This is a genomic window from Humitalea sp. 24SJ18S-53 (assembly GCF_050632385.1).
In the GTDB taxonomy this organism is placed as follows: domain Bacteria; phylum Pseudomonadota; class Alphaproteobacteria; order Acetobacterales; family Acetobacteraceae; genus Humitalea.
Genome location: NZ_CP192599.1, coordinates 1,455,290 through 1,511,447, shown reverse-complemented (window position 1 = coordinate 1,511,447; position 56,158 = coordinate 1,455,290). Strand labels below are relative to the sequence as shown.

Below are 56,158 nucleotides of genomic sequence, written 5' to 3'. Positions count from 1 at the left end.
CAAGGCCACCGGGGCCGGGATGGGGGCAGGCTGCCCGCGCTGGCGTATCCGCGTGAAGAGTTGCAGCGTCACCATGTACCAGGCCGCCTTGGCCGAGCGCCGGAGAAAGCGGCGCAGGCGCGGCTTGTCGGCGACCATCGCCTGGAGCCGGGCGACGCTGCGCCATGAGTTGGAGCCGAGGATGGCGGCCAGGTGCGCCTCGGTACTGGCATGGGCTTCCCGTGTCCGCGCGGCCTCCTGCGCCGCGGCCTCGGCGGCCTGGCGGCTCAGGGCCAGCAGGTCGCGTTCGGATTGCAGGGCCTTGCCCGCATCGGCCGCCGCCAGTTGGGCCTGCTTCACGGCCAGGGCCGCGGCGTGTTCGGTCCGTTCGCGCGCGGCATGGCCGGCGCGTTCCATGTCCTGCCGCGTGGCAAGCGCCGCCTGCTCAGCCGCCTGTTGTGCCGCGGCGATGGCCTGCGCCGCGTCCTGTTGCGCGGCGGCGACGGCTTGCTCGGCGCCCTGCCGCGCCGCCTGGGCCGCGCGCTCGGCCTCTTCCCGCGCGGCCGTAGCGCGACGCTCCGCGGCGGTGGCCTGGGCGGCGGTGACGGTGGCGGCATCGAGCAGGATGTCCCGCATCAGCGGTGTGCCAAGCCGGTTGAACAGGTCTCGCACACGCCGGGTCTGGGCCGGGATGCGCTCGGCATCGAACAGCGCCGCCACGCTGGGCGGCAGGTCGGTCCCGACGCCGAGCACACCCAGCCCGTGCCCATGCAGAAACCCGAAGGAGGGGTATTGGGCGCTCATTTCCTCCCAGAAGCGCCAGACCCCGAACCCACGGTCCCGCACATTGGTGTCATGGAACAGCACCACCGCCCGGTCCGACAGGCGCGATTGCCAGGTTTCGAAATCATGGCGCACGGCGTCGTAGGTATGCAGCCCGTCGATGTGCAGCAGATCGACGCTTCCCGGCGCGATGTATTGCACCGCATCGTCGAACGTCGACCGGATCAATCGAGAAAAATTCGAATATTGCGCATCATGCCAGGTCGATAATTCGTCGTAGATCTTTTCGTCGTAGAGGCCGGCATGCGCATCGCCCTGCCAGGTATCGACACCAAAGCAGGCCGTCGCGGTGTCGAGGGATTTCACCGCCTGGCAGAAGGCCGCGTAGGAATTGCCGGTATGGACGCCCAGTTCCACCAGCACGCGCGGACGCAACGCCTGGGTCAGCCAGAAGGCGAAGGGGATGTGGCCGGCCCAGGAATTCGGCCAGACCAAACGTTCCGGATACCAAAGGCAAGATTCGAGTTCCGCCGCCAGGAGTGCGGGGAACGCATCCTGGTTTGCCGGCACCGCGCGTTCACCCATCAAAACAGTCCCGTCATTGTCGCGTCGATCGCGCGGGGTTCGTGCCCGGCGCACATCAGGAAAGAGCCGCTATTTCGGCTGGGATCCGCGCGGCGGCGCGTTGTTCCGGCGCCGTTCGTGATCTGCCCAAGGCTCACTGTGTCGTCCCCTGCCGACGGCATCGTGGATGCCGCCGATTACTGAAGCGCCGCGCCGATATAGGCATCCCAGATCGACGCCTCCTCGGCCGCAGAAGGCAGCAGCGGGTCGGTGTTCACCCGCACCAGGGGTTCGGAGAAATCACTCTGGTCGAGCAGTTCCAGCCCACAGGCGAGCGCCGATCGCGCCTGCATTTCGCGTGCCATGCGCTGCGCGAAGCCGCCCTGGGATTCGATATAGCCGGACGGGCCGGTGCGGATGAAGGCGCCCCCCCCCACCACCTGCTGCACGAAGCCGGCATAGGCGCGGGCGAGCAGCGGCACATGGATGTTGTCGCGCACATAGGACGGGGTGCGGACCTGGGCCACCTGCCCCGCCTTCCACGTCTTGATCAGATAGGCGCAGAAGCGCGGTTCCTCGAACAAGCCAAACGGGTTCGGGATGACGAACTTGCCGAATGGCAGGCAATACTGCGCCGTCCAGTAGCGGAAGGCCTGCGCCGTGAAGGCTTTTGACAAGCCGTAGGGGGAGAAGGCGACCAGGGGCGGATTGCCCAGGCCTTCGTCGTTCTCGAAGACCGAACCGGTGAGGATCACGGCCTGCAAGCCGCCGCCGGCCAGCGCCTTCAGCACATGCGGCAGGTTGCGGGTATTCGCCGCCAGCGCCCCCGCCAGGTCGTAGTCGGGCGAGCGGTAGTCGCCGACCTCCGCCGCGTGATGGGCCAGCACATCCCAGCCGCCCTCGGCCGCCAGGGCCAGGAAGGCGTCATCGCCAAAGGCCATGCCCCAACGCAGATCGGCGTGGCGGGCCAGTTCCGCCACGCGCGCGGCGCGCACACCATGGTAGGCACCGGCATCCGGCGCCCGCAGGGTCGCCACCACATGGTGACCGGCCTCCGCCAGGGCGCGGGCGATCCAGACGCCGGTGAAGGACGACCCACCGGTCAGCAGGATCTTCACAGCAGGCCGCGCATGCGCTCAAGCCCATGGAACCCGGCATCGAGGTCCGGCCACTTCTGGTCCTTGTCCGAGATTTCCTCGGGCGCGATCGGCCATTGGATGCCGATCGCCGGATCGTTCCAGCGCAACCCGCGCTCGCCCTCGGGCGCGTAGAAGGCGTCGACCATGTACAGCGCCTCGGCATCCTCGGTCAGGGTGATGAAGCCATGCGCGAAACCGTGCGGCACATACATCATCAGCCGGTTCTCGGCCGAGAGTTCGGCGCCATACCACTTGCCGAAGCTGGGCGAGTCCGGACGCAGGTCGACGATCACATCCCAGAAGGCGCCGCGGATGCAGCGCACCAGCTTGGTCTCCGCCGCCGGCGGCAATTGGTAGTGCATCCCGCGCAGGGTGCCCTTCTTGGCGGAGAGCGAATTGTTCACCTGCACGAAGCGGGTCGTCAGACCCTCGGCGGCGAATTCCTTCTCGCAGAAGAAGCGCGCGAAAAACCCGCGCGCGTCGCCGCGCTTTTCCAATTCGATCAGCCGCGCGGTTTCGAGCGGCGTCTTGTGGAAGATCATGCGTCCCTCCAGCCGCCGCGCGACCCGTCGGCCCATTCCAGGCTGTCGTTCAACCGGCCCTGGTCGATCAGCCGTTCCAGCACCTTCAGGCGGATATTCTGCGAGGCGCGGAAATCCGGATCGTCGAAGCCGATGGCGTTCAGCCCGTCGCGCAGCTTGGCGATCGACTCGGTCAGCGAGATCCGCGGCTGGTGATCCGGCGCCAATTTGCGGAACAGCGCGAAATCGACCTTGTAGGAGCGCGTGTCCGGCGGGGCGTCGGTATTGATCGACACGCTCGTGCCCTCGACCGCAGTGCTGACGGCCTGGGCCAGGTCGCGCACCTGGTAGTTCCATTCATCGGAACCGGCGTTGACCGCGAGATAGGCGCCGCCGTTTTCGGCCGGGCGTGCGATCGCCCATTCGATCGCGCGCGCCATGTCGCGCACATCGATCAGCGGCCGCCAGGGCGAGCCGTCGGAGAGCACGGTGATCTGGCCGCTGGACAGCGCGCAGGCGACGAAGTCATTCACCACCAGGTCCAGCCGCAGGCGCGGGGAAAAGCCCGCCGCGGTCGCGAAACGCAGGCAGGTGACCGTCAGGTCGCCGCGGTTCATCTCACGCAAGGCCTGTTCGGTCGCGATCTTGGACCGGGCATAGGCGGTCAGCGGATTGACCGGGTCGGCTTCGGTGCGCGCATCGCCGGCCGCCAGCCCATAGACCGAGCAGGAGGAGGCGAAGACGAAGGACTTCACCCCCGCATCGCGCGCCATGCTGGCGAGCCTGGTCGAGGCACGGTGGTTGATGTCATCCGTCACCACCTCGAACCGCTTGCCCATCGGGTCGTTGGACACCGCGGCCAGGTGGACGACCGCATCCACGCCCTCAAGCAGGGGGGGCTGGATGGCGCGGATGTCGCCATAATGCTGCACGTCGAGGGCGAGTTCCGGCGCAGGGCCGGGCGCCGTCAGGCAATGGCCGAAGAAGCCCGCGTCAAAGCCGATGAGTTCGGCCTCGGGCCAGACGGATCGCAGGTGTGACACAACGACGGGGCCGACATAGCCCATGTTGCCAGTGATCAGGATGCGCATATCGGACGGCCCGCCTACCAAATTTTCCAGGGCGCCTTGCCCTTGGTCCAGAGATCCTCGAGGTAGCGCTTGTCGCGCAGCGTATCCATCGGATGCCAGAAACCGTGATGGTGGCGGACGGACAATTGGCCGTCGGCGGCCAGCCGCTCCATCGGCTCCTTTTCCCAGACGCTGCTGTCACCATCGATATAGTCGACGACCTTGGGGCTGAGCACGAAGAAGCCGCCGTTGATCCAGCCGCCGTCGCCGGCGGGCTTTTCCTCGAACCCCGTCACGCGGGCGCCGTCGAACTTGATGGCGCCGAATCGGCCCGGGGGCATCATGGCGGACACGGTGGCCAGGCGGCCCTCACGCCGATGAAAGTCGATCAGGGATGTGATGTCGACGTCGCCCACGCCGTCGCCATAGGTCAGGCAGAAGGCGTCGTCATTCTCGACATAGGGCAGGATGCGCTTGATGCGCCCGCCGATCATCGTGTCGTCGCCAGTATCGACCAGGGTGACGCGCCAGGGTTCTGACTTGGCCTGGTGGAATTCGATCGTGTTCTTGCCCAGATCGACCGTCACATCCGACCGATGCAGGTAATAATTGGCGAAGTATTCCTTGATGACGTAACCTTTGTAGCCAAGGCAAATGACAAAGTCATTGATGCCATGGGCATGGTATATCTTGAGGATATGCCAAAGGATCGGCTGGCCGCCGATCTCCACCATCGGCTTGGGCCGGCTGCCGGTTTCTTCGGCCAAGCGCGTGCCAAGGCCACCGGCAAGAATTACTGCCTTCAAAAGACACCCTCCGTCATGCATGAATATTTGGTGAATCGTATTATCTATGAAAAATGACGAATCGTCTTATTTTATAGATAATAAATGAAAATTAACCAAGTCCAACCCTTGCCGTGGACCTACCATGATTGGCACCGTCTGTCATTGGGCGAGGGTTGGTCGACGCGCGGACCGGCTCCACAAACGCCCGGCCCTGGCACGTGGACAGAAAAGATCCTGCTGCTAAGTCATGGCACCCCAAAAGCCCCGCATCGTCCAATCAGTGGGGGCAAGCGCCCGAGCGTGATGCAGCAATGACCATTCCAGGCGGCGAAACGGCGGGCGCCCATCGGCACAGCGACGCCGACCAACAAGAATGGCGCCGGTTGCGGCGCGCATCGCGTCGGCAGGCCTTCGCGCCCATCGACAGCGATGATCTCGCCGCCGCCCAGGCCTTGGCCGAGGCGTCGGAAACGGCCCTGGCAGCCGCGGTCGCCGGCCACGCGGCCGAGGCCGCCGCCCTGCGGGAACGGCTCGCGCTTGCGGAAGCCCTGGCGACGGAGCGCGCGGCAGCGCTCGATGCCCTCCTGGGCTCGACCATGTGGCGGGCGACCTCACCATTGCGTCACGCCATCACGCTGGCGCGCCGGCTTCGCAACCCCGCTGCCCCCCCCGCGCGCCCCGAACCGCCGCCGGAACCCGTCCCTGAGGCCGAGGACGCCGGCTATACCGCCTGGATCGCGGATTTCGACCGCTTGCAGCCGCGGGATATCGCCCAGATCCAAGCGCATATCCGCGGTGCCGCCTTTCCCGCCTGGCAAATCGTGGTTCTGCTCGACGAGGCCAGCACCGCCGACGAGATCGCCGCCACGCTGTCCAGCCTGGGCGCGCAAGTCGTCACCGACTGGCGGGCCGAGATCGTCGCACCCCGGCCACCCGCCCTGCCGCATGCCGACACCCGCATCAGCCTTGCCGCACCGGGCCTCAGCACCGGCGAGGCGCCCGTCCTGCTGCTTGGCCCGGGCGCCGTGCTGTCGCCGCACGCCCTGTATATGCTGGCGATCGCCGTGGCGGAGGCGCCCGAGGCGCGGCTGATCTACGCCGATGAAGACCAAATCGCCGCCGACGGCCTGCGGCACGCGCCCTGGTTCAAACCGGACCACTCGCCCGAACTGCTGCGTCATCGCGCCTTTATCGGCGGCTGCGCCGTTCTGCGCGCCGGGGGTGTCGCGCTGGCGCCTTTGGCCGACCCCTGGGCCTTGGCCGCCTTCGCCGCCGGGCTGCCGCGTGCCACGGTGCGCCATGTCCCGGCCTTGCTCAGCCATGCCTTGCGCCCAGCGCCGGACGCCCGTCCGGCGCCGCCGGCCCTCCTGGCCGAAGCGGCACTGCCGCGGATCAGCATCATCATCCCGACGCGCAACCGGCGCGACCTGCTCGAACCTTGCGTGGAGAGCATCCACGCGATCACCGACTGGCCAGGCGCGCTGCTTGAGGTGATCGTGGTCGACAATGCCTCGGACGATCCGGACACGATCGCCTGGCTGGAAACGCAAGCCCAGGCCGGCAGGATCCGGCTGATCCAGGACCCCTCCCCCTTCAGCTACCCCCGCCTGAACAACGGTGCCGCACGGCTTGCCCAGGGCCAGTTGCTGGTCTTGCTGAACAACGACACCGTGGTGCTGCGCGCGGACTGGCTTCGCCTGCTGGCCGGGCAGGCGATGCAGCCCGACGTCGCCGCGGTCGGCGCCAAGCTGCTCTATCCCGATGGCACGGTGCAGCATGGCGGCGTCATCCTCGGCATGCGGGGCCTGGCCATGCATGCCGCGCACGGGCTGGCGGCGGATGCGCCGGGGTATCAGGATCTCGCGGTGCTGACGCATGAGGTTTCTGCCGTCACGGGGGCTTGCCTCGCGATCCGGGCGGAGGTGTTCCGGCAGTTGGGCGGGCTGGACGAACACCTCACGGTTGCTTTCAACGACGTCCTTCTCTGCACCGCCGCCATCGCGGCGGGGTATCGGAACATCCTGGTCGCCGAACCGCTGCTGACGCATTTCGAATCGCAAAGCCGCGGCCCGGACGATACCTGGCCCAAGGCGATAAAATTCCGCAACGAAGGGGCCTATGCGTGGCGGCACGCGAAGGCCCTGTTCAAGAACGATCCTTTCTACAACCCGCATTTTTCCATCGACGCGGTCCATGAACGCGCCTGCCCGCCGCGTGCGCCCCGGCCCTGGCTCGCGGCCGGTGGGGACAGGCGGCGCGTCATGCTGCTGGGCGATCCGCCCGGCGACGGCATGGGCGATATCCTGGCCCAGCAGGTGGCCCACCTGGCGGCCGAGGGCTTCGACATCTGCGTCGCCGGCCCGCATATCCGCGACGCGGCGGCCATTCCCGGCTGCCGATACGTGACGCTGCGCACGCCCATGGAGGCAGCGCGCCTGGCCTTCGAACAACGCATCGACTGTGTCGTGGTGCAGGACCCGTCCTTCTACGCGACGTTCCGCCATCTCGGCGAATGGCCGCGCAGCATCGCCTATATCGGCAGCGCGCCGCCGCCCGACCTGTTCCCCAACGCCGCGGAGCGCGCCGCGGCACAGGCCGAGCGCCGCCTGGAATTCGCCGTGGCCGACAGGTGTTTCGCGGTCTCCGCCGCCAGCGCCGCCGAAACCGGCATCGCGGATATGGGTGTCATACCCTATGGCACGTCGCACCTCCCGATATGGACACAGGCGATGGCCGCGCGTCGTGCCGACATCCGCGCGCGGCTGGGGCTGGGCGATCGGTTCGTCGTGCTCAACCTCTGCCGCTTCGGGCGGGATGCGCGTCATGTCAACGGCCTTGACGCCTATCTGGACGCATCGGAGGTCCTGGCATCGCGCCGGCCCGATCTGGCGGGGCGCGTGGCCTTCCTGCTGGCGGGACGCACGCCGCCGGCGGATGCCGAGTGGCTGCGCGCGGAGGGCCTGCTTGTGGCGGCGCCGGTGTCCGGGGAGGCGCTGCTGGACCTCCATATCGCGGCGGATGCCTATCTGAACCTGGCACTTTGGGATGGCGAGGATTTCGGGATCGGCCAGGCCCTGGCGATGGGGCTTCCGGTGCTGGCCTCGGGGAATCCGGCGCATCGCGGCCTTGGTATCGCCATCGCCGACGATCCCGACGCCGTGGCCGACTGGATCGCGACGCAATGCGAGGCGAAGGATCATGGCGGGCTGCCGCCCCGATCCGGGCATGTCACATCCTGGGCGCCATCCTTCCACCAAATGGCCGAGGCCATCCGCGAGGTCTGCGCGGCACCGCCGCGCGTGTCGCGGTAGGGGCGCCCGGTTCAGCCCGCCAGGAAGGCCGTCACCAGCCCCAGGAACCCCGCCGGGTTTTCCGCATGCACCCAATGCCCGGCCAGGGGCACGGTGGCGAAGGTGGCCGCCGGGAAGAGCCCGCGGAACAGCGCGTGGTGTTCGGGCCGGATGTAGTCTGATTTCTCCCCCGCCAGCACCAGGACGGGGCCGTCGAACCGGCCACCGGGCGGGGCGGCCTCGATCGCCGGCATCCCGGCCGCGAGTTCCACGAGCCCCAGGCGCCAATGCGGCACCGCGCCCTCGAAGCGCAGGCTCTGCAACAGGAAGGCGCGGATGCCCGCCTCCGGCACGGTTTGCGCCAGCGCCGCGTCGGCGGCGCGCCGGGTCAGCCCGGGGTCCAGCGCCAGGCCCTGCATCGCCGCCAGGAAGCCGCGCTGGATCGGCGGATAGGCGACGGGAGCGATATCGGCGACGACCAGGCGCGACACGGCGCCGGGGTCGGCCACGGCCAGCGCCATGGCGACCTTGCCGCCCATGGAATGGCCGATCACCGTGGCGGGGCGCGCGCCCATGGCGGCCAGGGTTTCGGCCACGTCAACGGCCATGGCGGCGTAATCCATGGACGGCCCGCGCGGGCTTTGGCCATGGTTGCGCAGGTCCAGCGCGATGACGCGATAGGAGGCGGACAGCGCCTTCTGGATCGCGCCCCAATTCGCGGCGGCGCCGAACAGCCCGTGCAGCAGGACCAGGGGGGGGCCGTCGCCGGCCTCTGTCGCATGCAGCCGCATCAGCTTCGCGCCGCCACCAGCACGCCCGCCGCGATCAGCACGCCGCCACTGATGATATCCATCCCGATCGGTTCCCCCAGCCAGATCGCGGCCGAAGCCACGCCCACCACCGGCACCATCAGCAGCCCGGCCGAGGCGATGGTGCTCGGCAGGCGCCGGCCGACCTCGATGACGCTCCAGGTGCCCAAGGGGGCCACGATCAGCGCGATCCAGGCGGCATGCAAATAGGCCCCCGGGCCGATGCCGCCATGGGGTTCCCGCCACAGCGCCAGGGGGGTCAGGAAGGCCGCGCTGACCGCGAAGCACCAAGGCAGCAGCGATACGATCGGCTGCGCCGGCGGATACAGGCGGGTGATCAGGATCGCGATGGTCCAGGACAGCGCCGCCAGCAGCAGCATGCCATTGCCGACCAGGGCGGCCGGCGATGTCCAGTCCACCGCCCAGGGTCCGGCCAGCGCCACCACCCCCGCGACCCCAAGCCCGGCCGCGAGCCAGCGCCGGGGCGACACTTTCTCATGCAGCAGCAGCACCGACAGCGGCACCAGCCAGGGGGTGATGACATTGGCCAGCACCGCGGTGCGCCCGGCGCTGGTCAGCATCACCGCCAGATGCGCCAGGGCGAAGAACACCGCGAGCTGGAAGAAACCCACCCCCAGGATCGTCGGCCAGTCCCGCCGCATCGGCCAGACCAGCCGCCGCGACAATGCGAGGAAGGCAAAGGCCATCGCCGCCGCCCCCAGGCTGCGGGCCGTGGCGAACCACAGCGGCGTCGCATCCTGCATGGCGTGCTTGGTGATCGGCCAGGCCAGGCCGAACAACACCACCGCGATGCCGAGCAGCCGGAAGTCGGCCGGCTTGATCACCGGGCCAGGCTCAATCGGCGACCTTCAGCATGATCTTGCCGACATGGGCGCTGCTTTCCATCAGGGCATGCGCCGCCGCCGCCTCGGCCAGCGGAAAGACCGTGTGGATATGCGGCCCGGCGCGGCCCTCGGCCAGGATCGGCCAGACGCGGGCTTCCAACTCGGCCGCGATCGCCGCCTTCTGCGCGGTGGTGCGTGGGCGCATGGTGCTGCCGGTCACGGTCAGGCGGCGCATCATGATGTGGCGCAGTTCCACCTTCTCGGCCAGGCTGCCTTGCAGGAAGGCGATCTGCACCAGCCGCCCATCCATCGCGAGACACCGCAGGTTTTTCGCGAAATACGGCGCGCCAACCATGTCGAGCACGACATCGACGCCGCGCTTTTGGGTCACGGCCTGCAATTCGGCGACCCAGTCCTGGGTCTTGTAATCGAAAGCGGCATCGGCGCCGAAACGCAGGCATTCGGCGACTTTGTCGGCACTGCCGGCGGTGGCATAGGTCTTGGCGCCAAAGGCCTTGGCCAATTGGATCGCGGTCACGCCGATGCCGCTGGTGCCGCCATGCACCAGCATGGATTCACCGGGCGCCAGCCGGCCATGGCCGAACAGATTGGCCCAGACCGTAAAATAGGTTTCCGGCAGGGCGGCGGCGCGGATCGCGTCATAGCCCGCGGGCCAGGGCAGGCATTGCGCGGCGGGGGCGGCGCAGTATTCGGCATAGCCGCCACCATTGGCCAGGGCGCAGACGCGGTCGCCGATCTGCCACCGCGCGGCGTCGGGGCCAAGCGCGACGACCTCCCCGGCGACTTCCAATCCGCACAGCGGGCTGGCGCCGGGCGGCGGCGGATAGGTCCCCTCGCGCTGCGCGACATCCGGGCGGTTCACCCCGGCGGCGAGCACCCGGATCAGCACCTCGTCGGATTTCGGCACCGGCAAGGGGCCACTCGCCGGGACCAGCACCTCCGGCCCGCCGCCCTTGCCGTGGTCGATGTAGGTCATGCTCTGCGGCAACATGGCGGCCCCCCTTAGAACTCTGCCGGCACAGAGCCTGCGGGCGCGCGGCCGGTCAAGCCGCGCGCCCGCGTGGCGGCGTCAGTTCGCCGTGATATTCGCCTCGCGCACGATGCTGCCCCATTTGGCCGCCTCGTCGCGCAGCCAGGCGGCGGAGGTGTCCGGCGTGGTGTCGGACCGCAATTCCATCGCCAGGTCGGACAGGCGCCGCTGCACGTCCGGCATGGCGGCGACGGTGTTGAAGGCCGCATTGATGGCGGCCACGACCGGCGCTGGCGTGCCCGCGGGGGCGAAGACCATGTGCCAGGTGGAGGCGACCAGCCCCGGCATCCCGGCCTCGGCCGTCGTCGGGACGTTCGGCAGTTGCGGCAGCCGGGTGGTCCCCATGACCGCGATCGGCTTCAACTCACCACGCTGCGCGAAGGCGAGGTTGCTGGTGGCGACGTCGATCAGGATCGGCACCCGCCCCGCCAGCACATCCGGCATGGCCGCGGCCGAACCGCGATACGGCACGTGATTGGCCCGCAGCCCGCCCGCCTGGGACAGGAACAGCTCCGAGGCCAGATGCAGGGCGCCGCCGTTGCCGCTGCTGGCATAGTCGTACTTGCCCGGGTTCGCCCGGATCTCCGCGACGAGTTCCTGCAGCGTATTGGCCGGGAAATCCTTGTTGACCGTGATCAGCATCGGAATGACGCCGCAGAGCGCAACCGGGGTGAAATCGGCCATGGGATCGAAGGTCAGGCGCGGGAAGAGTGCCGGCAGCACCGAATGGGCGACGGTCGTATAGAGCAGCGTCGCACCATCCTTGGGCGACTTGGCAACCGCCTCCGTGCCGACCACGACGCCGGCGCCGGTGCGATTGTCCACGATCACCCGCTGCGGCAGCATGTTGGACAGTTGTTCGGCAAACAGCCGTGCCGGCACGTCGGTCGGGCCACCGGCGGCGAAGGGCACCACCAGCCGCACCGGCTGCGTCGGCCACACAGGCGCGGTCTGGGCCAGAGAGACCCGCGCCAGCACGGGCGCGGCAAGCGCGCCCAGCAAAAGGCTGCGGCGGGGAACCGCCAGACCACTACGCGGCTGTATCGTCGTCATTCGCATGAAGCTCCCGTTAGATAAGAGGGCTACTTCGTGCGTGCCGCCGCCTGCGTCAACCATTGAGCAAGTTTGGATGGCACTTCGAATCACTCGCGGCTTCGGTGTCGAAACGACGAGACTCGCGGGGACAGCGCGCGGCCAGTCGGGCCGCGCGCCCCTGGTTCAGTTCGCCGTGATATTCGCCTCGCGCACGATGCGGCCCCATTTGGCCGTCTCGTCGCGCAGCCAGGCGGCGGCGCTTGCGGGCGTGCTGTCGACCTTCAATTCCATCGCGAGGTCCGACAGGCGCTGCTGCACCTCCGGCATCGCGGCCACCCGGTTGAAGGCGGCATTGATCGCCGTGACGATCGGCATGGGCGTGCCCGCCGGCGCGAAGACCATGTGCCAGGTGGAGGCGACCAGCCCCGGCATCCCGGCCTCCGCCGTCGTCGGGACAGTCGCCAGTTGCGGCAGGCGGGTGGTGCCCATGACGGCAATGGCCTTCAACTCGCCACGCTGCACATAGGTGATCGCGCCGGAGGCGACATCGACCAGGATCGGCACCCGCCCCGACAGCACATCCGGCATCGCCGCGGCCGAACCGCGATAGGGCACATGGTTGGCACGCAAGCCGCCCGCCTGATTCAGCAGAAGCTCCGACGCCAGGTGCACCGCGCCGCCATTGCCGCTGCTGGCATAATCGTACTTGCCCGGATTTTCCCGGATGACCGCGACCAGTTCCTGCAGCGTATTGGCCGGGAAATCCTTGTTGACCGTGATCAGCATCGGGATGATGCCGCAGAGCGCGACCGGGGTGAAATCGGCCACCGGATCGAAGGACAGGCGCGGAAACAGCGCCGGCAGCACCGAATGGGCGACGGTGTTGTAGAGCAGGGTCGCACCATCCTTCGGCGATTTGGCGACCAGTTCGGTTCCCACCACGACGCCGGCGCCGGTGCGGTTTTCCACGATCACCCGCTGCGGCAGGATGTTGGACAATTGATCGGCGAACAGACGCGCCGGGATATCGGTCGGGCCGCCGGCGGCGAAGGGCACGATCAGCCGCACGGGCTGGGTGGGCCACACGGGCGCCGTGGTGGGCGCCGTCTGGGCGCGAGCGATCGCCGGGGCGGCAAGACCCGCAAGGACCAGTCCGCGGCGCGGAATCATCATTGTCATTTGGCACGTCGCTCCCGTTTGTTTTGCGGAAACCTGCGGTCGCGCGGCGCCTGGCGTCAACTGGCGATGATGCTGGCGTAAAGATCGGGGTCGGTCGCGCCCTCGGTACCAAAGAGCAGCACGCGGCTGTTGGGGCGCAGCCAGAGCATCTGCGCCGCGAATTCCACCTGCGTCACCAGCATCAGCGCCGCCAGCCCCGCGACGCCGCTTTCGCCGGCCACGATGGGCGGGTCGCGCCGGGCAAGGGCGCGCATCGTCTCCGCCGCGGCCGCATCGGGAATGGTGACGGCGGCCCAGGCGCTGCGGGACAGTTCCTGCCAGGCAAGCAGGCTCGGCTCGCCACAGGCCAGCCCGGCCATGATGGTGTCGAGGTCGCCGCCGACCGTGATCGATTTGCCGGCCTCCAGGCTATCGGCGATACAGGCGGCGCGTTCGGGTTCGACCACGACGATGGTCAGCGCCCGATCAGGGTAGCGGCCGCGCAGATGCGCCGCGACCGCCGCCGCGACCCCGCCGACGCCGGCCTGGATGAAGGCATGGGTCGGCGGTTCGGCCAATTGGTCGCAAGCCTCGTCCACCATCAGCCGATAGCCCTGCATCACATCGCGCGGGATTTCGGTGTAGCCGGGCCAGGAGGTGTCGGACACGACGTGCCAGCCGTGCAGCGCCGCGGCCTCCGCCGCCGCGCGCACCGCGTCGTCGTAATTGCCGGGGACTTCGCGCACTTCCGCCCCCCAGGCGGCGATGGCGTCGCGGCGGCCCTGGCTGACGGTGGGATGGACGAAGATCATGCAAGCCGCGCCAAAGCGCTGCGCGCCCCAGGCGACGCTGCGGCCGTGGTTGCCATCGGTCGCGCAGGTGATGGTGATGCGCGACACCGCCTCGGCATAGCGCCCGGCGATCAGGTCGGCGCTGGTCGCGTTGGGGGCGATGCCGGCCTTGGCCAATTCCATCACCAGCACGCGCAGCACGGCATAGGCCCCGCCCAGCGCCTTGAAGGACCCCAGGCCGAAGCGCTGGCTTTCATCCTTCCACCAGACCTCGGCCACGCCCGCCTCGGCCGCGAAATCGGCCAGCGGCAGCAGCGGCGTCGGCGCATAGCCGGGCCAGGATGTGATCTCGGCCTTGGCGCGACGGAACCCGCCATCGGGCAGGGTCACGGTGCCGGGGATGCCGTAGTCCTTGTTCAGGACCAGGCGGAAGACATGCTTTGGCGTCATGGCGCGGACCCTGGCCCAGGACCCCCGCCCGGGCAACTGGCGCGATGCCGCCACCCCCGGCAGAATGCCCCAAAATATGGAGGCCGCAGGCACATGCAGATCACCATCCTGGGCGGCGCCGGCTTTCTGGGCGCACGCCTGGCCGCGCGGCTCGCGCAAGCGGGCCACCTCGGCGACCGCGCCATCACCGGGCTGACCCTGTTCGACCTGGCGCTGCCGAAAGCCCCGCAGGGCGCCGCCTTCCCCATCCGCTGCCTGGCCGGCGACATCGCGGACCCCACCTCGGTCGCCGCCGCCATCCCGCAGGGCACGGGGCTGGTGGTGCACCTGGCCGCCGTGGTTTCCGCCGCGGCCGAGGCGGATTTCGACCTGGGGCTGCGGGTGAACCTGCATGGCACCCTGGCGGTGCTGGCGGCCTGCCGAGCGCTGCGCACGCCGCCGCGGGTGGTCTTCACCTCCTCGGTCGCGTCCTTCGGCGGGGGCCAGGACGTCGTGCTGGCCGATGACGCGCGGCAACTGCCGGGCAATTCCTACGGCGCCCAAAAAGCCATGGGCGAATTGCTGCTGCAGGACGCGAGCCGGCGGGGGATGCTGGATGCGGTGTCGCTGCGGCTGCCGACGGTGATCGTGCGCCCGGGGCGGCCGAACAAGGCGGCGTCGTCCTTCGTCTCCTCCATCCTGCGCGAGCCGCTGCTGGGGCTGCAAACCAGCCTGCCGGTCCCGGAAAGCTTCGGCGTCTGGATCTGTTCGCCCAACCGCGCGATCGACTGGTTCCTGCACGCGGCCGCGATGGACACCGGGCCCCTGGGCATCGACCGCGGCATCAACCCGCCGGGGCTGCGCGTCACCGCCGGGCAGATGCTGGCCGCCCTGGAAGCCGTCGGCGGCCCCGCAGCCCGCGCCCTGGTGCGCGCCGAACCCGATGCCGCCATCGCCGCCATCGTCGGCGGCTGGCCCGCCGAATTCGCCGCGACCCGCGCGCGGAGACTGGGCTTCTCGCAGCAGGAAGACGTCGAAACCCTGCTGCGCGCCTTCATCGCCGAGGACCTGGCGGCGACGAAGGCGGAACGCGGGCTGTAAGATACGGGGAGGTTGCGCCGTGGAGGGGGCTGTTCGCCCCCTCCACACCTCCCCCAACCAGGGGCCGCCGCCCCTGGACCGGCGCGATGTATTGGCAGAATAAAGAGAGGGGCATGGAGCACCCGCGATCACTGGAACGCCAATAACGCCCCTCTCTTTATTCTGCCAAACCCCGTGGGTTCCAAGGGGTCACCGCCCCTTGGTGGGGAGAGTTTGAGAGGGGCGAAGCCTCTCTCAAGGCGCCACCCTCCCCATTACTTACCCACGCGCGGCGTGTGCGATGTCCAGTTGTGTGTCTCGTTTGTCGCGTCGCGGCACCAGCGCCAGAAGGCGTCGTAGAGCACCATTCCGGCATCCAGTTGCGCCAGGTCGTCGCCAAAAATCCGCGACAGGCCGAGTGAGGCTGCCAGCAGCCCCGCCGCTTCCGGTGCCAGGTCCGGTCGCGCCGTGTCGGCGCCGCGCACGATGGTCGCCAGGTGGGCCAGCCCGGGCACCGCGCCCAGGCCCCATTCGGCGAGCATCACGTCAAAGGTGCAGTCCTCGCCCCGATGGCTCCAGAACACGCCCGGTCCCTCGATGTCGAAGGGGGTGGCGCCAAAGCGGTCGGCCACCGCCGCGACCTCGGGCGGTGAGACGAAGAGGAACACGGCCAAGGGGTCGATGAAGCGGCGGATCAGCCAGGGGCAGGCGATGCGATCCACCTTGGGCCGCGCGCGGGTGACCCAAAGTGTGCGGCCCAGGGCGTCGCGTGAGGGTATGAGCGCCGCCGGGACCAGGGACTGGCCGGCGGCGGCCCAGGCGGCGAAACCGCCGTCCAGGTTTTCGGCCTCGGCGCCCGCGTGGCGCAGCCAGGCGGCGACGCCCTGGCTGAGTTTCAGACCCTTCTGGCAGACGACGATGGCATTGCGCCCCTGCCAGGCCGGCGCCCAATCGGCGACGTCGGCATGGGCATGGCGGATGCTGCCCGGGATCAGCCGCGGGTCGGCGGCGAAATCCTCCGGCGTGCGGACATCGATCACCGCGGGGCAGGTGTGGGTGCCGATCAGGCGGGCGAATTTGTCGATGGAAATGGTGGTGGGGCCAGACATGGCGCGTCCTTCCGACATGGGGGGACGCGATGCATTCGGCTGACGCCTCACGGGGCGATCGCGGACCCCATGGGTGATCTGAATACGCCCTGGCCCGCTGGTGTCAACAATCGCGTGCGCCTGGACGGATGATGGCGGTGGCATAGACTGGCGCCTTGATATCGGAGACCGCGGCGTGACGGATTCAGTGGGTGGGCGGGCGACGATCGGATTCTTCGGCCACGGGGCCGCGTGACCATGGCCCCCCATGTCGCCATCGCCGGCGCCGGGCCGTCGGGGATGACGGCCGCCCTGTTCCTCGCGCGCCAGGGCATTGCCGTGACCGTGCTGGAACGGCACCAGATGCCCTTCGCCGATCCGCGGGCCGCGACGATCCATCCGCCGACCATGGAACTCTACGCCGAAAGCGGCGTGACGGAGGCGCTGCACAGGCGCGGCATCGTCGCCCCCGTCTGGCAGTTCCGCGGGCGCGAGGAAGGCGTGATTGCGGAATTCGACCTGGGACAGTTGGCCGACTGCACGCCCTTTCCCTATCGGCTGCAATGCGAACAGCACAAGCTGGTCGAAGTCCTGATCGACAAGCTCGCGGCCTTCCCGCATGCGCGGATCAAATGGGGCACCGTGGTCCAGGATGTGGCGCAGGATGCGTCGGGCGTGACCCTCGCGACCACCATGGGCACGCTCCGCGCCGATTACCTCATCGGCGCGGATGGCGGCCGCAGCGTGGTGCGCAAGTCGCAGAACATCGGCTTCGACGGCTTCACCTATCCGGAGCGCTTCCTGGTCATCACCACGCCGCATGATTTCGGCGCGGATGGGTTCGCGATCTCCTCCTATGTCTCCGACCCGCGCGAATGGTGCGCGCTGTTCAAGGTGCCGGGGACGACGCCGGAGGGGCTGTGGCGCGTCGTCTTCCCGACCGATCCGGCGGCCGACGATTCCGGGCTGCTGGATTTCGTCGCGGCCGAACGCCGGTTGCAGGGGCTGATCCCGCGCGACGGACCATACCAGGTGGTGCACACCAATCTTTATGCGGTGCACCAGCGCGTCGCCTCGGCGTTTCGTGCCGGGCGCGTGCTGCTGGCGGGCGATGCGGCGCATGTGAACAATCCGCTCGGCGGCATGGGGATGAACTTTGGCATCCATGACGCGGCCAATGCGGCGGAAAAACTTGGCGCTGTGCTGCGGGGCGCGGATGACACGCTGCTGGACCGCTACGACCGGCAGCGGCGGCATGTCGCCAAGGCCTTTTTGCAGGCCATGACCATCGCCAACAAACAGAACCTGGAGGAGAAGGACCCCGTCGCCCGCCAGGCGCGGCTGGACGGATTGCGCGCGACCGCCGCCGACCCCGCGCGGGCGCGGGCGCATCTGCTGAAAACCTCGATGATCGACGGGTTTGCCGCCGCCGCCGCCATCGCATAACGGAAACGGCTTGCCCGGCGCCGCGCCCTGCCGCATCTAATCCCCAACGAAACGGGGAAAACAGCCATGTCCGAGATCGCACGCCGCACCGCGTTGATGGCGCTTGGCGCCGCCGCCCTTGCCCGCCCCGCCTTCGCCCAGCCCGCCGGCCGCACCGTGCGCGCGCTGCTCGGCTGGCCGCCGGGCGGGTCGTCGGACATCGTCGCCCGCACCTATGCCGAAAAGATGCGCGGCACGCTGGCGCCGAATATCGTCGTGGAAAACCGCCCCGGCGCCGGTGGGCGTATCGCGCTGGAGGCCGCCAAGGCCGCCCCCGCCGATGGCAGCCTGTATATCCAGACCCCGGCCTCGATGCTGACCATCTACCCGCATCTGTACCGGACGCTGCGCTATGACGCGCTGACCGATTTCACGCCGGTCACCACGGTCTGCGCCTTTCCCTTCGCGCTGACGGTGCGGGCGGATCACCCGGCGAAGACGCTGGCCGAGTTCATCGCCTGGGGCCGTGGCCGGCCGCAGATCGACTGGGCCAGCCCCTCCCCCGGCACCATGCCGCATTTCCTGGGCGTGCAATTCGCCCGGCAGACCGGCCTGGCGATGAACCACATCCCCTATCGCGGCGGCGCGCCGGTGATGACCGATGTGCTGGCGGGGGTGATCACGGCGGGGATCAACGTGCTGTCCGAACCGACGCCGTTTCACCTCGGCGGGCAGATGCGGATCCTGGCGATCTCCTCGCCGCAGCGGGTCGCGCGGCTGCCCGATGTGCCGACCTTTGCCGAAAGCGGCTTTGCCGAATTCACGCAGCAGGAATGGTTCGGCATCCTGCTGCCGGCGGGTGCGGCCCCCGCCGTGCTGAACCCGCTGCATGCGGCGCTGGTCGCGGCATCGCAGACCGCCGAGGTGCGCGACGTGCTGACCCGCCTGGAATTTTCCACCGAGACCATGACCCCCACGGCTTTTGCCGAACGCATCCGCACCGAGCGCGATTTCTGGGGCCCGATCGTCGCGGCCTCCGGCTTCCGTCCAGAGGAATGATTTTGGGGGAATGATTTGGCGCGCCACCTCGACCAACGCCTGAAACTCCGGCTGCTGCGCGCGGTCGAGGCGATCGGCGCCCAGCGCAGCATCCTCAAGGCCAGTGCCGCCCTTGGCATCGCCCAGCCCGCGCTGTCGCGGTCGCTGGCCGAGGCGGAGGATGTCGCGGGACTGCCCCTGTTCGAACGCCATGCCCGTGGCGTGCGGCCGACCGCCGCGGGTGCCGCCGTCATCGCGACCGCGCGGCAGATCATGGCGGAGTTGCGCCGTCTGGATGCCGAACTCGACGGCCTGGCGGTCGCGGCCAGCGGCACGCTCACCCTGGGCGTGCTGCCGGTCGCCGCGGCCGGCATGCTGCCCGGGGTCATGGCCCGGCTGACCGCGCGCCACCCCGAATTGATGCTGCGCATCGTCCAGGGCCGCACCGAGGATTTGTTGCCGCGCCTGGCCGCCGGGGAGATCGACCTGATCGCCGGGCGCCTCTACGACCCGCCGCAGCCGGACGGGTTTCTGCGCGAAACGCTGTATGACGAGCCCATCGCCCTGCTGGCCCGCGCCGGGCACCCGCTGGCCGATGGCCAGGCGCCGACCGCCGAACGCATCGCAGCCTATGGGCTGGTGCTGCCCACGGTGACCCAGCGCGTGGGGCTGGAGATCGACGCCCTGCTGGCGCTGCTCGGCCTGCCGCAGGCGAACGCGCTGCGGTCCTCCTCCTATGAATTCATCCGCGAGATGCTGCACACCACCGACCTCGTGTCGGTGATGCCGCGCAACATGCTGGCGGGCGACCTGCTGCGCGGCACCATCCGCCCCCTGCCCTTGCCGGTCGCGGTCCCCGCCCGGCCCGCCGGGCTGATCCGCCGCGCCGACCGGCCGCTATCGGCGGCGGCCGAGGCCTTTTGCGACGCGTTGCGCGCCTATGTCGCGGCGCTGGACGCCATGCCGGCGCAGCATAGCCTGCCCTGACAAAGCGATAGGACACATCCCCCCGATCCGCGCCAAACACCGCGCAAGAATCCACCGGAGCCTTCCATGACCAAGACCGCCCTTGTCGTCAGTGCCCATTCCGCCGATTTCGTCTGGCGCGCCGGTGGCGCCATCGCGCTGCACGCGGCGCAGGGTTTTGCGGTCACGGTGATCTGCCTGTCCTATGGCGAGCGGGGCGAGAGCGCGAAACTCTGGCGCCTGCCGGGGATGACGCTGGAACGGGTCAAGGCTGAACGGCAGAAGGAAGCCGAGGCCGCGGCGAAGCACCTGAACGTCCACGACATCCAGTTCTGGGACATCGGCGACTACCCGATGGAGCTGACGCGCGACCATCTGTTCCGCCTGGTCGATGTCTACCGCACGATCCGCCCGTCCTTCGTCATGAGCCATTCGCGCAAGGACCCGTATAATTTCGACCACCCCATGACGACCGAGTTCGCCCAGCACGCCCGCGTCATCGCCCAGGCCCATGGCCACAACCCCGAGCAAAAGGTGATCGGCGCGCCGCAGGTCTACCTGTACGAACCGCACCAGCCGGAACGGTCGGAGTGGAAGCCCAATGTCTTCCTGTCGATCGACAGCGTCTGGGCCCAGAAACGCGCCGCGATCGAATGCATGGCAGGCCAGGAACACCTGTGGGACTACTACACCCGCGCCGCGATGAACCGCGGCAACCAGACCGCGCGCAATAGCGAGAAGACCTGCACCTACGGCGAGGCCTACGAGGCGGTCTTCCCGCATGTGGTCGACACGCTGGGGTGATGGGCCGGGTCGTCAAGGCCCCGCCTCGCCTGGGTATCGCTATCGTCGATGGCCAGGCCGCCTGCGGTGTCTCGACGCTGCATGAGGCGCAGGGCCGCGCCGGGCAGTGATCGTGGCCGATGACGATGGCGTCGTGGTGGGTGCGCCTCGGGTGCTTCGCGCCCAGCCAGGCGGTGCTGGCAGCGTCATGCGCGCATGGAGGGCCAGCGGGCTCACTGGATGCGGCACCGTGACGCGCGGACCCGCTCTACGGATTTTGATCTCCCAAGTAGCCGCACGGCGCTAAGACTCACACATTGCGAGACCGCAAAGGAGTGAGTGGTGCCCCCACCGCAACCAACGAATGCCTATCACCTGACAGATGCCGACCAGCGTCTCCGTGCGGAGGGTCGCCTCCCAGATACGACTGACCTGCCGGTCGACGGCATCGCCCAGACTGGCGGCATGAGCATCGATGCATTCCGCGTCTTCGAGGAAGACACCCTTCTGGTCCGGTTCAGCCGCTTCAGGAAAGGCGGCTTCACCCTCGGCCGGGAAGACCATATGAATTCGCCCTGGTGGCTCACCATTGACATGTTTACATGGTTAATGGGGCGCGCTCACGCAAGCGCGCGCGGCACACAGGCCGTGGTGAGGGAACAGTTGCTACTCCCCCCCGAATGGACGGATGCCGATTGCTTCGTGCGGGCCTTCCCCAAGCCCGGCATCCACCTCGGCGCATGGTTCGGCAAGCCGCGAACGGTGTATCAGCAAGATAAGCACGGGCCTGCGCATCGATGGACCGCGGCGCGCGGCCAGCCCGAGACGTTCATGTACCAACTCTTCGTCCCCGGGCTTGGCGCGCGGCCCGCGGTCAATGCGCGCAACTGGCTGGAATTCGAAGGGCTTTACAGCCTGGTGGCCAAGCCTGGGCGAAGAGGCCAAGCCGTTTATCCCTGCATGATCCCGGGCAAACAGCACGGCGCTTGACCGTGGGCCGCGACCTTGCAGCGCCAAATTGGAACCGCTTCAGCGCCCAGCGAACGAACCAGGGCGCCGGCCGGCGGTGGGCCCTACCGCCGCCGCTGGGCCCAGCCCAGCCACAGCCCGGCGACCACGATCACCCCCGCCCCTACCCAGGTCGCGGCATCGGGCAGGTTGCCGAACATCGCCCAGCCGACCACCACCGCGCTCAGCAACTGAAAATACTGGAACGGCGACACCAGGTTCGCCGGCGCATAGGTAAAGGCACGGGCGACGAAATAATGCCCTGTCGCCCCCAGCGCCCCGCAGCCGAAGAACAGCGCCATATCCCCCGGCCCGGCCGGTGAGATCCAGACAAAGGGCAGCACCGCCAGCAACCCCAAGGCCCCCGTCAGCGGCGCCCAGAGCGCCGACGTCGTCGGCGGGTCGAAGGGCGCCACCCGGCGCGTCAGCACCTGGTAGACGCCATAGGCCGTGGCCGAGCCGATCACGAAGAAACTCGCCCAGTGGAACAATTCGCCGCCCGGCCGGATCACCACGATCACGCCCAGGAACCCGGTCATCACCGCGGCCAGCCGCAACGGCGTGGTGCGTTCGCCCAGCATCGGCCAGGCCAGCAGGGTCACGATCAGCGGCGCGGTCATCGATATGGCCGCCGCCTTGGCCAGCGGGATGAAGGTGACGGCGTAGAAGAAGCACAGGTTGGAACAGGTCAGCATCACCGCGCGGAACAGTTGCAGCCCCGGCCGCCGGCTGCGCAGCACGGCGATGCCCCCGCGCGGCAGGAACACGGCACCCAGGAAGATCAGGTGCACAAAGGCGCGCGCCCAGGACACCTGCAGGGACGAATAGGTTTCGCCCAGAAGTTTCGCGATACCTCCCATGCCGGAAAACATCACCCCCGCCGTCGTCATGCAGAGGATGCCGAGAATCAGCCGGGATGGCGGCGCGGGGGGGGTCAACGAAGGGCGCGTGTCATGTGCCGGCCAATCTGGCGCCAGCGCCGTGTCGCGTCCATGTTGCCGGGCGAAAAGGTGCCCCACCCAAGGCACAGCAAGCACTGCCGGAGCTGCATGTCATGACGACCCCCCTGCTCGACGAAACCGCCCGTGGCGTCTTCGTCATCGCCCCCACCCCCTTCACCGCCGAGGGCGCGCTCGACATGGGCAGTGTCGAGACGATGACCGATGGCTACCTCGCGGCGGGGGCCAGCGGCCTGACCCTGCTCGGCATCATGGGCGAGGCGCCGAAACTGACCGAGGCCGAGTCGCTGACCATCGTCAGCCGCGTGCTGGAGGTGGTCGCGGGGCGCATCCCGGTGGTGGTCGGCGTCTCCGCCCCCGGCTTCGCCATGATGCGCGGCCTGGCCCAGGGCGTGATGGCAGCCGGGGCCGCCGGCGTCATGTTCAGCCCGGCCGCCGGGCTGAAGGGCGATGAGGCGGTGATCGCCTATTGCGCCCAGGCCGCCGCCGCGATCGGCAGCGACGTGCCCTATGTGCTGCAGGACTACCCCCAGGCCAGCGGCGTGGTGATGACCGCCGCCATGATCGCCCGCATGGCGGAGGACCCGCGCCTGGTGATGCTGAAGGCCGAGGACTGGCCGGGCCTGGACAAGATCACCGCCCTGCGCGCCCTGTCGGCCTCGGGCCGGATGCGCCGCATCAGCATCCTGGGCGGCAATGGCGGGCTGTTCCTGCCGACCGAGATGGAACGCGGCGCCGATGGCATCATGACCGGCTACGCCTATCCGGAGATGCTGGTGCAGGTGATCGAGATGCTGGCCGCCGGCGAACGCGAAGCGGCCTATGACCTGTTCGATGCGCATCTGCCGCTGATCCGCACCGAACACCAGCCGGGGCTGGGCCTGGCGGTGCGCAAATACATCCTGGCGCGGCGCGGGCTGATCGCCTCCCCCGCGCTGCGCCCGCCGGGGCCGAAATTGTCGCCGGAGGCGGTGGCCGAGATCGAATGGCTGATCGGGCGGCTGGAACGGCGCACCTACCAGTAGCCGCGCCGTCGTGGCGCCGGCATGACCGCCCACCACCACCGCCACCGGCACCACCACCACTACACCTTGGCCGGCCGCATCGCGCTGCACCGCGCGCGGCCGAGGCCGCCGGCCAAGGGGTTCTGGTCCAGGGGGTTCTGGGGGCGGCTCGGGCCGGGGCTGATCACCGGCGCATCGGACGACGACCCGTCGGGCATCGCGACCTATTCCCAGGTCGGCGCCGCCTTCGGCTTCGCGATGTGCTGGGTGATGCTGTTCTGCTACCCGCTGATGTGCGCGATCCAGGAAATCAGCGCCCGCATCGGCCGCGTCACCGGGCAGGGCATCGCCGGCAATATGCGCGACCATTATCCGCGCCCGTTGCTGCATCTGGTGGTCGGGCTGCTGGTCGGCGCCAATGTCATCAATATCGGCGCCGACCTCGGCGCCATGGGGGCGGCGCTGGCGCTGCTGATCGGCGGGTCGATCCATCTGTATGTCGTGGGCTTCGCCATCGCCTGCATGAGTCTGGAGATATTTTCCCGCTACGCCCGCTACGTCGCCTTCCTGAAATGGAGCGCCGTCACCCTGCTCGCCTATGTCGCCGTGGCGCTGGTCGTGACGGTGCCCTGGGGGGAGGTCGTGCAGGCAACCCTGGTCCCCCGCCTGGTCTGGAGCGGCGACTACCTGCTCGCCCTCGTCGCCGTGCTCGGCACCACGATCTCGCCCTACTGCTTCTTCTGGCAATCCTCGCAGGAGGCGCAGGAGGAGCGCACCGACGCCATCGCCCGCCCCCTGGTCGAGGCCCCCGGCCAGGCCCCGGCGGAAATCGCCCGCATCCGCGCCGATACCTACCTGGGCATGGGTTATTCCAACCTGATCAGCCTGTTCATCATCATCACGACCGCGGCGACCCTGCACGCCAACGGCGTGACCGACATCCAAACCTCCGCCCAGGCGGCCGAGGCCTTGCGGCCGATCGCGGGGGATTTCGCCTATCTGCTTTTCGCCGCCGGCATCGTCGGAATCGGGCTTCTGGCGGTGCCGGTGCTGGCGGGGTCGGCTGCCTATGCGGTGGGTGAGGTCGCGGGCTGGACCACCGGGCTCGACCGCTTGCCGCTGGATGCCAAGGCTTTCTACGGCGTGATCGCGGCGGCGACGCTGGCCGGGACGGCGATCAATTTTTTCGGGATCGACCCGATCCGCGCGCTGTTCTGGTCGGCGGTGTTGAACGGCGTGGTCTCGGTGCCGCTGATGGTGGTGATCATGCTGATGGCGATGCGGCGCGATGTGATGGGGGCGTTCACGCTGTCGCGCGGGCTTTGGGCGATGGGGTGGTTGTGCACGGCGGTGATGGGGCTGGCGGTGGGGGTGATGCTGTGGACCTGGTGAAGGAAAATCCGGCGCATGTCTGAGGCGAAGCTGGATCGCGCCACGCTGCGCGCGATCCCCCGCGGCGTATGGGCGCTCGGCCTCGTCTCCCTGTTCATGGACATCTCCTCCGAGATGATCCACGCGCTGCTGCCGATCTACATGGTCACCGTGCTCGGCACCTCCACCCTCGCTGTCGGGTTGATCGAGGGCATGGCCGAGGCCACCGCCGCCGCGACCAAGGTGTTTTCCGGCGCGCTCTCCGACTGGCTCGGCAAGCGCAAACTGCTGGCGGTGATCGGCTATGGGCTGGCGGCCGTCACCAAGCCGGTGTTTCCGCTGGCCTCCTCGATCGGTTGGCTGGTCGGGGCGCGGTTCATCGACCGGATCGGCAAGGGCATCCGCGGCGCGCCGCGCGATGCGCTGATCGCCGACATCGCCCCCGCCCATCTGCGGGGGGCGAGTTTCGGGCTACGCCAGGCGCTGGATACGGTGGGCGGCTTTGTCGGGCCCCTGCTCGCGATCCTGCTGATGCTGGCGACCGCCGACAGTTTCACGACCGTCTTCTGGATCGCCGTCATTCCGGCCTTCATCGCCTTCGGGTTGATGGCTTTCGCCGTGCGGGAACCGACCCGGCCGGCCACGGCGAAACCCGTCCGCTTTCCGCTGCATCGTGCCGAGATCGCGCGGCTGCCCCCCGCCTTCTGGTTCGTCGTCGCGGTCGCTGCCGTCTTCACCCTGGCGCGCTTCAGCGAGGCTTTCCTGGTGCTGAAGGCGCAGGACATCGGCCTGCCGCTGGCCTGGATCCCGGCGGTCATGGTGGTGATGAGCCTGGTCTATGCGCTGGCGGCCTATCCGGCCGGGGTCCTCGCAGATGGCCCGGGCGGGCGCGGCCGCGTGCTGGTCGTGGGCCTTCTGCTGCTGGTCGCCGCCGACCTGGTGCTGGCCTGGGCCGAGCGGATCGCGATGCTGGGCCTGGGTGTCGCGCTCTGGGGGCTGCACATGGGGTTTACCCAGGGGCTGCTGTCGGCGCTGGTCGCCGATACCGCGCCGGACGACCTGCGCGGCACCGCCTTCGGCATTTTCAACCTGGTCATCGGTGCCGCGTTGCTGGTGGCAAGCCTGGTCGCCGGTGCGCTGTGGGATGTGTTTGGGCCGCGCGCCACCTTCCTGGCCGGGGCGGGGTTCACCATCCTGTCGCTGGTCGGGTTCTGGGTCGTGCTGCGGCGGCAAGGGGCCGGCCGACCGCCCGCGGCGGTGTAGCAGGGCGCACCGCATCGCCCATCCGCGCCTTGCCAGGCCCCGCCAGGTCAGCGTCGGCGAATGTGCCGCGCGACCAGCATCATCGTGCCGACCACGGTCAGATTGACCAGGCACATGATGATCGAAAAGGCCGCCAGCAGCCCAAAGCTGCCGGTTTCCCAGATCTCCAGGATCGCGAAGCCGATGACGGGGTTGCGCAGCCCCGCAAGGAGCGCCGCCGCCGACAGGTCGCCCATCATGTGCACGAAGACGATGGTCCAGCCCGCGACGATCCCGGACAGTGCCAGCGGCAGCACCACCTTGGCGATGGTGCGTCCCTCACCAGCGCCGCTGATGTGCGAGGCCTCGCGCAGGTCGCGGCCAACCTGCGTGATCGCCGCATTGGCGGCGATGGCGCCCGCGGGCAGGTACATCACGATCAGCGCCAGCAGCAGGATCAGCGCCGTGCCGGACAGGTAGAAGGGCGCGCCGCTGAACGAGACCAGGAAGCCGATGGCGATGACCAGGTTCGGAAAGGCGGCCGGCGCCCGCGTCAGGAAATCCACCGCGCGGCTGAACAGGCCGGGGCGGTGGGCCACCTGGATCGCGGCCAGCACGGCGATCGCCAGGCCCAGCGTCGCCCCCGTGCCGGCCAGGGACAGGCTGTTGCGGAAGGCATTGCCGGTCATCCGGTTGACGAACAGGACCTCATTGAAATTGTGCAGGTTCAGTTCCGACAGGTCGATGCTGGGCGTCCAGAACGGCTGCAACGCGACCAGCAGCAGGGCCGTTGCCGGGATGATGCAGGATGCCGCGATGAAGCCGATCAGCAGGCCGCGCGCCGGCCAGCGCCAGGGGCCGAGCGGCAGCCGCGACGAGCCCGAGGCCTTGCCGCCGATCGTGACGAACTGCCCGGCCTTGGCGGCCCGCGTCTGCACCCACCAGAGCACGGCGACCAGCGCCAGCATCAGGAAGCCGAGCATCTGCGCCTCGACCAGGTTCGGCGGGTAGTCCTTGGTCAGCATGGCCACGATGCGCGTGGTCAACAGGTCGATCCGCGCATTGGTCGCGATGATCGCGGGGATCGAATAGACGCCCATGCTGTTGATCACCACGAGGATCGCGGAGGCGAGGATCGACGGCCCGATCGCGGGCAGCGAGATACGCAGCAGCGTGCGACCCACCCCTGCCCCGCTGACCCGCGAGGCTTCCTCCAGCGCCGGGTCGAGGTTCTGGAAGGCTGCCGACAGGATCAGGTAGACGAAGGGCACCCCGTTCAGGCTGTAGACGAAGATCAGCCCGGGCCAAGAGTAGATATTGGTCTGGATCGCGTCGAAGGGCGCCGGCAGGGCAGCCAGCATGCCGTTCAGGAAGCCGACATTGGGCGCGGCCACAAAGACCCAGCCGATGGCCAGCGCCACGTTGGGGATCAGCAGCGGGATGATTGGCAGGATGAAGCCCCAGGCGCCAAGGTTGGCATCCGTGCGTTCGTTGATCCAGGCCAGCACGCCGCCCATCAGCACGGCCAGCACGGTGCTGCTGACCACCACGATGGCGGTGTTCATCAGCACGATCGGCAGCCATGGTTCGGCGAAGAGCTTTGCCGCCGGCGACAGCACCAACTGGCCGTCGACCAGGAAGGTACGGACCAGCATCCGGCCAAGCGGATAGACGATCAGGAAGGCCAGCACCGCGATCGCCACCCAGGTGACGGCGAGATAGGGCCGCGGCAGCCATGCGCGCGCAGTCGCGATCATGCGGCGCGCGGCACGACGCGGATGCGTTCCGGGGCGATGACGATGCAGACCGCTTCGTCGTCCTCCAGGTCGAGCAGCGCGTCATGCGACCAGATGCGGGCGCTGAGGTCGCCGGCGCGGACCACGACCTCGGTATGCGGGCCGGCGAAGAGACTGGCCTCGACCCGTGCGGCCAGGCTGTTGGGGGCGTCATCGGGCAGGCCGCGCGCGAGCCGGATCTGCTCCGGCCGGATCACCACGGAGACGAGGTCGCCGCCGCGCAGGCCATCCACCTTGCTGAGATGCGCGCGCGAGGCGTGCAGCAGCCCCGCCGGGGTCTCGATGCCGACCATCGTCGCATCCGTGCCGACGATCCGGCCGGGCCAGATATTCGCGGTGCCGACGAAACCCGCGACGTATTCGCTTTCGGGATTCTCGTAGATCTCGCGCGGCCGGCCCAGGGCCGCGATGCGCCCGTGTTCCAGCACGGCGACGCGATGGCCGAGTTCCATCGCCTCGGTCTGGTCATGCGTGACGTAGAGGCCGGAGAAGCCGATGCGCTTCTGCATGACCTTGAGTTCGAAGCGAAGCTGGGCGCGCACCTGGGCATCGACATTCGACAGCGGTTCGTCGAACAGCACGACGTTGGATCCCGCCACCAGGGCGCGGGCCAGCGCCACGCGCTGCTGCTGCCCGCCGCTGATCCGGCCGGGATGCTGCGCGCCCAGCCCGCCGATGCCCACGGTGGCCAGCGCCTCCGCCACGCGGCGGCCAATCTCGGTCTCGGACGTGCGGCGGCAGCGAAGGGGATAGGCCACGTTCTCGAAGACCGTCATATGCGGCCATAGCGCGAAGGACTGGAAGATCATGCTGATCTGGCGCCGTTCGGTCGGCTCCCAGATCCCCTTGTCCGATGAGAACACGGTGCGGCCATCGATCACGATGGTCCCGCGATCCGGCCGCTCCAACCCCGCGACGCAGCGCAGCAGCGTCGTCTTGCCGCAACCGCTCGGCCCCAGCAGCACGACCAGTTCGTCGGCGCCGACGTCCAGGCTGACGTGGTCGACGGGGGTGATGACCTCCCCCCCGTCGCGGCGATAGGTCTTGGTCAGGTCGATGACCTCGATCCGCGGGCTCATGGCTTGCGGGGCGCGGTCAAGAACGCAGGCCGACGAGCTCGATCAACTCCCGCTGCAGCGCCACGGAGATCGTGTCGTTCGAACCGATGTGGTTCGGCGACAGCTTCGGCGCGTTCGGGTCATCCACCGGCTTGACGGCGACCAGGCCCATGCTTGCTATGAGGTTCTGCGCCTCTCGGCTGAACTTCCAGTTGGTCCACAACAGCGCCGCGTTCGGGTGGTTGGACCGCACCGGGATGGCGGCGCCGTTCTCCAGCCCATGCGCGGGGCCTTCGGGTTGCAGGATGCCCAAGGGCGCGCGCCGCGCCCGCAGTTCCGCGCTGTGCGACAGCACGGTCGGCACGACGAGCTGGTAGGCGCCGGCGACAGCCTGCTGCACCCCGGCGGTGCCGGTGCCGACCACCTGGATGCCGTTCTGGCCAAAGGCGCGCACCCAGTCGGCGCCGTAGGTGTCGCGCATCACCAGCAGCCAGGATGTGATGTTCGTGGAGATCTTCGGATCGACCAGCGCGATCTTGCCCCGCCAACGCGGATTGGTCAGGTCACGCCAACTGCGCAATTGCGTCAGGTCCTGCGGCGTGACGGTCCGCGTGCTGTAGGAGACGACATGCGGGCTGACCGCGTCGATCACATAGACCGCGTTCTTCGCCCGCACCGCCGCATCGGCGCCCATGTTCGGCAGCATGGCCGGCGTCAGCGGGCGAAACAGCTCCGGCCGTTCCTGGAACAGCGCGGTGGAGGCGGTGTAGAGCAGGTCGGCCTGGACCACACCGGCCTCGACCTCCCCCACGAAGCGGTTGAACACGGTGGTCGAGGGCTGCCGGATCCACTCGACGCGAATGCCCGGGTAGGTCCGCTCGAAGCCCGCGGACAGCTTCTGCATGTCGGCATCGACCGAGGAGGTGTAGATGATCAGCCGGCCCTCGCGCCGGGCCGCCGCGGCGACCTCCTCCGGCGTCGGGTCGGCGGCCCAGGCGTTCAGGCGCGGGGCGGCTGCGGCAAGGATGGCGGCGGTGGTCAGGGTCAGGCGTCGCGTGATCTTGGTCATCGGACGTTCCTCCGTTCTTGCTTGATGCGTAGGACTAGTCGAAAGCGATCTCGACACGGCCAAGGTCCGGGGCATCGGCCACCACCGTCGTGGCACCCAGGCCTATTGGGCGGGGGCCGGCGCGCGCGCCGGTGATCACGACGTCGCCCCGCCGCAACCCGCCCATGCGCGCCGCGGCGTGGTTGGCGAGCCAGGCGAGCGAGGCGAGCACATTGGCGGTGTCGGCGCCGCCCGCGACCGACGCGACCTCGGCACCACCGACCAGCAACCGCATGGCCACGCCGCCGAGTTCCAGATCCCGCCAATCGCCGCGCGCCGGCCCAAGCACCACCGCGGCATTGCCCTGGCTGTCGGCGACCACGCCAAGCGGCGGCACGGCCTTGCGGTCCTGGAAGCGGGAACTCAGGACCTCGACGGCCAGGTGGACGGAGGCGATCGCGGCACCCAGGTCATCGGGCCCATAGGGCGTCGCGCGCGGCGGCAGGTCGCGGCCGAGGGTGACGGCGACCTCGCCTTCGATCTCCGCGCCCGGCAAGGCGCCGGACGCCAGGCGCGCGGGCGATGCGTGGATCAGCGCGGCGCCGATGGGCGCGCAATTGGGCGGGTCGGTGCCGCGCAGCGGGCTGACCTTCCAGCCCGCGACGGGACCGAGCGCGAGATTGACGGCATCCTGGATGGCATAGGCCTGCGCGATGGTGGCGGGCTGGAGGCCGTCCGGCAGTTTCGCCAGCCGGGACCCGCCACCGCGGACGTCCAAGAGCAGCCGTGCGGCCTGATCGGCGGCGTTGGCGGACATGGTCCTTCTCCCTTTTTGCTCAGGCCGGTCGCAGTCCCGACTCGCGGATCAGCGAGCCGCACACGGCATGGTCGGCGCGACGCCGCGCCCCCACGCGTCGAGGCCCTGCGCTTGGAAACGCAGGCCCAGCACGGTCAGGCGCGCGGCGACGGCGGGCAAGGCGCAGATGCGGTTGACCATTTGCAAGACCTCCTGCGGCGTGAAGGGACTGGCCGGACACCGCATGCGCCCGCGCCAGCCCGCGGCGTGGGCGCATGGCGGCCCTGACGGCAGCTAGACCCTGGTGACGCCCTTGGTGCTCAGCAGCTGGCCGACCCATTCGCGATCGGCACGGCCCTCATCGATGCCGCGGATGATGTCATGTTCCTTCCGCGAATGCGCCTCGCCTGCCGCCACGACCACGGCCGCATCCTCGCGCGGGACCACCACGATGCCATCTTCATCGGCGGTGATCAGATCGCCCGGCATGACGACGAGGCCGCCGCAGGAGACGGGATAGCCGATCTCACCCGGGCCATCCTTGTACGGCCCGGCGGGTGTCACGCTGCGCGCCCAGACGCCGAGGTGCAGTTCCGCCAGGCCCGCGATATCGCGCACGGCGCCGTCGATGATCAGGGCGGCGATACCGCGCTTGGCGGCGTGGCGCGCCATGATGTCGCCAATGATCGCGGTGCCGAAGTCGCCACCGGCGTCGCACACCACCACGTCACCCGGTTGGGCGAGGTCCAGCGCCTCGTGCATCATCAGGTTGTCGCCCGCCCGTGCACGCACGGTCAGGGCGGGGCCAGCCACGACGCGGCGACCGCCATAGGCCTTGAAGCCGCCGCGCATCGACTGCATGCGGTTGACCACGTCGCCGATATTCGCCGCGGGTATCGCCGCCGCGCGCTGCGCCAGGCCCGCATCCACACGCGTAAACTCGGCCTTGATTCTAAATCCGACGGTCATGTGCTGCGTCCTGCTCTATTCGGCCGTGATGCGTGCGTTGCGCACGATCTGGGTCCAGTTGACGATCTCGGTCCGCACGAAGGCGGCGAATTCCTCCGGGCCGGCGTCGAAGGGCTCGTTGCCGAGCTGCTCGAAGCGGGCGAGCATCTCCGGGTCGCGCATGGCGATGCGCGTCGCGGCATCGACCCGCGCGATGATGGCCGGGGGCGTTCCGGCCGGCGCGAAGATGCCGCTCCATGTGCTCATCTCGAAGCCGGGCAATGTCTCCGCCACCGCGGGGACATCCGGCATGCCGGGCCTGCGCTGCGGCGCACAGGTCGCCAGCAGCCGCACGCTGCCCTGGCGCGCCAGCGGTAGTGCGGAGGTGGAGGTGTCGAACATGATCTGAATCTCGTTGGCCAACAGCGCCGCCGTCGCCGGCGATGTGCTGCGGAAGGGCACGGTCAGCACGTCGATGCCGGCCTGTGCCTTGAACATCTCCCCGGCCAGGTGGGTCGATGTGCCGTTGCCGCCATGGCCATAGGCGAGAGCACCCGGCCGCGCCTTGGCGAGCGCGATCAGATCCGCGACGCTTTGCACCGGCAGCGAGGGATGCACGACCAGCAGGTTGTATCCTGTCGAAACCCGCGTGACCGCGGCGAAGTCGCGCACCGGATCGTAACTCAGGCGCGTGCCATACATCGGCACGTTCACGGCATGCGTGGTGATGGAGCCCATCAGCAGGGTATAGCCATCGGGTGCGGCGCGCGCCGCGACCTCCGTGCCGATGATGCCGGAGGCGCCGGCCCGGTTTTCCACGACCACGGCCTGGCCGAGTTCGGCCTGCAGCCGTGCGGCGACAAGGCGCGCCATGATGTCGGTGGCGCCGCCGGGGGCGAAGGCGACGATCATCCGGATCGGCCTGCTTGGCCAGGCGGGCTGCGCCAGGGCGGGGCGTGCGAGTGCCGCGCTGCCGAGCAGCAGCGCCGGGAGACGGCGACGGGAGAAACGCATGGCGATGACTCCTTATTCGCGCCAGGGGCGGCGCTGCCAAAATGCGCGCGGTGTCGCGTCATTCATGACGAAGGCCTGCTGCCGCGCCCTGCCGGTCACAACATGCAGGACACCGGGATCGGCGAGCGCTTCGAAGGCGGCTGTCGGGTCGATGATCATCATGATGGCACTGCCCCGGCGCGGGGCGCGGCCAAGGTCGTTGCCAGCCCTGCCAGAGCAAGGCTTCGCCGTCGAAGCATGCTTGGATCCCTCCAATTCGCCCTTACCGGAGCGTTGGGGCGATCCAACATTAGATTGATCTAATAGGCAAGCCCGTTCGGGGAGGCGCTTGCGTCCGTTGCGGTTCAGGTTCGTTCTGAAAATCGATCAGCGCAGTCACAGTTGCAGAACTCGGCAAATGGCGGATCAGTCCCTTGGCGCGCGCCCTGCCGTTGGCGACCGCAGCCAGGCGGCGAGCTGATGCACCGCCGGCGGCAAATCCTGATCGGCGCGGAGGCAGAGATAGTAGTCCTGCCCGTCCCTGATGCCATGCTCCGATAACTGTACCAGATGTCCCGCGCGCAGTTCCTGCTCGATGAGCAGCGGGCGCGTCAGGGCGACGCCGATGCCGGCCAGCATCGCCGTGCGCGTGAGCAGCCCATCCTCGCAAACCATGCCGCGCAGCGGTGCTGTCGGCGGGGCACCCGCGCCATCCAGCCAACTCGCCCATTGCTCCGTGCTGCCATCATGGATCAGTGGCGCGCGCAGAAAATCGGCGGCCGTTCGGAAGGGACCGTGGCGCGCGGCGACCGCCGGGCTGGCGACCGGAAAGGCGCCGCCCGGGAACAGCACCTCGCTGACGTAGCCAGGCCAGTCTCCGGCACCGAAGCGCAGCGAAAGATCGGCCGCGTCACTCGCATAATTGCGATAGCGCGCATATTGCACCTGGATCTCGACCTTCGGGTGCAGCGCCATGAAGCGGCCGAGGCGCGGCAGCAGCCAGCCATTCGCCAGCAGCGGCAATGCGCTGATGGTCACGCGCCGCGGCAGGCGGTTCTGGCGAAGCTGGGTGGTGGCACGCTGGAGCAGGGTGAAGGCGGGGCTGACCGCCTCGAAATAGCCCCGGCCTTCGCTGGTCAGGCCCAGGCGCCGGCCGCGCCGCTCCGTCAGGCGGGCGCCAAGCAGGCCTTCCAGCCCCCGCAACTGATGGCTGACCGCGGATGGCGTGATGCCAAGCTCGCGGGCGGCCTGCGCGATATCCCCCAGGCGGGCGAAGCTCTCGAAGCAGCGCAGCGCGCTCATGGGGAGCTGGCCAATTGCATGAGCGGAATTCATATGTCATCACATAATTCATTCATGCGTTGCGCTGCAATAGGCCACACTCGGCGCCACACATTTAAGGACCGCGCGCAACATGGCGCTGCATTTCGAACCGGCTGAATTCAAGGCACGCATCGCACGCGTGACGCAGCGCCTGCGCGCCGATGGCCTGGCCGGCCTGCTCGTCTTCCGGCAGGAGAGCATGTACTGGCTCACCGGCTACGACACGGCCGGCTATTCGCAGTTCCAGTGCCTCTGGCTCGGCGCCAATGGCGAGATGATGCTGCTCACGCGCTCCTCGGATGTGCGCCAGGCGAAGCTGACCTCCATCATCGAGGATGTGCGCCTCTGGGTGGATGCGGCTGGCGCGAACCCGGCCGTGACCCTGCGTGAGGCGCTGGGCCCGCGCATCGGCGCCGGCGACCGCATCGGCGTTGAATTCGCCTCCGTCACCCTGAACGCGCAGCGCGGGCGGCTGCTGGAAGCCGCCTTCGCGCCGGATGTGGGGCTGGAGGATGCCTCCACCCTCATCGCCTCCTTCGCCGTGGTGAAGTCGCCGGCCGAGCTTGCCTATGTGCGGCAAGCGGGACGCATCGCGGACGAGGCCTGGCGTCGTGCCCATGCCGCCTGCCTGCCCGGCAATTCAGAATCCGACATCCTGGCGGAGATCTACGCGACGGTGATCCGCGCGGGCGGCGACCCGGCGGCGGGGCGCTTCGTCTGCGGTGCCGGCGACAATGCGCTGCTCTGCCGCTACTTCACCGGCAAGGGGCGGATCGCGGCCCAGGACCAGGTGAATATCGAATTCGCCGCCGCCTACCGGCACTACCACGTGGCCCTGATGCGCACGGCGCTGACGGGCACGGCCAGCCCGGCGCAGCGCCGCATGCATGCGGCGAATATCGAGGCACTGGCCGCCTGCCAGGCTGTGCTGCGCCCCGGCCATACCTATGGCGACCTGTTCGACGCCCATGCCAGCGTGCTCGACCGACACGGCTATCGCCACGCACGCCTCAATGCCTGCGGCTACAGCCTCGGCGTTTCCTATCCGCCGACCTGGATGGAATGGCCGATGATCTTCGCCGGCAACGCGGTGCCGTTGGAACCCGGCATGGTGGTGTTCATGCACATGATCCTGCTCGACAGCGAGACGAACCTCGCCATGTGCCTCGGCGAAACCTTCATCGTCACCGAAGGGGCGCCGGAGCGCCTCTCCGCCCTCGACCACGACCTGCCGCTCCACGCCTTGGCGGAGGCGTGATGGCGGAGGGGGCTGGCCAGTCCGTCGAGATCGAGGCGCTCAGCAAGAGCTTCGGCAAGGTCGTCGCACTCGATCGTGTCTCCCTCACGGTCCGCCCCGGGGAGTTCATGGCGCTGCTTGGGCCAAGCGGATCGGGCAAGACGACCATCCTGATGGCCGTGGCGGGTTTCGAGGCCGCGGATTCCGGCAGCATCCGCATCGGCGGGCGCAGCATCGACCGGCTGCCGCCGCACCAGCGCGACATCGGCATGGTGTTCCAGCGCTATGCGCTGTTCCCGCACATGAGCGTCGCCGAGAACCTGGCCTATTCCCTGCGTCGCCGCGGCGTCCCGGCGGCGGAGATTGCCCGTCGCGTGAATGAGGCCCTGGCGCTGGTCAAGATGGAGGGTTATGGCGCGCGCGGCGTGGATCAACTCTCCGGCGGCCAGCAGCAGCGCGTCGCCATCGCGCGCGCGATGATCTTCCGCCCCGCCGTGCTGTTGATGGACGAGCCGATGAGCGCGCTCGACAAGAAGCTGCGCGAACACATGCAGATGGAAATCCGCCTGCTGCACAGGGAGTTGGGCGCCACCATCATCCTGGTGACGCATGACCAGGAGGAGGCGCTGTCCATGGCGGACCGCGTGGCCTTGCTGAACGAGGGGCGCCTCTGCCAACTCGGCACGCCGGCCGAACTCTATCGCGCACCGGCGGATGCCTTTGTCGCCGGCTTCATCGGCCGCAGCAATTTCCTGCCCATCGCGGGTGGCCGACTGCGCGGCTTCACCTCGGACCTGGCCAAGGTGCTGGCCGAGGACAGCGCCGCGCCGCGGGACGGCCATGTCCTGGCGATCAGGCCGGAACACATGACCCTGCACGCCGCCGGCACGCCCGATGGGGAACCCTGCCGCGTTCTGGAAGCCGCATTCGGCGGCCCGCGCCAGAGTGTCCTGGTCGAAGCGGCGGGCCATCGCATCATGGTCGAGGCCGGTGCCGCCGGGCCTCTCTGGCGGCCGGGCGATGCCGCCAGCCTGCATTTTCATCCCAAGACCGGCCGGATCTTCCCCCTCCCCGGCCCGCAATGACGAAAGGACACATGATGATGTCGAAGGAATTCCCTCGCCGCCGCCTTCTCGCCGCCACGGCGCTTGGTGGCGCCAGCCTGGCACTGCCCGCCATCGCACAGAACAGCCTGCGCGGCAGCGGCAGTGTCATCGTGCATTTCGGCGGCGGCACCATGGGTGACGCGCAGCGCATCGCCTATTCGGACCCCTTCGAGCGCGAGACCGGGATCCGCGTGATCCACCAGGCGGGCGTCACCGCCGGTGTGCAGCGCGCCGCGATCCTGGCCGGCGCGCCGAAGCACGATGTCGCCAATATCTCCGGCGGCTCGATGGCGGCTTTCGAGCAGGACAGCCTGCTGCAGGCCATCGACTACGGCTTCTGGAGCGAGCGCGACCGGGCCGGCTACACCGTGGTCCCGACGGCACGGTTCTACGTCCCCGCCATGCTTTATTCCATGGTGATCGCCTTTGATACGCAGCGCGCCGGAACCCGTGCGCCGCAGAGCTGGGCCGATGTGTGGAACGCACGGGACTTCCCCGGTCGCCGCACCCTGGCAGCGGGTGCCAATGCCGCGGATGGCGCGAGCTATGAGATCGCGCTGCTCGCCGACGGCGTGAAGCCGGAGGACCTGTATCCGATCGATTGGGAACGCGCGCTGCGCAGCCTGGACCGGGTGCGGCCCGAGGTGGTGAAGTGGTGGGCCAATGGCGCGGAATCCGTCCAGCTCCAGGTCGATCGCCAGGCCACCATCGGCAGCGCATGGAACGGGCGCATCGACGGTGCGAACGACCAGGGCGCGCGGATCGGCAAGAGCTGGAACCAGGGCATCCTGCAATGGGCCGGCTGGGCCATTCCGCGCGGCGCCGCCAATGCGGAGAATGCCCAAAAGTACATCGCCTTCATGAGCCGGCCCGAGCCGCAGGCGCGGTTCTCCGACATCATCACATACGGGCCGACCAACGGGCTCGCCTTCAACCACATCTCCGCCGAGCGCGCGGCCTTGCTGCCCACGGCGCCCGCCGTGAAGGACCTGCAGATCGTGCAGAACTACACCTTCTGGAACGCGACGGATGCGACGGGGCAGACCGGGCTGCGCCGCGCCATCACGGAATGGGAGCGCTGGGTCACGGCCCGCCGGTGATCCGGGGCGCCGCATGAGCGGTTCGATGCGGGAAGCGCGCGGGCGGGTGGCGATGCTGCTGCCCGTGCTGCTGCTGTTGGCGGTCGGCTACCTCGCCCCCCTCGGCATGGTGGTATGGACAAGCCTGCACCGCGCCGGCCGGTTCGGCCTGGCCGCCTATGCGGAGATCTTCGGCCAGCCCATCTTCCTCGACATCTTCCTGCGCACGCTGTCCACGGCCTGCCTGGTCACGCTGATCTGTGCGGCGATCGGCTATCCCTTCGCCTATCTCATCGCCACGCGTGCGCAGCGATGGGCCGGGGTCATCATGGCGCTGGTCGCGGTGCCCTACCTGACCAGCATCCTGATCCGGTCCTATGCCTGGGTGGCCATCCTGGGCGGCGGCGGGCTGGTGAACCGGACGCTGATGTCCCTCGGGCTGATCGACGATCCGCTCCGCCTCGTCTTCAACAGTTTCGGCAGCTATGTCGGCATGGTCCAGATCCTGCTGCCGATGATGGTATTGCCGCTCTATGCCACCATGCGCCGGATCGACCCGGCGCTGCTGCGTGCCGGCGCCAGCCTGGGCGGGGGGGCCGCTTCGGTCTTCGCCACCGTCTTCCTGCCGCTGTCGCTGCCCGGCCTGGCGGCGGGTTCGGCGCTGGTGTTCCTCTCGGCACTCGGCTTCTACATCACGCCCGCGCTGCTGGGCGCACCGGGCGATTATCTGCTGGCCCAGGCGATCGAGGTGCGTGTCTCCACGCTGGCCGAATTCGACGTGGCCGCGGCGCTGTCCTGTCTTCTGCTGGCGCTGGCCGCCGCGCTGCTGATGCTGCTGCGCCGGCGCATCGTGCCGCTTGACGAGGACGGGCCGGCCACGCGGATCCGGGGTGCCGGTGCGGCGGGCCTGCGCCCCGGGCGCGGCGCGGGCTTGGCGCCCTTCGCGGCGCGGCTGGGCGAAGCGCTGGCACCTGTCGCCGTGCCGCTTCTCTGGGCGCATGGCATCGCGGTGATGGTCTTCCTGCTGGCGCCGATGGTGGTGGTGGTGGTCATCGCCTTCAGCAGCGCGCCCTACCTCGTCTTTCCGCCCCCGGGCTATTCCTGGCGCTGGTTCGTGGCCTTTTTCCAGGATTCGAACTGGCTGCAGGCCGGGTGGTTCAGCCTGTGGATTTCCGCCGCCGCCGCCGGAACGGCGCTGGCCGTGGGCACGCCCTTCGCCTTCGCCTTGGCGCGCGGGCGCTTCGGCGGGCGACGGCTGCTCTGGCTGCTGGCGGTATCGCCGATGATCCTGCCGCATATCGTCATCGGCCTCGGCCTGTTCTTCACCTTCGTCACCGTCGGATTGAACGGGCATCCGGCGAGCTTCTGGATCGCCTATGCGGTCACCGGCTTGCCGTATGTCGTGATCATCCTTGTCTCCGCCCTGGGGCGTTTCGACCGCGACATGGAACGTGCCGCGGCCAGCCTCGGCGCCGGGCCCATGACGGTCTTCCGCACGGTCACGCTGCCGCTCCTGGCGGCCTCCTTCGCGACCGCCTTCCTCTTCGCCTTCCTGAGCGGCTTCGACGACCTGATCATCGGGCTGTTCCTGAGTTCCCCGCGTGGCACCACCCTTGCGATCCGCATGTGGGAAGACATCCGGCTGGAAATCAGCCCCAAGACCGCGGTCGTCGGCGTGTTGCAACTCGCCGCCCTGCTGGTCTTCGTCGCATCGGGAGCACTGATGAAGGGGCGCGCACGCCGCGCCCACTGATTCGGAAGGGGGGAGGAAGATAGGGGCGCTGCAAGCTTCGGCGCGAACCATGCTAGGTGACCGCCATGCAGACCAAGCCCCCTATCCCCCTCGCCATCCTCGTCGGCATCCAGACGCCGGATGTCGATGACATCGCGCATGAAGCCAGCCTGGAGGAGCTGGGACGCCTGGTGAAGACCCTGGGCTACGAGGTGGTGGGCACGGTGTCGCAGCGCCGCGAAGGCACCGGCGCGGGGTCGCTGCTGGGCAGCGGCAAGCTGGCGGAACTGGCGGCGCTCACGGGCGGCACCGGCCTGGTCGGCTCGATGGCACCGCCGCCGAAATCCAAGGCCCGGCTGCGGTTCGACGGGGCCGCCGAGGCGACGCCCACCCCGGCGCCCGATGGCGACGCGGCCCGCAAGCCCGAGTTCGTCATCGTCGACCATGAGCTGTCGCCCAGCCAGATCCGCAACCTGGAACGCGCCACCGGCGCCCAGGTGCTCGACCGCACCGGGGTCATCGTCGAGATCTTCCACCGCCACGCCAATACGCGTGAGGCGAAGTTGCAAGTGGAGATGGCGCGCCTGAAATACGTGGCGCCCCGCCTGCGGGAATCCTCGGGCGGCGGCGGACGGCAACAGGGGCCGGGCGCGGGCGAAAGCACGCTCGACCTCGACCGCCGCAAGATCCGCGACCGGCTTGCGGAGTTGAAGGATCAGTTGGAAGCGGTGCAGCGCGACAGCGACCAGCGCCGCTCCGCCCGGCGCGACCAGTTGCGGGTGGCGCTGGTCGGCTACACCAACGCGGGCAAGTCATCCCTGATGCGGGCGCTGACCGGCAGCCAGGTGCTGGTGGAGGACAAGCTCTTCGCCACCCTCGACACCACCGTCCGCACCCTGCAGCCGGAGACCAGGCCCCGCGTGCTCGTCTCCGACACGGTCGGCTTCATCAAGCAATTGCCGCACGACCTGGTCGCCTCCTTCCGCTCCACCCTGGCGGAGGCGCTGGAGGCCTCGCTGCTGCTGTTCGTCGTCGACGCGTCGGACCCGACCTATGAGGCGCAGTTGGAGGTGAGCCGCAGCGTGCTGCGCGAGATCGGGGCGGATGTGGTGCCGTCCCGCCTGGTCTTGAACAAGATGGACCGGGTGGTCGCCGCCGGGCGCGCCGCCCTGATCGAGAAACATCCCGACGCGATCCTGCTGTCCGCCCACGCGCCCGAGGATGTGAGCGCGCTGCGGGACACCATCATCGCATTCTTCGAGGCGGCGATGGTGGAGGATGTGCTGGTGCTGCCCTATGCCAAACAAGGGTTGATCGGCGAGGTCTATGACAGCGCGCGGGTCTTGTCCGAGGATTACGACGAAACCGGCCGGGTGCTGAAGGTCCGCGGCCTGCCCGGCGCCATCACGCGGCTGCGACGGAGCCTTGCCGCGAACTGAGGCTGCGCGGCCAGGGGCGACATCCGGCGCTGCCTCCGCTCAGCCGCGCAGCGGAATCGGGTTCGGCGCGGCGAAATGGCAGGCGGCACTCTGGCCATCGGCCACCGCGCGCAGCGCCGGCCGCTCCACCCGGCAGACCGGTTGCGCCAGCGGGCAGCGTGTCTGGAAGCTGCATCCCGGCGGCACGCGCGATGGGCTCGGCACATCGCCCTCCAGCACGATGCGCTGGCGCGGCGCATCGGGATCCGGCTCCGGCACGGCGGAAAGCAGGGCCTGGGTATAGGGATGCTGCGGCGCGTCGTAGATCTGGCGCTTGGGCCCGATCTCCACCACCCGCCCCAGATACATCACCACCACCCGATCCGCGATGTGCCTGACCACGGCCAGGTCATGCGCGATGAACAGGTAGGAAAAGCCTTTCGCCGATTGCAGGTCCTGCAACAGGTTGACGATCTGCGCCTGCACCGAGACATCCAGCGCCGAAACCGGCTCATCCGCCACGATGAATTTCGGATCGGCGGCGATGGCGCGCGCGATGCCGATGCGCTGGCGCTGCCCACCGGAAAAACTGCGCGGGTAGCGATCCATGGCGGAGGGCGACAGCCCGACCTGATGCAGCAAGGCCGCCACCTGGTCGCGCCCGCCGCGCTTGAGCAAGCCAAAAACCTCCAGCGGTTCGGCCACGATCTGGGCCACGGTGCGGCGTGGGCTCAGCGAACCGAAAGGGTCCTGGAACACCATCTGCGCATGCCGGCGGATATCCCGCAGCGCGCGATGCGACAGCGTGCCGATCGCCGTCCCCTCGAAGAACACCTGCCCGTCGCTGGGTTCGATCAGGCGCAGCAGAAGCCGGCCGAGCGTCGATTTGCCACAGCCGGATTCACCGACGACCGCCACCGTCTCGCCATAGCCGATGCTGAAACTGACGCCATCCACCGCCCGCACCCCGGCGGCAGCGCGCAGAAACGGCAGCCGCGCGGCACCATCGAAGGTTTTCCCGAGGTTTTCCGCGCGCAGCAGCGGCTCGGTCATGGCGCCGTGACCCAGCAGGCGGCGCGATGCCCGTCGCCGAGCACGGTCAGCGGCGGCATCTCACTCGCACAGCGCGCGACGTGCAGGTCGCAGCGGGCGAGGAACGGGCACCCCGCCGTGACCTGGCCCGGCAGCGGCACTGACCCGGGAATCTGATGCAGCCGGTGCCGATCATCGTGCAGCCGCGGGATGGCTTGCAACAACCCGCGCGTATAGGGGTGCGCGGCCTGGCGGAAGATGCTGTGCACGGCGCCTTCTTCCACCACGCGGCTCGCATACATCACCACCACGCGCTCGCACATCTCGGCGATCACGCCGAGGTCATGGGAGATCAGCAGGATCGCGGTATTGGTCGCGGCCCGGATGCGCGCCATCAGCGCCAGCACCTGGGCCTGGATGGTGACGTCCAGCGCCGTCGTGGGCTCGTCCGCGATCAGCAGTTTCGGATTGCAGGCCAGCGCCATGGCGATCATCACGCGCTGGCGCATGCCGCCGGAGAATTGATGCGGATAGGCGCCGAGCCGACCCTCGGCATCCGGAATCCCGACCAGCCCCAGCAATTCGATCACCCGCGCCCGGCGCGCGGTGCGGCTGAGGGGCTGGTGCAGCAGGATCGCCTCCGCCACCTGGTCGCCGATGGTCATCAGCGGGTTCAGCGAACTCATCGGTTCCTGGAAGATCATGGCGATGTCGCGGCCGCGGATCTCCGGCATGCGGTCGGCCGGCAGGCGCAGCAGGTCCACGCCCTCGAATTCCACGCTGCCCGCGACGATCCGCCCCGGCGCCGCGATCAGCCGCAAAATGGACAGGGCCGTGACGGATTTGCCGGAGCCGGATTCCCCCACCAGCCCGACCGCGCCCCCGGCTTCGACGGCGAAGCTGACGCCATCGACGGCACGCACCGGCCGATCCTTCGGCCCGAAGGCGACCGTCAGGTCCTGGATGCGCAGCAGGCTCATCCAGCGGTATCCGGATCGAGCAGGTCGCGCAGCGCATCGCCCAGCACGTTGAAGGCCAGCACGACCACGGTGATGGCGAACCCCGCCCCGATGATCGGCCAGGGCGAGCCGAAGATATTGCCCAGCCCATCGCGAATGATGTTGCCCCAGCTTGGATTGGGCGGCTGGGTGCCAAGACCGAGGAAACTCAGCGAGGCCTCCAGCCTGATGGCCGAGGCGACCCACAGCGTCGAAAGCACCACGATCGGCGCCGAAATGTTCGGCAGCACATGCCGAAGGATGATCTTCCCGGTCCCCAACCCGACCGCGACCGAGGCTTCGATATAGGGTTCCTGCCGAACGGCCAGCGTCGAGGACCGCGCCACGCGGGCGAAGCCCGGCACGAAGGCGATGGCGATCACCATCACCACATTCCAGAACCCGCCGCCCAGCGCGGCCGAGATCATGATCGCCAGCAGCAATTCCGGAAACGCCAGCAGCAGGTCGATGACCCGGCTGATGACACGATCCATCCAGCCGCCGAAATACCCCGCCATGACCCCGAGCGTGGTGCCGACAACAGCCGCCAGGGTCGGCGAGATCAACCCGAAGATCAGCGAATTGCGCGCGCCATACAGCAGCCGCGAGAGCACGTCGCGGCCGAACTGGTCGGTGCCGAGCCAATGCTCCATCGAGGGATACTGGTTGATGCGCAAATAGCTCTGCGCCAGTGGATCGTAGGGCGCGATCACGGGTGCCAGCAGCGCCACCGTGATGAAACACAACACCACCAGCAGTGCTGCGATCGTCGTGGGCTTGGCGAAGAGCAGTCGAAACCCGACGAAGCGCGGTTCAACCGGCGCCAGTTCCAGGCTCATGCCTTCACCCGGATACGCGGGTCCACGACGATATAGGCGAGGTCCACGAGAAGATTCACGAAGACCACGAAGAAGGCGAAGATCACGACCCCACCCTGGATGACGGGATAGTCGCGCTTGGCGATGGCGCTGATCAGCATCTCGCCGATGCCAGGCCGGTTGAAGATCAACTCGATGGCGACCGAGCCCGACAGCGTCGCCAGCAGACTGAGCCCCAGACCCGTGGTGACCGGCAGCAGCGCGTTGCGCAGCGCGTGGCGGTAGATGACGCGTGTCTCCCGTGCGCCCTTGGCGCGTGCCGTGCGCACATAATCGCGGCCCAGCACCTCCAGCAGCGACGTCCGGGTCAGGCGGCCGAGGAAGGCGGATTTCACCATGGCCAGCGTCAAGGCCGGCAGGAAGGCGTGATACAGGCGGTCCCAAAACCCCTCGCCGCCGCCATTGATCGGAAACCAGCCAAGGTTCAGCGCGAAGACGATCAGCATCAGCGCACCCAGATAGAAATCCGGGATGGCGTAGCCGATCAGCGAGAAGACCCGCACGCCACTATCCGGCCATCCGCCGCGATTCACCGCGGCCAGCACGCCAAGCGGCACGCCCGCCGCCAACCCCATCGCCGTGGCGAGCAAGGTCAGCTCGATCGTGAAGGGCAGGTTCTCCGCGATCAGTTGCACCACCGGCTGCTGCGTGATCATGGAGGCGCCGAAATCCAAGGTCAGCATGTTCCACAGAAAGGCGAAGAACTGCTGCCAGACCGGCACGTCCAGCCCCATCTGGCGGCGGAACAGCGCCAGTTGCTCCGGCGTCGCGTAATCGCCCAGCACCACCAGCGCCGGATCGCCCGGCAGCAGCCGCAGCGTGACGAACATCAGCGTCAGCACCAGCAACACCGTCGGCACGGCGTCCAGCAGGCGCGCCGCGATGGTCCTAAACACGCCTGGCCCTGTTCAGCGGCCAGTAGGCGTAGCCGGACTTCACCGGAAAGCCGATGTCCACCCGCGGATTGCGCGCGATGACGTAGGACAGCGTGACGATGCCCAGCAGCGGCAGGTCGCGCAGCACCTGCTTTTCGATATCCTGCATCAGGCCCGTGCGTTTCTCGAAATCCGGCTCGTCCTGCGCTTCTTCGATCAACGCATCGATGCCCGGAATCGCGACGCCGTAGTGGCTGTAGTTCTCGCCGCCGGAGCCATCCGCCTTCACCTCGGCCGGGGACACCAGTTGCTGCAACAGCGGCTGCGTCGGCACCGGCGGATAGCTGGAGGAATACAGCGCCATCGCATTGCGATCCTTGCGGTTCTCCGCATGCATGGTGGCGTGGTCGATGACCTGCATCTGCAGGTTGATGCCGGCGGCACGTAGCTGTTCCTGGATGATCAGCATGATCGCGGCATAGTCTTCGCGCTGGCTGGTGAAGCAGGGAATGGTGACACCATTCGGGAAGCCGGCTTCCGCCAACAGCGCCCGCGCGCGCCGCGGATCCGGCGCGTAGCGCAACTCCGGCGGCAATTGCTCCTTGGTCACCGAACCCGCGAATTGCGGCGCGATGACCCCGACCATCGGCACCGACAGGCCGGAAAACGCCGATGCGATCTGGTCGTTGTTGATGGCAAAGCGGATCGCCTGCCGCACCTTCAGGTTGTTCAGCGGCGCCCGCGTCAGGTTCAGGTGCAGCGTGTTGAAACTGCCCGGTGCCGTGGCGTCGAAGATGCTGCTGGGCGAGCGCTGCCGCATGGTCGGAATCCAGCCCGGCGCGCGCACCCCCTCGATCATGTCCACCTGGCCCGACGCGAAGGCCAGCGTCCGCGCCGTGGTATCCGCGATGAAGGCAATGCGGATCAGCGGGGAAGCGGCCACGCCGGCGAAATGCTGCGGGAATGCTGAAAGCAATATGCCTTGTGTCGGACTGACACTTTCCACCTGATAGGCGCCGGTCCCGATGGGATCGAGGTTGAAGCGCGCGCCGCGTTCCTCAAATGCCTTCTTGCACAGGATGGAGGCGCCGGCCGTGGTCGCGACGCTGCCATTGAACAGCGGGTCCGGCCGCTTCAACAGGAAGCGGATGGTGTAGCGATCCGGCGCCTCGACCGACGCGATGTTGGAGAAGAGCGCTTTCTGGTTGGTGACGATGGCGGGATCGAGATGGCGGGAGAAGGTGAAGAGCACATCCTCCGACGTCATCTCGCCATGGCCCTTGTGGAACTGCACCCCCTGCCGCAGCCGATAGGTCCAGGTCTTCGCGTCACCGCTGCTTTCCCATGACGCGGCGAGGTTCGGCTGGAAATCCTGCGGGCGTATCGCGAAGGTGCCGTCCTCCGCTTTCACCAACTGGTCGAAGACCTGGCGGATCCCCCAATTGTCCCCCCCGGTCGGCCCCGGCTGCTGCGGGTTCAGCGTCGTCGGCGCGCGGGACGCCAGGGCGATGGTGATCGGCCCCGTCTGTCCGAGCGCCGGCGCCGCCGAGGCCAGGCCGAGCGAGGCCGCGCCCAATCCCAATTGCCTGCGGGAGATGGTCATGTCGTTCTTCCCCGTATTGCCCAGAACCTCTTGCCGGATTCCTGGTCTCAGACCGCGAGTGGGATGGTACGTCGCCGCAGTTCCGCCGCGTCATATTCCATGCCGAGGCCCGGGGTGGTCGGCAGCGTGAACAGCCCCTCCACCGGCTCCGACGGGTTCTTGAACACCTTGCCCACACGCTCCCAATTGTCGGCAAGCTCCACCGGCTTGGCCAGGTGCATGATGGTCGAGAGCAGGTGCAGATTGGCCAGGTGCCCGATCGATGGCTGGGTCTGGTGCGGCACCAGTTCCACGCCATGCGCATGGGCCAGTGCCGCGCATTGCATCATGCCGGTGATGCCGCCCATCTTGGTGATGTCGGGCTGCACCATCCTGACGCCGGCATTGATCAGGTCCTTCACGCCCTGCAGCGTATAGGTCTGCTCCCCGGCCGAGACCGTGATGTCGAGGCGCTGCGCCACCTCGCCCATCGCCGACACATGATAGTGCTGCACCGGTTCCTCGAACCAGGTGAAGCCCAGATCTTCCAGCGCCCGGCCGACCCGCATGGCACCGCCGATGGAATAGCCGTTGTTGGCATCGAAGCCGAGCATGAAGCCATCGCCCAGCGCCTTGCGCACGGCCTTCGCCTTGGCGATGTCGCCGGCGATATCGACGTCCACCTTGGTACGGTCGCCATCCCAGCGGATCTTCACGGCGGCCGGCTTTTCCCTGGCGACCCGCTTCTCGACGATCTTCACGACCTCATCGACCGTGCGCCAGGCATTGCCGCCGATCGAGGCGTAGCAGGTCAGGCTGGTTCGCCACGCCCCGCCCAGCAGCTTGTGCACGGGCTGGGCCAGCAGCTTGCCCTTCAGGTCCCACAACGCGATGTCGAGTGCCGCCAGCGCGCCGGACAGCGCGCCATCGGGGCCGAGCTTGATGCATTTGTGGAAAAGGGTTTCCAGGATGACGGTGTGATCCAGGGCATCCTTGCCGATCATCAGCGGCGCCAGGTGCCGGGCGATGATCACCAGCGACGCAAGCCCGCCCTCCATCGGCGAGGCCTCGCCCATGCCGAACAGCCCGTCCTCCGTCTCGATCCGCACGAAGGCGCTTCGGCCACCCTTCTGGCCGGGCTCGCTCCAGTCCACCTGGAACGCCTCTATTTTTGTTATTTTCATGGACGCCCCGCCGTGAACGCGACGACCGATCGTAGCAAATTGTCGCCGGCGCGCGGTAACTAAGCCATTCCCTCCCAGCGAAGACAAGGCCCTTGCACCCCACCCGGCCGGGGTCGTGCGGCATGCGCCAGGTCCAGGCCAAGCACCCGCCACCCGATCCTGGCCCAGGGTGTATGGCGCAGGAATACGCCAAGCTCCCCGACTGGCCGGAACTGCCGGCACGCTTTGACTCCGATGCGGCGCCGGTGCGCCTGGACGGGCCGCGGCCTTTGGCCGATCGTGACGCCGCAAGCATGCCGCGCCGGCGCCAGACGATGGGCGACCGAGGCATCAAGGCCGAATGGCCGAAGCGAAGGATCGCCGCGCGGCGGCCACGGAGAACCACCTGTCGTGACCACGGGAACCATCATCGCCTATGTGTCCTGCGCGGGCAGCCGGGAGATCCGATCCTTTCGCCTGGACCCCGGAAGCGGCACGCTGACGCCGCACGGCACCACCGCCGTGCCCGGCGAGGGTGGGCCATCCCCATCGAACATGCCGCTCGCACGAAACGCAGGCGGTACGATGCTTTACGCCGCGGTGCGATGCGAGCCCTTCACCGTCAGCACGTTCGCGATCGACCGCAACAGCGGTGCGCTGACGGCGATCGCGATCGCGCCGCTGCCCGCGCCGCTGGCCTATCTTTCGGTCGCGGCGGGGGGCCGGCTGCTGCTCGGCGCCTCCTACATGCATGACAAGCTGACGGTCAGCGATGTCGGCCCGGACGGCGCCTGTACGACCGCGCCGCGGCAGGTCATCCCGACCGAGCCCAAGGCGCATTGCATCATCCCGGGCCGCGATGGCCGGACGATCTATGCGACAACCGTGGATGGAAATGCGATCCTGGTGTTTCGGCTCGACCCGGCCAGCATGATCCTGCTGCCGGCCGATCCGCCGGCGATCGACTGCCAGCCGGGCGCAGGCCCGCGGCACCTCGCGCAACATCCCGTGCTGGATGTGCTCTACGGCATCAACGAGACCGGCGGCACGATCGCTGCCTTCGCCGCCGACCGCGATACGGGTGCGTTGCGGACGCTGCAGTATGAAAGCCTGATGCCGCCCGGTTTCACCGGCAATGCGCGCGCCGCGGATCTGCACCTGACCCCCGACGGCCGCTTCGCCTTTGCCAGCGTGCGCAGCACCAACGTGATCGGCGGCTTCCGCCTGGATCCCCAAAGCGGCCGCATGACCGCGTTGGGGACGCTGGAGGTCGTCGGCTCGCCGCGCGGCTTCGCCATCGCGGCGCAAGGCCGCTTCTTGCTCTGCGCCAGCCAGGCCGAGAATGTCGTGGCGGTCTACGCGATCGACCAGGACACCGGTGCATTGACCCTGCGCGGCAAGGTCGATGCGCCGGCGGACCCAAGCTGGATCGAGGTCGTGACCCTGGGCTGACCGACCTCACGCAGAGTCCCGACGGCTTCGGCCTCGTTATCGACGACACGCCGTGGACGGACCACCTGGCGATCGCGCAGACCCCGCCGCGTCGACGCCCGGCCCGTGGCTGCCGTCATGCCGCCGCCCGTCAATCCGCCGTCACGCCGGCCTCGCGGATCAGCCGGCCCCAGCGCGGCACCTCCGACTGGATCAGCGCGGCAAAGGCGGCCGGCGTGCCCGGTGCCGGCTCGGCGCCCTCCTGCTGCAGCCTTGCCGCGACCGCAGGTGCGGCAAGGCTCGCATTCATCTCCGCGTTCAGGCGATCGATGATGCCGGCGGGCGTGCCGGCGGGCGCGGCGACGCCATACCAGGGCACCACGTTGAAGCCGGGCGACACGGTCTCGGACACGGTCGGCAGTTCCGGCGCGGATGCGGCGCGGCGCCCGCTGGAAACGCCAAGCGCGCGCAGCAGGCCCTGCCGCACCAGCGGCATCACCGTCGGCACACCACCGGTCGTCGCATCGACATGGCCCGCCGTCAGGTCGGTCAGCGCCTGCGCGAGCCCGCGATAGGGCACGTGCTCGATCTCCACCCCGGTCGCGCTGAGGAAGGCCAGCATGACGACATGCGCGGCACTGCCATTGCCGGCGGAGCAGTAGCGCAGCTTGCCCGGATTGGCGCGCGCATAGTCGACCAGCGACTTGAGGTCCTGAAACGGCAGCTTCGGGTTGATCGCAATGACATTCGGCACATTGGCGATCAGCCCGACCGGCGCGAAGTCGCGGATGGGGTCGTAGGGCAGGCGCGGATAGATGGCGACATTGACCGCCAGCGTGCCGATATGGCCGAGCAGCAGCGTATAGCCATCCGGCGCGGCGCGGGCCACCGCTTCGGAGCCCACTGCGCCGCCGGCGCCGGGCCGGTTCTCGACCACCACGGGCTTGCCGAGCCGGGGGGCAAGCTGGTCAGCAATGGCGCGGCCGAGTGAATCATTGGCGGCCCCCGGCGGAAAGGGGACGATCAGCCTGATGGGCCGGTTGGGCCATTCTTCCTGCGCGATGGAGGGGGCGGCCAGCAGGGCGGTGGCGCCGCCCAAAAGGAAACGGCGCTTCACGAAGCGATCGCCTTGTTGCCGAGCAACCGCGCCTGCGCGGCCTCGTCATAGCCGATCTCGGACAGAATCTCCGCCGCATGCTCGCCGAGCCGTGGCGCGAGGCGGGAGGGCGGCAGGCCCGACCCCGAATAGCGATTGGCGTGTCGCAGTCCCAACATGATGTCCTCCTGTTCTTTTTCTTCTGTCAGCACGCCGGAACCGCGCAGTTGCGGGTCGTCCAGCAGCGTTTCCAACGTATGATAGGGCATCGCCGGCACGTCGTGGCAACGCAGCGCCTCCAGCCATTCGGCGGTGGTGCGGGTGGCCATCACCTCGGCGCGCAGGCCGAAATAGGCCGCGACGTTCCTCAGCCTGGCGGAGACGGTGCGGAAGCGGGGATCCTCGGCAAGCTCCGGACGCCCGATCGCGGCGAAGAAGCCGCGTGCCTGGCCATCGGTATTGGCGGAAACGCAGATATAGCCGTCCAGCGTCTTCAGCGGCCGCGCATCGGGCGTCATGATCCGCGGGTCGCCCATGGTGCCGTCCGGGTCGAAGGTGCGCTGGCCCAGGTGTTCCGACAGCACGAAGGCGGCGGCGTTCTCGAACATCGGCACTTCGATCGCCTGGCCCTGGCCGCTGCTCGCCCGGGCCACCAGTGCGGCGCAGATGGATTGCGCGGCCAGGATGCCGACGATGTGGTCGGTCAGCACGAAGGGGGCGAAGCGCGGCTCGCCCGACACCGCCGCCAGGCAGGCGGCGACGCCGGACAGGCCCTGGATGATGGTGTCGTAGGCCGGCGCCCCGTCATACGGGCCGCCGGAGCCGAAGCCCGAGATGGTGCAATACACCAGCCGCGCGTTGATCGCCGACAGATCCGCCCAGGCGAGACCCAGCGAGGCCAGCGCCCGCGGCCGCATGTTGCTGATGAAGACATCTGAGGTCTCGGCAAGCCGCAGCATCGCCTGCCTGCCCTCCGGCGACTTCAGGTCGAGCGTGATGGACCGCTTGTTCCGATTGAAATGCATGAACTTGGGCGACATCCCCGGCATGCCTGCCGGCGCCGTGCCACCCAGGCGGCGCATCAGGTCGCCCTCCGGCGGCTCTACCTTGATGACGTCGGCGCCCTGTTCGGCAAGGATCAGCGTCGCGGTCGGGCCGACGATGACGCCCGTCGCATCCAGCACCCGGATGCCGGCGAGCGGTCCGCGCTTGCCGGTCAAGAACCGGCCCCCGCTTCGGCCTGGGCAATGATCTTGCCCTTGTCGTCGACCGCCCAGAGCGACAGGCGCCCATCCGCCTCCCGCACGCAGCGCAATTCGCCCTTGCGATTGACGAAGAACGGACTGGCGTTGCGCACGAAAAGCCGGCCGATCCGGCCCCCAGGCAGGTTGCGCTTGGCCAGTTCGCAGAGCCGCAGCGCGGTCAGCCCGCCATTCACGACCAGGTCGGGATAGCCTTCCTCCGACGTGGTGTAGTCGCTGTCGTAGTGGATGCGGTGGCCGTTGAAGGTGATGGCGGAATAGCGGAACAGCGTCACCTTGTCCGGCGCGTAGATTTCGCTGTCATCCGGTTCGGGCAAGGCGGGCGGCGGCTCGACCGGGGCCGTCACGGCGCCCTTGGATGCCTCCGCGCGATAGACGATGTCGTGTTCCTCGGCGATCGCTGGCACGCCATCGGCCTCGATCACATGGTCGACGCGGACAAAGACCATCTGGCCGCTGCGGCCGGTTTTTGGCGTCACCGCGGCGATGGTGGAGGTGCGGCGCAGTGCCGCGCCGATGGTGATCGGGGCGAGGAAGCGGATACGCCGCCCAGCGAACATGCGGCGCGGCAGCGGCACCGGCGGCAGGAAGTCGCCCTTGCGCGGATGCCCGTCCGGCCCGATCTGCGATTGCGGGGTGATCGGCACGAAGAAGGCGGCGTGCCAGCCTTCCGGCAGGATCGTACCGGTGACATGGCGGCCAGGGTCGCGATCCAGCAGGGCGGCGAGCCGGCGGACCATCGTCGCGGCCGCCTCGTCCTCCACGACCTCGCTGCGGCCAATCCAGCGCTGCAAAGCGTCGCCATCCACCTTCGTATCGGGCATGCGTTTCCTCCGTTGCCGCATTGTCCCGAGCGGCCCGACTGCGTCCAATGCAATGAGATGACCGGGCGATGCGTCTGGTGCATCATCCGGCGCATGTATCTGGACCTGCCTGGGCTCGACGCCTTCATCGCCGTCGCCGATCTCGGCTCCTTCCGCCGTGCCGCGGCAAGGCTCGGGATCAGCCAACCCGCCCTCACCCGCCGGCTGCAGCGGCTGGAGGGGATCGTGGGGCAGGAGTTGCTGCTGCGCCGCGGCCAGCCGGTGCGGCTGACCCAGGCCGGCGCCACGCTGCTGCCGGAGGCGCATGCAGCGCTGGCCCGGCTGCAGGATGCCATGCGCCGCGCCGGCGACCGGGACACCAGCCAGACGGTCGAACTCGGCTGCCTGCCGACGCTTGCCGTGCGCTATCTCGGCCCCCTGCTGGCGCGCCATCGCAGCCGCTGGCGGGGCGGCGAGGTCACGGTGCATGACAGTTCCGCCACCGAGATCCGCGCCCTGCTGGAAGGCAACCGCATCGACTTCGCCCTAGCCTCGATCGGCTCGGAGCGCTGGGACGTGGAGCGCCAGGTGTTGTTCGAGGAACCCTTCTTCCTGGTCTGCCCCCGCGGTCACACACTCGCGCTGCGCGAAGCGGTATCCTGGGAGGAATTGCGGCAGGAGCCGCTGATCTCGATCGGCCCGCTCAGCGAAAACCGCCGCCTGGTGGAGGCGGCACTGGCGGAGGCGCGCGTGGTCGCGCCATGGCGCATCGAGGTGCGCCACCTGTCCACGGCGGTCGCCCTGGTCGCGGCCGGCGCGGGGCTGACGGCGCTGCCCGCGTCGGCGATTCCGCCCGATGCCAGCAACGAGGTCGTGCCGGTGCCGCTGGTGGGGCCGGCCCTGACGCGGACCGTGGGCCTGCTGAGCCGCCGGGAGCGGCGGCTGTCACCCGCGGCAAGCAGCCTGATGGACGACATCGTCGCAACGCTTGGGTGCGCGACCGGGCCGTGGCGATCCCCTGTCTGAACGAGGTGGGGAGCACCGCCGCCAGCATGGGGCACCGCGTCCTCGCGGCGCTACGCGCTCAAGCAGGTCGGCAGGACCGTCTCCAACGCCATGTCGCGGTCGGCACGCAGGTGTTCGCGCATCAGCGCCTCGGCCTTTGCGCCATCCCGCGCCAGGATCGCCGCGATGATCCCGCCATGTTCCTCCAGCGCGCGCGGCGCGCGGCCATGGCGCAGGGTCATCAGGCCGAACCGGTGCACCTGGTCACCAAGTTGGTTCATGAACGTCACAAGCCGCGCGTTGCGCGTCAGCGCGATGATCTGGACGTGCAGCCCGACGGAGGCCTCATAGGCCGCCTGAAGGCGCCCGGCGGCGAAATGGGCCTGCGCCACGGCGTGATCGGCCGAAAGGGTCTGCGCATCCGCCGCGGTCACATGCTCGGCCGCGAGGCGCGCGGCGAAGCATTCGAGCTGCTCGCGCAACTGGTACACCTCGATGATGTCCTGCACCGACGGCTCCGACACCACGACGCCCCGCTGCGGCAGGATGCGGACCAGCCCGCCGGCCGCAAGCTCGCGCAGGGCCTCGCGGATCGGCGTCCGGCTGATGCCAAGCTCCTCCGCGATCTGGTTCTCCGAAAGCAGGCTGCCGGGTGGATAACGCAGATCGAGGATGCGCTCCCGGATCGTGTCGAGCGCCTGCTCCCGCAGGTTGCCGGCCGGCTTACGCGTGCGTCCCATGGGTCAGTCTACGTCGCACATATTGGCCTGTCCCCACGGCGGTATCGTCGAACGCGCCGTCACGCAGGACGAAGCGGCCGCGCACAAGTGTGTGGATCACACGCCCGGTCAACGCCCAACCCTCATAGATCGAGTATCCGGCCGAACTCACGACCGAATCCCGTGTGACCGTCCAGCGCGCGGCGGGGTCCACGATGGCAAAGTCTGCATCCATGCCCGGTGCGATGACGCCCTTGGCGTGGTCGAGCCCCATGGCGCGCGCCGGATTGCCCGCCGTCAGCGCCGCGATGCGCGCAAGGCTGAGGCCGCGCTTGGCAAAGCCTTCGCTCAACAGGACGGGCAGCATCGTCTCCATCCCCGGGCAGCCGGGCGATGCGGTCCAGATGCCGCCATCCTTCGACGTGATGTCGCGATGCACGTGATCGGTCGCGACGGTGTCGATGCTGCCGTCAATCAGCCCGCGCCAGAGCGCTTCGCGATCAGTGGCCTCGCGCAACGGCGGGTTGATCTTGCCGATGGTGCCGCCCGGCCAGGTGACGTCATGTGTCAGGTAATGCGGGCAGGTCTCGACGAAGACGCGAGCGCCCGCCGCACGTTGGCGCAAAGCGGCATCGAGCGCCTCGGCCGACGACGTGTGCACGACGTAGAGCGGTGCGCCGGTGGTCTTCGCGACATAGGCCGCGCGCTGCACCGCGTCGGCCTCGACGAAGGGCGGGCGCGTGGCGTTCCAGGTCGCCAGCCCTCCCCTACCCTCCGGATCCGCGCGCAGCACGCGTTCGCGCAGCACCCAGGCCATCTCGATCGTCTCGGGATGCGGGCAGACCATGCCGCCATGCGCCGCCGCGGCCTCGCACAGCCGCAGCAGGAATCCGTCGTCGATATCGGGCAGGCCGAGGCGCTTCCCCTCGCCACCCCGGTTGTTCATGAAGATCTTGAAGCTCGGCGCGCCCCAGTCGCGGATGCAGGCCTCGACCTCGGCGAGTTGCTCCTCCGTCGAGATGATCGGGTGGTAGCCGAAATCGATCCGGGCGCCGGCCGCGGTCACGGCGATCACATCGCCGAGGATCGCCGCGAACGGTTCCGTCGCCATCAGGTAGGGAATGAAGCAGGTGATCCCGCCGGCCGCGGCCGCGGCCGACTCCCGGTCGGCATCGCCCGGCACCCGCGGGCGGGAGATGTCCTTGCCGTGGCCGAGATGCAGATGCGCGTCGATCGCGCCCGGCAGCACGGCCAGGCCGCTCAGCGACACCCGTTCCCGCGCCGGGATGTCCGTCCCCGGCGCGAGCAGCGCCGCGATACGCCCGCCCTCGACCGCGATGTCGCAGGCGGTGGGTTCGGCGGCGCCGGGCAGCACCACCCTCGCACCGGTCAGGAGCAGGTCGCAGGCCATGGCCGTCACCCCGCCGCCGGCAGCGCCCGCAGCGCGGCCGCGCATTCCTCGGTGCTCATCACGTCGGCGTATTTGGAGGCCATGTCGAACAGGTTCACGGCGTGCGACACCCGGCTACGGTCGTAGACCGCATCATGCGGGACAACGACCTTGAAGTTGTAGGCGAAGCCATCGACCACCGAACCGCGCACGCAGCCGCTCGTGGTGCAACCGGTGACGACGAGCGTGTCGGCGCCAAGATCGATCAGGTAACTGGCGAGCGGCGTGCCGAAGAAGGCGCTGGGATGCTTCTTCGGCAGCAGGATGTCCTTCGGCTGCGGGCGGATCTCCTCGACGAAGTCGTAGCCGTTGCGTGCCACGGTCATCAGGGCCGGCACCTTCTCGGCCAAGCGTCCCTGGTCGAAGCTCTCCTTCGGCGAGACATGCGGGTAGAGCACCGGCCAGCCGCGCGCCCGAAACAGCGTGAGCAGCGTCTCGATGCGGTGCACCGCCGCCCAGCCCACATCGCCGCAGGAGGTCGGGAATTCCTTGATCGCCTCCCAGAACGGCATCGGGCGCGTGCCGACCGTGCGGTACTGGACGTCGATGATCAGCAGTGCCGGTCGCCGCCCGAGCCCGGAGGTGCGGCCGAAGCCTGCCGCGCCATAGGCCTTCTGCTCCTCGTCCGGAATGATGCCGTCCCAGGGTTTCATCTGCGCCCTCCGATCCAAATCCGCTGATGTGGTAGCGGGAGAGCGGGCTGCCACACAAGTGGGATCCCAGTCTGTTGACAGCGTCGATGGCGCGGAATGATATGCGCCGGTGTCCTGCCACGGGGCGCGCAGCCGCATCATATTCGCAGGAGCACACCCCATGAGGATACCGCTCTCACGCCGCGCAGTGCTGGGCGCCGGCGCCACCTTTGCCATGGCCGCACCCGCCCTTGCCTTCCCGGACCAGCCCGTCCGCATCGTCGTGCCCTGGAATGCCGGCGGCGCGACCGACGTCATCTCGCGCGCCCTGGCAACCGCCATGGGCCCGCTGCTCGGCCAACCCGTGGTCGTCGACAACCGTCCCGGCGCCAACGGCGCCGTCGGTGCACAGGCCGTCGCCAGCGCGCGGCCGGACGGGCACACGCTCTTCGTCGCCAGTGCCGAGACGCATTCGGTCAACC

52 protein-coding genes (2 of these 52 cut by a window edge) are annotated in these 56,158 nt (G+C 68.8%); 18 read left to right on the top strand and 34 right to left on the bottom strand.

Translation table 11 applies throughout. The annotated features are described in order from the left end of the window. From ACQW02_RS07350 to rfbF, 5 genes are all read right to left on the bottom strand, one after another. Window positions 1-1,347, bottom strand: the 5' end (the start) of a protein-coding gene (locus ACQW02_RS07350; protein WP_431284614.1) for a class I SAM-dependent methyltransferase. It extends 1,353 nt beyond the left edge of the window; only the first 1,347 of its 2,700 coding nucleotides appear in the window; the start codon lies at window positions 1,345-1,347; its stop codon lies off the left edge, out of view. 176 nt (window positions 1,348-1,523) lie between these two features. After that, a complete protein-coding gene (locus ACQW02_RS07345; RefSeq protein WP_431284613.1) occupies window positions 1,524-2,444 on the bottom strand; it encodes an NAD-dependent epimerase/dehydratase family protein in 921 nt (306 codons plus the stop codon). Then, window positions 2,441-3,007 (bottom strand): dTDP-4-dehydrorhamnose 3,5-epimerase, encoded by a 567-nt coding sequence (gene rfbC / locus ACQW02_RS07340; RefSeq protein ID WP_431284612.1) that lies wholly within the window; start codon window positions 3,005-3,007, stop codon window positions 2,441-2,443. The genes ACQW02_RS07345 and rfbC overlap by 4 nt, the downstream gene beginning before the upstream one ends. After that, complete coding sequence (locus ACQW02_RS07335) at window positions 3,004-4,077, bottom strand: NAD-dependent epimerase/dehydratase family protein (RefSeq protein WP_431284611.1); 1,074 nt, start codon at window positions 4,075-4,077, stop codon at window positions 3,004-3,006. Before ACQW02_RS07335 ends, rfbC begins: the two co-directional genes overlap by 4 nt. Before the next feature lie 14 nt (window positions 4,078-4,091). Beyond that, window positions 4,092-4,883 carry a glucose-1-phosphate cytidylyltransferase gene (gene rfbF / locus ACQW02_RS07330; protein ID WP_431284610.1) on the bottom strand — a complete coding sequence of 264 codons (792 nt, stop codon included), beginning with the start codon at window positions 4,881-4,883 and terminating at the stop codon, window positions 4,092-4,094. A 272-nt stretch (window positions 4,884-5,155) separates the two neighbouring features. Here rfbF and ACQW02_RS07325 point away from each other — a divergent pair, with 272 nt between their 5' ends. Further along, a complete protein-coding gene (locus ACQW02_RS07325) occupies window positions 5,156-8,155 on the top strand; it encodes a glycosyltransferase (RefSeq protein WP_431284609.1) in 3,000 nt (999 codons plus the stop codon). Between the two features lie 11 nt (window positions 8,156-8,166). Here ACQW02_RS07325 and ACQW02_RS07320 read toward each other — a convergent pair whose 3' ends face one another. From ACQW02_RS07320 to ACQW02_RS07295, 6 genes are all read right to left on the bottom strand, one after another. Continuing rightward, window positions 8,167-8,925: an alpha/beta fold hydrolase gene (locus ACQW02_RS07320; RefSeq protein ID WP_431284608.1), complete on the bottom strand. Its 759-nt coding sequence runs from the start codon at window positions 8,923-8,925 to the stop codon at window positions 8,167-8,169. Continuing rightward, window positions 8,925-9,788, bottom strand: coding sequence for a DMT family transporter (locus ACQW02_RS07315; RefSeq protein WP_431284607.1), 864 nt, complete (start codon window positions 9,786-9,788; stop codon window positions 8,925-8,927). Before ACQW02_RS07315 ends, ACQW02_RS07320 begins: the two co-directional genes overlap by 1 nt. A 10-nt stretch (window positions 9,789-9,798) precedes the next feature. Next, a complete protein-coding gene (locus ACQW02_RS07310; protein ID WP_431284606.1) occupies window positions 9,799-10,800 on the bottom strand; it encodes an NAD(P)H-quinone oxidoreductase in 1,002 nt (333 codons plus the stop codon). A gap of 78 nt (window positions 10,801-10,878) precedes the next feature. Further along, window positions 10,879-11,892 carry a Bug family tripartite tricarboxylate transporter substrate binding protein gene (locus ACQW02_RS07305; protein WP_431284605.1) on the bottom strand — a complete coding sequence of 338 codons (1,014 nt, stop codon included), beginning with the start codon at window positions 11,890-11,892 and terminating at the stop codon, window positions 10,879-10,881. Window positions 11,893-12,057: 165 nt separating this feature from the next. After that, window positions 12,058-13,053, bottom strand: coding sequence for a Bug family tripartite tricarboxylate transporter substrate binding protein (locus tag ACQW02_RS07300; protein ID WP_431284604.1), 996 nt, complete (start codon window positions 13,051-13,053; stop codon window positions 12,058-12,060). 56 nt (window positions 13,054-13,109) lie between these two features. Next, complete coding sequence (locus ACQW02_RS07295; protein WP_431284603.1) at window positions 13,110-14,273, bottom strand: diaminopropionate ammonia-lyase; 1,164 nt, start codon at window positions 14,271-14,273, stop codon at window positions 13,110-13,112. A gap of 93 nt (window positions 14,274-14,366) precedes the next feature. Here ACQW02_RS07295 and denD point away from each other — a divergent pair, with 93 nt between their 5' ends. Then, window positions 14,367-15,353: a D-erythronate dehydrogenase gene (gene denD / locus ACQW02_RS07290; protein WP_431284602.1), complete on the top strand. Its 987-nt coding sequence runs from the start codon at window positions 14,367-14,369 to the stop codon at window positions 15,351-15,353. A gap of 254 nt (window positions 15,354-15,607) precedes the next feature. Here the strand turns inward: denD and ACQW02_RS07285 are convergent, their stop codons facing one another. Further along, window positions 15,608-16,441 carry a chromate resistance protein ChrB domain-containing protein gene (locus tag ACQW02_RS07285; protein WP_431284601.1) on the bottom strand — a complete coding sequence of 278 codons (834 nt, stop codon included), beginning with the start codon at window positions 16,439-16,441 and terminating at the stop codon, window positions 15,608-15,610. Window positions 16,442-16,678: 237 nt separating this feature from the next. Here ACQW02_RS07285 and ACQW02_RS07280 point away from each other — a divergent pair, with 237 nt between their 5' ends. The 5 genes from ACQW02_RS07280 (at window position 16,679) to ACQW02_RS07260 (ending at window position 21,622) form a co-directional block, all read left to right on the top strand. Further along, on the top strand, window positions 16,679-17,866 hold the full coding sequence (locus ACQW02_RS07280) for an FAD-dependent oxidoreductase (RefSeq protein WP_431285871.1): 1,188 nt from the start codon (window positions 16,679-16,681) through the stop codon (window positions 17,864-17,866). 66 nt (window positions 17,867-17,932) lie between these two features. After that, window positions 17,933-18,904 (top strand): tripartite tricarboxylate transporter substrate-binding protein, encoded by a 972-nt coding sequence (locus tag ACQW02_RS07275; protein WP_431284600.1) that lies wholly within the window; start codon window positions 17,933-17,935, stop codon window positions 18,902-18,904. Window positions 18,905-18,919: 15 nt separating this feature from the next. After that, complete coding sequence (locus tag ACQW02_RS07270; protein ID WP_431284599.1) at window positions 18,920-19,870, top strand: LysR substrate-binding domain-containing protein; 951 nt, start codon at window positions 18,920-18,922, stop codon at window positions 19,868-19,870. Window positions 19,871-19,936: 66 nt separating this feature from the next. Then, window positions 19,937-20,653: a PIG-L deacetylase family protein gene (locus ACQW02_RS07265; protein ID WP_431284598.1), complete on the top strand. Its 717-nt coding sequence runs from the start codon at window positions 19,937-19,939 to the stop codon at window positions 20,651-20,653. Between the two features lie 444 nt (window positions 20,654-21,097). Next, a complete protein-coding gene (locus ACQW02_RS07260; protein ID WP_431284597.1) occupies window positions 21,098-21,622 on the top strand; it encodes a hypothetical protein in 525 nt (174 codons plus the stop codon). 83 nt (window positions 21,623-21,705) lie between these two features. Here ACQW02_RS07260 and ACQW02_RS07255 read toward each other — a convergent pair whose 3' ends face one another. Then, a complete protein-coding gene (locus tag ACQW02_RS07255; RefSeq protein ID WP_431284596.1) occupies window positions 21,706-22,578 on the bottom strand; it encodes a DMT family transporter in 873 nt (290 codons plus the stop codon). Window positions 22,579-22,694: 116 nt separating this feature from the next. Between ACQW02_RS07255 and ACQW02_RS07250 the strand changes: the two genes are divergently transcribed. From ACQW02_RS07250 to ACQW02_RS07240, 3 genes are read left to right on the top strand one after another with little or no spacing between them, the layout of a single operon-like run. After that, window positions 22,695-23,624, top strand: a complete 930-nt coding sequence (locus ACQW02_RS07250; RefSeq protein ID WP_431284595.1) for a dihydrodipicolinate synthase family protein — start codon at window positions 22,695-22,697, stop codon at window positions 23,622-23,624. A gap of 21 nt (window positions 23,625-23,645) precedes the next feature. Beyond that, entirely contained in the window at window positions 23,646-24,995 is a 1,350-nt protein-coding gene (locus ACQW02_RS07245; RefSeq protein WP_431284594.1) for an NRAMP family divalent metal transporter, read from the top strand. Between the two features lie 15 nt (window positions 24,996-25,010). Continuing rightward, on the top strand, window positions 25,011-26,237 hold the full coding sequence (locus ACQW02_RS07240; RefSeq protein WP_431284593.1) for an MFS transporter: 1,227 nt from the start codon (window positions 25,011-25,013) through the stop codon (window positions 26,235-26,237). Between the two features lie 47 nt (window positions 26,238-26,284). Here ACQW02_RS07240 and ACQW02_RS07235 read toward each other — a convergent pair whose 3' ends face one another. The 9 genes from ACQW02_RS07235 to ACQW02_RS07195 all read right to left on the bottom strand — a co-directional run bounded on the left by ACQW02_RS07235 (window position 26,285) and on the right by ACQW02_RS07195 (window position 34,157). After that, a complete protein-coding gene (locus tag ACQW02_RS07235; RefSeq protein ID WP_431284592.1) occupies window positions 26,285-27,973 on the bottom strand; it encodes an ABC transporter permease in 1,689 nt (562 codons plus the stop codon). After that, window positions 27,970-29,091 (bottom strand): ABC transporter ATP-binding protein, encoded by a 1,122-nt coding sequence (locus tag ACQW02_RS07230; RefSeq protein ID WP_431284591.1) that lies wholly within the window; start codon window positions 29,089-29,091, stop codon window positions 27,970-27,972. The genes ACQW02_RS07235 and ACQW02_RS07230 overlap by 4 nt, the downstream gene beginning before the upstream one ends. A gap of 16 nt (window positions 29,092-29,107) precedes the next feature. Beyond that, a complete protein-coding gene (locus ACQW02_RS07225) occupies window positions 29,108-30,139 on the bottom strand; it encodes an ABC transporter substrate-binding protein (protein WP_431284590.1) in 1,032 nt (343 codons plus the stop codon). 34 nt (window positions 30,140-30,173) lie between these two features. Beyond that, window positions 30,174-30,935 (bottom strand): 2-keto-4-pentenoate hydratase, encoded by a 762-nt coding sequence (locus ACQW02_RS07220; RefSeq protein WP_431284589.1) that lies wholly within the window; start codon window positions 30,933-30,935, stop codon window positions 30,174-30,176. A 48-nt stretch (window positions 30,936-30,983) separates the two neighbouring features. After that, window positions 30,984-31,115, bottom strand: a complete 132-nt coding sequence (locus tag ACQW02_RS07215; RefSeq protein WP_431284588.1) for a hypothetical protein — start codon at window positions 31,113-31,115, stop codon at window positions 30,984-30,986. Between the two features lie 93 nt (window positions 31,116-31,208). Further along, window positions 31,209-31,883: an RraA family protein gene (locus tag ACQW02_RS07210; protein WP_431284587.1), complete on the bottom strand. Its 675-nt coding sequence runs from the start codon at window positions 31,881-31,883 to the stop codon at window positions 31,209-31,211. 15 nt (window positions 31,884-31,898) lie between these two features. Continuing rightward, window positions 31,899-32,876: a Bug family tripartite tricarboxylate transporter substrate binding protein gene (locus tag ACQW02_RS07205; protein ID WP_431284586.1), complete on the bottom strand. Its 978-nt coding sequence runs from the start codon at window positions 32,874-32,876 to the stop codon at window positions 31,899-31,901. 12 nt (window positions 32,877-32,888) lie between these two features. Continuing rightward, complete coding sequence (locus ACQW02_RS07200) at window positions 32,889-33,038, bottom strand: hypothetical protein (protein ID WP_431284585.1); 150 nt, start codon at window positions 33,036-33,038, stop codon at window positions 32,889-32,891. 243 nt (window positions 33,039-33,281) lie between these two features. Continuing rightward, entirely contained in the window at window positions 33,282-34,157 is an 876-nt protein-coding gene (locus tag ACQW02_RS07195) for a LysR substrate-binding domain-containing protein (RefSeq protein ID WP_431284584.1), read from the bottom strand. 112 nt (window positions 34,158-34,269) lie between these two features. Here ACQW02_RS07195 and ACQW02_RS07190 point away from each other — a divergent pair, with 112 nt between their 5' ends. The 5 genes from ACQW02_RS07190 (at window position 34,270) to hflX (ending at window position 40,771) form a co-directional block, all read left to right on the top strand. Continuing rightward, window positions 34,270-35,436, top strand: a complete 1,167-nt coding sequence (locus tag ACQW02_RS07190) for a M24 family metallopeptidase (RefSeq protein WP_431284583.1) — start codon at window positions 34,270-34,272, stop codon at window positions 35,434-35,436. Further along, entirely contained in the window at window positions 35,436-36,500 is a 1,065-nt protein-coding gene (locus ACQW02_RS07185) for an ABC transporter ATP-binding protein (RefSeq protein ID WP_431284582.1), read from the top strand. Before ACQW02_RS07190 ends, ACQW02_RS07185 begins: the two co-directional genes overlap by 1 nt. 11 nt (window positions 36,501-36,511) lie before the next feature. Beyond that, a complete protein-coding gene (locus ACQW02_RS07180; RefSeq protein ID WP_431284581.1) occupies window positions 36,512-37,621 on the top strand; it encodes an extracellular solute-binding protein in 1,110 nt (369 codons plus the stop codon). A gap of 13 nt (window positions 37,622-37,634) precedes the next feature. Then, window positions 37,635-39,353, top strand: coding sequence for an ABC transporter permease subunit (locus ACQW02_RS07175; RefSeq protein WP_431284580.1), 1,719 nt, complete (start codon window positions 37,635-37,637; stop codon window positions 39,351-39,353). A gap of 65 nt (window positions 39,354-39,418) precedes the next feature. Beyond that, window positions 39,419-40,771, top strand: coding sequence for a GTPase HflX (gene hflX / locus ACQW02_RS07170; protein WP_431284579.1), 1,353 nt, complete (start codon window positions 39,419-39,421; stop codon window positions 40,769-40,771). 39 nt (window positions 40,772-40,810) lie between these two features. On the opposite strand, the gene ACQW02_RS07165 is transcribed toward hflX, so the two are convergent. The 6 genes from ACQW02_RS07165 to ACQW02_RS07140 are packed head-to-tail and all read right to left on the bottom strand — an operon-like array spanning window position 40,811 to window position 47,299. Then, entirely contained in the window at window positions 40,811-41,803 is a 993-nt protein-coding gene (locus tag ACQW02_RS07165) for an ABC transporter ATP-binding protein (RefSeq protein WP_431284578.1), read from the bottom strand. Beyond that, window positions 41,800-42,762 carry an ABC transporter ATP-binding protein gene (locus ACQW02_RS07160; protein WP_431284577.1) on the bottom strand — a complete coding sequence of 321 codons (963 nt, stop codon included), beginning with the start codon at window positions 42,760-42,762 and terminating at the stop codon, window positions 41,800-41,802. Before ACQW02_RS07160 ends, ACQW02_RS07165 begins: the two co-directional genes overlap by 4 nt. Further along, complete coding sequence (locus ACQW02_RS07155) at window positions 42,759-43,619, bottom strand: ABC transporter permease (RefSeq protein ID WP_431284576.1); 861 nt, start codon at window positions 43,617-43,619, stop codon at window positions 42,759-42,761. Before ACQW02_RS07155 ends, ACQW02_RS07160 begins: the two co-directional genes overlap by 4 nt. Next, complete coding sequence (locus tag ACQW02_RS07150) at window positions 43,616-44,554, bottom strand: ABC transporter permease (protein WP_431284575.1); 939 nt, start codon at window positions 44,552-44,554, stop codon at window positions 43,616-43,618. Before ACQW02_RS07150 ends, ACQW02_RS07155 begins: the two co-directional genes overlap by 4 nt. Beyond that, window positions 44,547-46,136, bottom strand: a complete 1,590-nt coding sequence (locus ACQW02_RS07145; protein ID WP_431284574.1) for an ABC transporter substrate-binding protein — start codon at window positions 46,134-46,136, stop codon at window positions 44,547-44,549. Before ACQW02_RS07145 ends, ACQW02_RS07150 begins: the two co-directional genes overlap by 8 nt. Before the next feature lie 47 nt (window positions 46,137-46,183). After that, window positions 46,184-47,299: a mandelate racemase/muconate lactonizing enzyme family protein gene (locus ACQW02_RS07140; RefSeq protein WP_431284573.1), complete on the bottom strand. Its 1,116-nt coding sequence runs from the start codon at window positions 47,297-47,299 to the stop codon at window positions 46,184-46,186. Between the two features lie 390 nt (window positions 47,300-47,689). Between ACQW02_RS07140 and ACQW02_RS07135 the strand changes: the two genes are divergently transcribed. Continuing rightward, on the top strand, window positions 47,690-48,730 hold the full coding sequence (locus ACQW02_RS07135) for a lactonase family protein (RefSeq protein ID WP_431284572.1): 1,041 nt from the start codon (window positions 47,690-47,692) through the stop codon (window positions 48,728-48,730). Between the two features lie 130 nt (window positions 48,731-48,860). Here the strand turns inward: ACQW02_RS07135 and ACQW02_RS07130 are convergent, their stop codons facing one another. The 3 genes from ACQW02_RS07130 to ACQW02_RS07120 are packed head-to-tail and all read right to left on the bottom strand — an operon-like array spanning window position 48,861 to window position 51,891. Beyond that, window positions 48,861-49,826, bottom strand: coding sequence for a Bug family tripartite tricarboxylate transporter substrate binding protein (locus tag ACQW02_RS07130; RefSeq protein ID WP_431284571.1), 966 nt, complete (start codon window positions 49,824-49,826; stop codon window positions 48,861-48,863). Further along, complete coding sequence (locus ACQW02_RS07125; protein ID WP_431284570.1) at window positions 49,823-51,025, bottom strand: CaiB/BaiF CoA transferase family protein; 1,203 nt, start codon at window positions 51,023-51,025, stop codon at window positions 49,823-49,825. The genes ACQW02_RS07130 and ACQW02_RS07125 overlap by 4 nt, the downstream gene beginning before the upstream one ends. Beyond that, complete coding sequence (locus ACQW02_RS07120; RefSeq protein ID WP_431284569.1) at window positions 51,022-51,891, bottom strand: FAS1-like dehydratase domain-containing protein; 870 nt, start codon at window positions 51,889-51,891, stop codon at window positions 51,022-51,024. The genes ACQW02_RS07125 and ACQW02_RS07120 overlap by 4 nt, the downstream gene beginning before the upstream one ends. A 57-nt stretch (window positions 51,892-51,948) precedes the next feature. On the opposite strand from ACQW02_RS07120, the gene ACQW02_RS07115 reads away from it, so the two are divergent. Further along, the gene (locus tag ACQW02_RS07115) at window positions 51,949-52,896 is read left to right on the top strand and encodes a LysR family transcriptional regulator (protein WP_431284568.1); all 948 of its coding nucleotides are present in this window, start codon (window positions 51,949-51,951) and stop codon (window positions 52,894-52,896) included. 50 nt (window positions 52,897-52,946) lie between these two features. On the opposite strand, the gene ACQW02_RS07110 is transcribed toward ACQW02_RS07115, so the two are convergent. Genes ACQW02_RS07110 through ACQW02_RS07100 form a run of 3 tightly spaced genes read right to left on the bottom strand, consistent with a single transcriptional unit; the run spans window position 52,947 to window position 55,697 of the window. Then, window positions 52,947-53,615 carry a GntR family transcriptional regulator gene (locus ACQW02_RS07110; RefSeq protein WP_431284567.1) on the bottom strand — a complete coding sequence of 223 codons (669 nt, stop codon included), beginning with the start codon at window positions 53,613-53,615 and terminating at the stop codon, window positions 52,947-52,949. Then, window positions 53,599-55,050 (bottom strand): dihydroorotase, encoded by a 1,452-nt coding sequence (locus tag ACQW02_RS07105; RefSeq protein WP_431284566.1) that lies wholly within the window; start codon window positions 55,048-55,050, stop codon window positions 53,599-53,601. Before ACQW02_RS07105 ends, ACQW02_RS07110 begins: the two co-directional genes overlap by 17 nt. Next, the gene (locus ACQW02_RS07100; protein WP_431284565.1) at window positions 55,011-55,697 is read right to left on the bottom strand and encodes an isochorismatase family protein; all 687 of its coding nucleotides are present in this window, start codon (window positions 55,695-55,697) and stop codon (window positions 55,011-55,013) included. The genes ACQW02_RS07105 and ACQW02_RS07100 overlap by 40 nt, the downstream gene beginning before the upstream one ends. A 160-nt stretch (window positions 55,698-55,857) precedes the next feature. Here ACQW02_RS07100 and ACQW02_RS07095 point away from each other — a divergent pair, with 160 nt between their 5' ends. Next, a protein-coding gene (locus ACQW02_RS07095; RefSeq protein WP_431284564.1) for a Bug family tripartite tricarboxylate transporter substrate binding protein crosses the window boundary here: on the top strand, window positions 55,858-56,158 show its beginning. 668 nt of this gene lie beyond the right edge of the window; 301 of the gene's 969 nt are visible here — the first part of the coding sequence; its start codon is at window positions 55,858-55,860; its stop codon lies off the right edge, out of view.

Bases quoted from the DNA above. Each gene is read 5' to 3' on its own strand.
- ACQW02_RS07225 (WP_431284590.1), bottom strand. From the start codon at position 30,139: ATGACCAAGATCACGCGACGCCTGACCCTGACCACCGCCGCCATCCTT.
- ACQW02_RS07275 (WP_431284600.1), top strand. From the start codon at position 17,933: ATGTCCGAGATCGCACGCCGCACCGCGTTGATGGCGCTTGGCGCCGCC.
- ACQW02_RS07265 (WP_431284598.1), top strand. From the start codon at position 19,937: ATGACCAAGACCGCCCTTGTCGTCAGTGCCCATTCCGCCGATTTCGTC.
- ACQW02_RS07200 (WP_431284585.1), bottom strand. From the start codon at position 33,038: ATGATGATCATCGACCCGACAGCCGCCTTCGAAGCGCTCGCCGATCCC.
- ACQW02_RS07240 (WP_431284593.1), top strand. From the start codon at position 25,011: ATGTCTGAGGCGAAGCTGGATCGCGCCACGCTGCGCGCGATCCCCCGC.
- ACQW02_RS07295 (WP_431284603.1), bottom strand. From the start codon at position 14,273: ATGACGCCAAAGCATGTCTTCCGCCTGGTCCTGAACAAGGACTACGGC.
- ACQW02_RS07220 (WP_431284589.1), bottom strand. From the start codon at position 30,935: ATGTCCGCCAACGCCGCCGATCAGGCCGCACGGCTGCTCTTGGACGTC.
- ACQW02_RS07140 (WP_431284573.1), bottom strand. From the start codon at position 47,299: ATGAAAATAACAAAAATAGAGGCGTTCCAGGTGGACTGGAGCGAGCCC.
- ACQW02_RS07260 (WP_431284597.1), top strand. From the start codon at position 21,098: ATGAGCATCGATGCATTCCGCGTCTTCGAGGAAGACACCCTTCTGGTC.
- ACQW02_RS07215 (WP_431284588.1), bottom strand. From the start codon at position 31,115: ATGGTCAACCGCATCTGCGCCTTGCCCGCCGTCGCCGCGCGCCTGACC.
- ACQW02_RS07195 (WP_431284584.1), bottom strand. From the start codon at position 34,157: ATGAGCGCGCTGCGCTGCTTCGAGAGCTTCGCCCGCCTGGGGGATATC.
- ACQW02_RS07325 (WP_431284609.1), top strand. From the start codon at position 5,156: ATGACCATTCCAGGCGGCGAAACGGCGGGCGCCCATCGGCACAGCGAC.
- ACQW02_RS07100 (WP_431284565.1), bottom strand. From the start codon at position 55,697: ATGAAACCCTGGGACGGCATCATTCCGGACGAGGAGCAGAAGGCCTAT.
- ACQW02_RS07335 (WP_431284611.1), bottom strand. From the start codon at position 4,077: ATGCGCATCCTGATCACTGGCAACATGGGCTATGTCGGCCCCGTCGTT.
- ACQW02_RS07210 (WP_431284587.1), bottom strand. From the start codon at position 31,883: ATGACCGTCGGATTTAGAATCAAGGCCGAGTTTACGCGTGTGGATGCG.
- rfbF (WP_431284610.1), bottom strand. From the start codon at position 4,883: ATGCATGACGGAGGGTGTCTTTTGAAGGCAGTAATTCTTGCCGGTGGC.
- ACQW02_RS07305 (WP_431284605.1), bottom strand. From the start codon at position 11,892: ATGACGACGATACAGCCGCGTAGTGGTCTGGCGGTTCCCCGCCGCAGC.
- ACQW02_RS07175 (WP_431284580.1), top strand. From the start codon at position 37,635: ATGAGCGGTTCGATGCGGGAAGCGCGCGGGCGGGTGGCGATGCTGCTG.
- ACQW02_RS07145 (WP_431284574.1), bottom strand. From the start codon at position 46,136: ATGACCATCTCCCGCAGGCAATTGGGATTGGGCGCGGCCTCGCTCGGC.
- ACQW02_RS07120 (WP_431284569.1), bottom strand. From the start codon at position 51,891: ATGCCCGATACGAAGGTGGATGGCGACGCTTTGCAGCGCTGGATTGGC.
- ACQW02_RS07180 (WP_431284581.1), top strand. From the start codon at position 36,512: ATGATGATGTCGAAGGAATTCCCTCGCCGCCGCCTTCTCGCCGCCACG.
- ACQW02_RS07105 (WP_431284566.1), bottom strand. From the start codon at position 55,050: ATGCGCGGCCGCGCTGCGGGCGCTGCCGGCGGCGGGGTGACGGCCATG.
- ACQW02_RS07320 (WP_431284608.1), bottom strand. From the start codon at position 8,925: ATGCGGCTGCATGCGACAGAGGCCGGCGACGGCCCCCCCCTGGTCCTG.
- ACQW02_RS07190 (WP_431284583.1), top strand. From the start codon at position 34,270: ATGGCGCTGCATTTCGAACCGGCTGAATTCAAGGCACGCATCGCACGC.
- ACQW02_RS07155 (WP_431284576.1), bottom strand. From the start codon at position 43,619: ATGAGCCTGGAACTGGCGCCGGTTGAACCGCGCTTCGTCGGGTTTCGA.
- ACQW02_RS07310 (WP_431284606.1), bottom strand. From the start codon at position 10,800: ATGTTGCCGCAGAGCATGACCTACATCGACCACGGCAAGGGCGGCGGG.
- ACQW02_RS07205 (WP_431284586.1), bottom strand. From the start codon at position 32,876: ATGCGTTTCTCCCGTCGCCGTCTCCCGGCGCTGCTGCTCGGCAGCGCG.
- rfbC (WP_431284612.1), bottom strand. From the start codon at position 3,007: ATGATCTTCCACAAGACGCCGCTCGAAACCGCGCGGCTGATCGAATTG.
- ACQW02_RS07160 (WP_431284577.1), bottom strand. From the start codon at position 42,762: ATGAGCCTGCTGCGCATCCAGGACCTGACGGTCGCCTTCGGGCCGAAG.
- ACQW02_RS07165 (WP_431284578.1), bottom strand. From the start codon at position 41,803: ATGACCGAGCCGCTGCTGCGCGCGGAAAACCTCGGGAAAACCTTCGAT.
- ACQW02_RS07230 (WP_431284591.1), bottom strand. From the start codon at position 29,091: ATGAGCCCGCGGATCGAGGTCATCGACCTGACCAAGACCTATCGCCGC.
- ACQW02_RS07245 (WP_431284594.1), top strand. From the start codon at position 23,646: ATGACCGCCCACCACCACCGCCACCGGCACCACCACCACTACACCTTG.
- ACQW02_RS07300 (WP_431284604.1), bottom strand. From the start codon at position 13,053: ATGACAATGATGATTCCGCGCCGCGGACTGGTCCTTGCGGGTCTTGCC.
- ACQW02_RS07185 (WP_431284582.1), top strand. From the start codon at position 35,436: ATGGCGGAGGGGGCTGGCCAGTCCGTCGAGATCGAGGCGCTCAGCAAG.
- ACQW02_RS07110 (WP_431284567.1), bottom strand. From the start codon at position 53,615: ATGGGACGCACGCGTAAGCCGGCCGGCAACCTGCGGGAGCAGGCGCTC.
- ACQW02_RS07235 (WP_431284592.1), bottom strand. From the start codon at position 27,973: ATGATCGCGACTGCGCGCGCATGGCTGCCGCGGCCCTATCTCGCCGTC.
- ACQW02_RS07250 (WP_431284595.1), top strand. From the start codon at position 22,695: ATGACGACCCCCCTGCTCGACGAAACCGCCCGTGGCGTCTTCGTCATC.
- ACQW02_RS07285 (WP_431284601.1), bottom strand. From the start codon at position 16,441: ATGTCTGGCCCCACCACCATTTCCATCGACAAATTCGCCCGCCTGATC.
- ACQW02_RS07280 (WP_431285871.1), top strand. From the start codon at position 16,679: ATGGCCCCCCATGTCGCCATCGCCGGCGCCGGGCCGTCGGGGATGACG.
- hflX (WP_431284579.1), top strand. From the start codon at position 39,419: ATGCAGACCAAGCCCCCTATCCCCCTCGCCATCCTCGTCGGCATCCAG.
- denD (WP_431284602.1), top strand. From the start codon at position 14,367: ATGCAGATCACCATCCTGGGCGGCGCCGGCTTTCTGGGCGCACGCCTG.
- ACQW02_RS07115 (WP_431284568.1), top strand. From the start codon at position 51,949: ATGACCGGGCGATGCGTCTGGTGCATCATCCGGCGCATGTATCTGGAC.